The organism is Enterobacter sp. Acro-832 (genome assembly GCF_011752745.1).
In the GTDB taxonomy this organism is placed as follows: domain Bacteria; phylum Pseudomonadota; class Gammaproteobacteria; order Enterobacterales; family Enterobacteriaceae; genus Enterobacter; species Enterobacter quasiroggenkampii.
The window spans coordinates 1-57,671 of sequence record NZ_VWWX01000008.1; the positions used below are offsets into that span (position 1 = coordinate 1).

Annotated in this window: 49 protein-coding genes and 1 pseudogene (1 of these 50 running past the window's edge); 34 read left to right on the plus strand and 16 right to left on the minus strand. The window is 56.7% G+C overall.

Annotated features, from left to right (window positions below; translation table 11 throughout):
- Positions 1-346: 346 nt before the first annotated feature.
- From metA to aceK, 4 genes are all read left to right on the plus strand, one after another.
- On the plus strand, positions 347-1,276 hold the full coding sequence (gene metA / locus F3J31_RS20410) for a homoserine O-succinyltransferase (RefSeq protein ID WP_045352878.1): 930 nt from the start codon (positions 347-349) through the stop codon (positions 1,274-1,276).
- Between the two features lie 270 nt (positions 1,277-1,546).
- A complete protein-coding gene (gene aceB / locus F3J31_RS20415; RefSeq protein ID WP_167215008.1) occupies positions 1,547-3,148 on the plus strand; it encodes a malate synthase A in 1,602 nt (533 codons plus the stop codon).
- Positions 3,149-3,179: 31 nt separating this feature from the next.
- Positions 3,180-4,484, plus strand: coding sequence for an isocitrate lyase (gene aceA / locus F3J31_RS20420; RefSeq protein ID WP_008503407.1), 1,305 nt, complete (start codon positions 3,180-3,182; stop codon positions 4,482-4,484).
- Between the two features lie 51 nt (positions 4,485-4,535).
- Complete coding sequence (aceK, locus tag F3J31_RS20425) at positions 4,536-6,287, plus strand: bifunctional isocitrate dehydrogenase kinase/phosphatase (protein ID WP_167215011.1); 1,752 nt, start codon at positions 4,536-4,538, stop codon at positions 6,285-6,287.
- A gap of 22 nt (positions 6,288-6,309) precedes the next feature.
- On the opposite strand, the gene iclR is transcribed toward aceK, so the two are convergent.
- Complete coding sequence (gene iclR / locus F3J31_RS20430) at positions 6,310-7,140, minus strand: glyoxylate bypass operon transcriptional repressor IclR (protein ID WP_126534939.1); 831 nt, start codon at positions 7,138-7,140, stop codon at positions 6,310-6,312.
- A 193-nt stretch (positions 7,141-7,333) separates the two neighbouring features.
- Here iclR and metH point away from each other — a divergent pair, with 193 nt between their 5' ends.
- Together metH and F3J31_RS20440 are read left to right on the plus strand one after the other, a co-directional pair.
- Positions 7,334-11,017 (plus strand): methionine synthase, encoded by a 3,684-nt coding sequence (gene metH, locus F3J31_RS20435; RefSeq protein WP_167215014.1) that lies wholly within the window; start codon positions 7,334-7,336, stop codon positions 11,015-11,017.
- Positions 11,018-11,133: 116 nt separating this feature from the next.
- Positions 11,134-12,765 carry a Na/Pi cotransporter family protein gene (locus F3J31_RS20440; protein WP_048226411.1) on the plus strand — a complete coding sequence of 544 codons (1,632 nt, stop codon included), beginning with the start codon at positions 11,134-11,136 and terminating at the stop codon, positions 12,763-12,765.
- Here F3J31_RS20440 and F3J31_RS20445 read toward each other — a convergent pair.
- Entirely contained in the window at positions 12,762-13,049 is a 288-nt protein-coding gene (locus tag F3J31_RS20445) for an addiction module antidote protein (RefSeq protein WP_021242718.1), read from the minus strand. The genes F3J31_RS20440 and F3J31_RS20445 overlap by 4 nt on opposite strands.
- Positions 13,050-13,055: 6 nt before the next feature.
- Positions 13,056-13,344, minus strand: a pseudogene (locus F3J31_RS23470) (type II toxin-antitoxin system RelE/ParE family toxin).
- Positions 13,345-13,541: 197 nt separating this feature from the next.
- Between F3J31_RS23470 and rluF the strand changes: the two are divergent.
- On the plus strand, positions 13,542-14,414 hold the full coding sequence (gene rluF / locus F3J31_RS20455; protein ID WP_008503414.1) for a 23S rRNA pseudouridine(2604) synthase RluF: 873 nt from the start codon (positions 13,542-13,544) through the stop codon (positions 14,412-14,414).
- On the opposite strand, the gene F3J31_RS20460 is transcribed toward rluF, so the two are convergent.
- The 3 genes from F3J31_RS20460 to rtcR form a co-directional block, all read right to left on the minus strand.
- Complete coding sequence (locus F3J31_RS20460) at positions 14,415-14,687, minus strand: DUF3811 domain-containing protein (RefSeq protein WP_014830263.1); 273 nt, start codon at positions 14,685-14,687, stop codon at positions 14,415-14,417.
- Positions 14,688-14,737: 50 nt separating this feature from the next.
- Entirely contained in the window at positions 14,738-15,682 is a 945-nt protein-coding gene (gene panS, locus F3J31_RS20465) for a ketopantoate/pantoate/pantothenate transporter PanS (protein WP_045909140.1), read from the minus strand.
- 105 nt (positions 15,683-15,787) lie between these two features.
- A complete protein-coding gene (rtcR, locus tag F3J31_RS20470) occupies positions 15,788-17,362 on the minus strand; it encodes an RNA repair transcriptional activator RtcR (RefSeq protein WP_048030173.1) in 1,575 nt (524 codons plus the stop codon).
- Positions 17,363-17,805: 443 nt separating this feature from the next.
- Between rtcR and F3J31_RS20475 the strand changes: the two genes are divergently transcribed.
- The 3 genes from F3J31_RS20475 to F3J31_RS20485 are packed head-to-tail and all read left to right on the plus strand — an operon-like array spanning position 17,806 to position 20,957.
- On the plus strand, positions 17,806-18,933 hold the full coding sequence (locus tag F3J31_RS20475; protein WP_167215017.1) for a slipin family protein: 1,128 nt from the start codon (positions 17,806-17,808) through the stop codon (positions 18,931-18,933).
- 4 nt (positions 18,934-18,937) lie between these two features.
- Positions 18,938-20,164: an RtcB family protein gene (locus F3J31_RS20480; protein WP_167215020.1), complete on the plus strand. Its 1,227-nt coding sequence runs from the start codon at positions 18,938-18,940 to the stop codon at positions 20,162-20,164.
- 4 nt (positions 20,165-20,168) lie between these two features.
- Positions 20,169-20,957: a nucleotidyltransferase domain-containing protein gene (locus F3J31_RS20485; protein WP_167215023.1), complete on the plus strand. Its 789-nt coding sequence runs from the start codon at positions 20,169-20,171 to the stop codon at positions 20,955-20,957.
- A gap of 41 nt (positions 20,958-20,998) precedes the next feature.
- Here F3J31_RS20485 and lysC read toward each other — a convergent pair whose 3' ends face one another.
- On the minus strand, positions 20,999-22,348 hold the full coding sequence (gene lysC / locus F3J31_RS20490; RefSeq protein ID WP_045909145.1) for a lysine-sensitive aspartokinase 3: 1,350 nt from the start codon (positions 22,346-22,348) through the stop codon (positions 20,999-21,001).
- Between the two features lie 374 nt (positions 22,349-22,722).
- Between lysC and pgi the strand changes: the two genes are divergently transcribed.
- From pgi to F3J31_RS20515, 5 genes are all read left to right on the plus strand, one after another.
- On the plus strand, positions 22,723-24,372 hold the full coding sequence (pgi, locus tag F3J31_RS20495) for a glucose-6-phosphate isomerase (protein WP_167215026.1): 1,650 nt from the start codon (positions 22,723-22,725) through the stop codon (positions 24,370-24,372).
- Positions 24,373-24,738: 366 nt separating this feature from the next.
- Complete coding sequence (gene yjbE / locus F3J31_RS20500; protein WP_008503423.1) at positions 24,739-24,981, plus strand: exopolysaccharide production protein YjbE; 243 nt, start codon at positions 24,739-24,741, stop codon at positions 24,979-24,981.
- A 63-nt stretch (positions 24,982-25,044) separates the two neighbouring features.
- Positions 25,045-25,683: a YjbF family lipoprotein gene (locus F3J31_RS20505; protein WP_024906676.1), complete on the plus strand. Its 639-nt coding sequence runs from the start codon at positions 25,045-25,047 to the stop codon at positions 25,681-25,683.
- Positions 25,680-26,417: a capsule biosynthesis GfcC D2 domain-containing protein gene (locus tag F3J31_RS20510; protein WP_167215029.1), complete on the plus strand. Its 738-nt coding sequence runs from the start codon at positions 25,680-25,682 to the stop codon at positions 26,415-26,417. Before F3J31_RS20505 ends, F3J31_RS20510 begins: the two co-directional genes overlap by 4 nt.
- Positions 26,417-28,513, plus strand: coding sequence for a YjbH domain-containing protein (locus F3J31_RS20515; protein WP_023345255.1), 2,097 nt, complete (start codon positions 26,417-26,419; stop codon positions 28,511-28,513). Before F3J31_RS20510 ends, F3J31_RS20515 begins: the two co-directional genes overlap by 1 nt.
- Positions 28,514-28,590: 77 nt before the next feature.
- Here the strand turns inward: F3J31_RS20515 and F3J31_RS20520 are convergent, their stop codons facing one another.
- Positions 28,591-29,043, minus strand: a complete 453-nt coding sequence (locus F3J31_RS20520; protein ID WP_028015127.1) for an acyltransferase — start codon at positions 29,041-29,043, stop codon at positions 28,591-28,593.
- 96 nt (positions 29,044-29,139) lie between these two features.
- On the opposite strand from F3J31_RS20520, the gene psiE reads away from it, so the two are divergent.
- Complete coding sequence (gene psiE / locus F3J31_RS20525) at positions 29,140-29,550, plus strand: phosphate-starvation-inducible protein PsiE (RefSeq protein ID WP_000202963.1); 411 nt, start codon at positions 29,140-29,142, stop codon at positions 29,548-29,550.
- A 97-nt stretch (positions 29,551-29,647) separates the two neighbouring features.
- Here psiE and malG read toward each other — a convergent pair whose 3' ends face one another.
- The 3 genes from malG to malE form a co-directional block, all read right to left on the minus strand.
- Complete coding sequence (gene malG, locus F3J31_RS20530) at positions 29,648-30,538, minus strand: maltose ABC transporter permease MalG (RefSeq protein ID WP_008500077.1); 891 nt, start codon at positions 30,536-30,538, stop codon at positions 29,648-29,650.
- Positions 30,539-30,552: 14 nt separating this feature from the next.
- Positions 30,553-32,097 (minus strand): maltose ABC transporter permease MalF, encoded by a 1,545-nt coding sequence (gene malF, locus F3J31_RS20535; RefSeq protein WP_048030187.1) that lies wholly within the window; start codon positions 32,095-32,097, stop codon positions 30,553-30,555.
- Between the two features lie 120 nt (positions 32,098-32,217).
- Entirely contained in the window at positions 32,218-33,408 is a 1,191-nt protein-coding gene (gene malE, locus F3J31_RS20540; RefSeq protein WP_045909150.1) for a maltose/maltodextrin ABC transporter substrate-binding protein MalE, read from the minus strand.
- A gap of 370 nt (positions 33,409-33,778) precedes the next feature.
- Here malE and malK point away from each other — a divergent pair, with 370 nt between their 5' ends.
- The 5 genes from malK (at position 33,779) to ubiA (ending at position 38,911) form a co-directional block, all read left to right on the plus strand.
- Positions 33,779-34,888, plus strand: a complete 1,110-nt coding sequence (gene malK / locus F3J31_RS20545) for a maltose/maltodextrin ABC transporter ATP-binding protein MalK (RefSeq protein ID WP_008500080.1) — start codon at positions 33,779-33,781, stop codon at positions 34,886-34,888.
- Positions 34,889-34,959: 71 nt separating this feature from the next.
- A complete protein-coding gene (locus F3J31_RS20550; protein ID WP_074168353.1) occupies positions 34,960-36,285 on the plus strand; it encodes a maltoporin in 1,326 nt (441 codons plus the stop codon).
- 112 nt (positions 36,286-36,397) lie between these two features.
- Complete coding sequence (malM, locus tag F3J31_RS20555; protein ID WP_048226423.1) at positions 36,398-37,351, plus strand: maltose operon protein MalM; 954 nt, start codon at positions 36,398-36,400, stop codon at positions 37,349-37,351.
- A 180-nt stretch (positions 37,352-37,531) separates the two neighbouring features.
- A complete protein-coding gene (gene ubiC / locus F3J31_RS20560) occupies positions 37,532-38,029 on the plus strand; it encodes a chorismate lyase (RefSeq protein ID WP_021242729.1) in 498 nt (165 codons plus the stop codon).
- A 12-nt stretch (positions 38,030-38,041) separates the two neighbouring features.
- Positions 38,042-38,911 (plus strand): 4-hydroxybenzoate octaprenyltransferase, encoded by an 870-nt coding sequence (gene ubiA / locus F3J31_RS20565; RefSeq protein ID WP_063622879.1) that lies wholly within the window; start codon positions 38,042-38,044, stop codon positions 38,909-38,911.
- A gap of 89 nt (positions 38,912-39,000) precedes the next feature.
- Here ubiA and zntA read toward each other — a convergent pair whose 3' ends face one another.
- Together zntA and F3J31_RS20575 are read right to left on the minus strand one after the other, a co-directional pair.
- The gene (zntA, locus tag F3J31_RS20570) at positions 39,001-41,172 is read right to left on the minus strand and encodes a Zn(II)/Cd(II)/Pb(II) translocating P-type ATPase ZntA (RefSeq protein ID WP_167215032.1); all 2,172 of its coding nucleotides are present in this window, start codon (positions 41,170-41,172) and stop codon (positions 39,001-39,003) included.
- A 76-nt stretch (positions 41,173-41,248) separates the two neighbouring features.
- A complete protein-coding gene (locus F3J31_RS20575; RefSeq protein ID WP_167215035.1) occupies positions 41,249-41,875 on the minus strand; it encodes a lysoplasmalogenase in 627 nt (208 codons plus the stop codon).
- A 129-nt stretch (positions 41,876-42,004) separates the two neighbouring features.
- Here F3J31_RS20575 and F3J31_RS20580 point away from each other — a divergent pair, with 129 nt between their 5' ends.
- Entirely contained in the window at positions 42,005-42,364 is a 360-nt protein-coding gene (locus tag F3J31_RS20580; protein WP_048030196.1) for a DUF2500 domain-containing protein, read from the plus strand.
- 82 nt (positions 42,365-42,446) lie between these two features.
- Here the strand turns inward: F3J31_RS20580 and F3J31_RS20585 are convergent, their stop codons facing one another.
- Positions 42,447-42,728, minus strand: a complete 282-nt coding sequence (locus F3J31_RS20585; protein ID WP_008500088.1) for a DUF1145 family protein — start codon at positions 42,726-42,728, stop codon at positions 42,447-42,449.
- On the minus strand, positions 42,712-43,314 hold the full coding sequence (gene rsmD / locus F3J31_RS20590) for a 16S rRNA (guanine(966)-N(2))-methyltransferase (RefSeq protein WP_167215038.1): 603 nt from the start codon (positions 43,312-43,314) through the stop codon (positions 42,712-42,714). The genes F3J31_RS20585 and rsmD overlap by 17 nt, the downstream gene beginning before the upstream one ends.
- 127 nt (positions 43,315-43,441) lie before the next feature.
- Here rsmD and ftsY point away from each other — a divergent pair, with 127 nt between their 5' ends.
- The 6 genes from ftsY (at position 43,442) to livJ (ending at position 50,427) form a co-directional block, all read left to right on the plus strand.
- Positions 43,442-44,902, plus strand: coding sequence for a signal recognition particle-docking protein FtsY (gene ftsY, locus F3J31_RS20595; protein ID WP_167215041.1), 1,461 nt, complete (start codon positions 43,442-43,444; stop codon positions 44,900-44,902).
- A gap of 2 nt (positions 44,903-44,904) precedes the next feature.
- Entirely contained in the window at positions 44,905-45,570 is a 666-nt protein-coding gene (gene ftsE, locus F3J31_RS20600; RefSeq protein WP_025758973.1) for a cell division ATP-binding protein FtsE, read from the plus strand.
- Positions 45,563-46,618, plus strand: coding sequence for a permease-like cell division protein FtsX (gene ftsX / locus F3J31_RS20605; protein ID WP_045909157.1), 1,056 nt, complete (start codon positions 45,563-45,565; stop codon positions 46,616-46,618). The genes ftsE and ftsX overlap by 8 nt, the downstream gene beginning before the upstream one ends.
- Before the next feature lie 251 nt (positions 46,619-46,869).
- Positions 46,870-47,727, plus strand: a complete 858-nt coding sequence (gene rpoH, locus F3J31_RS20610; protein ID WP_008500093.1) for an RNA polymerase sigma factor RpoH — start codon at positions 46,870-46,872, stop codon at positions 47,725-47,727.
- Between the two features lie 136 nt (positions 47,728-47,863).
- Positions 47,864-49,129, plus strand: coding sequence for a 4-aminobutyrate--2-oxoglutarate transaminase (locus tag F3J31_RS20615; protein WP_167215044.1), 1,266 nt, complete (start codon positions 47,864-47,866; stop codon positions 49,127-49,129).
- A gap of 197 nt (positions 49,130-49,326) precedes the next feature.
- Positions 49,327-50,427: a branched chain amino acid ABC transporter substrate-binding protein LivJ gene (livJ, locus tag F3J31_RS20620; RefSeq protein WP_072163886.1), complete on the plus strand. Its 1,101-nt coding sequence runs from the start codon at positions 49,327-49,329 to the stop codon at positions 50,425-50,427.
- A 133-nt stretch (positions 50,428-50,560) separates the two neighbouring features.
- On the opposite strand, the gene panM is transcribed toward livJ, so the two are convergent.
- A complete protein-coding gene (gene panM, locus F3J31_RS20625; protein WP_167215047.1) occupies positions 50,561-50,944 on the minus strand; it encodes an aspartate 1-decarboxylase autocleavage activator PanM in 384 nt (127 codons plus the stop codon).
- Positions 50,945-51,368: 424 nt separating this feature from the next.
- Between panM and livK the strand changes: the two genes are divergently transcribed.
- The 6 genes from livK to ugpB all read left to right on the plus strand — a co-directional run.
- Positions 51,369-52,478, plus strand: a complete 1,110-nt coding sequence (gene livK / locus F3J31_RS20630; RefSeq protein ID WP_008500098.1) for a high-affinity branched-chain amino acid ABC transporter substrate-binding protein LivK — start codon at positions 51,369-51,371, stop codon at positions 52,476-52,478.
- A 46-nt stretch (positions 52,479-52,524) separates the two neighbouring features.
- Positions 52,525-53,451: a high-affinity branched-chain amino acid ABC transporter permease LivH gene (gene livH, locus F3J31_RS20635; RefSeq protein WP_008500099.1), complete on the plus strand. Its 927-nt coding sequence runs from the start codon at positions 52,525-52,527 to the stop codon at positions 53,449-53,451.
- Positions 53,448-54,725 carry a branched chain amino acid ABC transporter permease LivM gene (gene livM / locus F3J31_RS20640; protein ID WP_045909161.1) on the plus strand — a complete coding sequence of 426 codons (1,278 nt, stop codon included), beginning with the start codon at positions 53,448-53,450 and terminating at the stop codon, positions 54,723-54,725. Before livH ends, livM begins: the two co-directional genes overlap by 4 nt.
- Positions 54,722-55,489, plus strand: coding sequence for a high-affinity branched-chain amino acid ABC transporter ATP-binding protein LivG (gene livG / locus F3J31_RS20645; RefSeq protein ID WP_024906698.1), 768 nt, complete (start codon positions 54,722-54,724; stop codon positions 55,487-55,489). Before livM ends, livG begins: the two co-directional genes overlap by 4 nt.
- Before the next feature lies 1 nt (position 55,490).
- Entirely contained in the window at positions 55,491-56,204 is a 714-nt protein-coding gene (gene livF / locus F3J31_RS20650; protein ID WP_008500102.1) for a high-affinity branched-chain amino acid ABC transporter ATP-binding protein LivF, read from the plus strand.
- A 245-nt stretch (positions 56,205-56,449) separates the two neighbouring features.
- Positions 56,450-57,671, plus strand: the 5' portion of a protein-coding gene (gene ugpB, locus F3J31_RS20655; protein ID WP_008500103.1) for a sn-glycerol-3-phosphate ABC transporter substrate-binding protein UgpB. Its footprint extends 95 nt past the window's final position; 1,222 of the gene's 1,317 nt are visible here — the first part of the coding sequence; the start codon lies at positions 56,450-56,452; its stop codon lies beyond the right edge, outside the window.

Here is a 57,671-nt window from a genome sequence, read left to right on the forward strand (position 1 = left end):
GCCGAACTCAGAAGTGAAACGCCGTAGCGCCGATGGTAGTGTGGGGTCTCCCCATGTGAGAGTAGGGAACTGCCAGGCATCAATTAAGAAGAACCCCGTACCGTAAGGTGCGGGGTTTTTTGCTTTGCAGGCCAGAAAACATGCCGGATGACGGCTTCGCCTTATCCGGCCTACAAAACCTGCAGGCCCGGTAAGCGCAGCGCCACCGGGCATGGCAGACCGCACCATCCTCTCCTTGAAACTTTCTCACCTTCTGCTTGCAGACTCGACATTCAAACCATTTCTGGGTATCGTTAGCTGTCTGGATGTCTAAACGTTTATACGTATGCTGTGAGGATACAAAGCTATGCCGATTCGGGTGCAGGACGAGCTACCAGCCGTCAATTTCTTGCGTGAAGAAAATGTCTTTGTGATGACGACTTCACGTGCGACAGGTCAGGAAATTCGCCCGCTGAAGGTGCTTATTCTCAATCTGATGCCCAAAAAGATCGAAACAGAAAACCAGTTCCTGCGTCTGCTGTCGAACTCCCCGCTGCAGGTCGATATTCAACTGCTGCGAATCGACGCCCGTGAGTCACGCAATACGCCTTCTGAGCATCTGAACAACTTCTACTGCAACTTCGATGACATTCAGGGTGAAAACTTCGACGGTCTGATTGTGACCGGCGCGCCGCTGGGCCTGGTGGAATTTAACGATGTCGCTTACTGGCCGCAGATCAAACAGGTTCTGGAGTGGGCAAAAGATCACGTCACGTCCACGCTGTTTGTCTGTTGGGCGGTACAAGCCGCACTGAATATTCTCTATGGCATCCCCAAGCAAACCCGCACTGAAAAGCTCTCCGGCGTATACGAACACCATATTCTTCACCCCCATGCGTTGCTGACGCGCGGGTTTGATGATTCTTTCCTGGCTCCGCATTCCCGCTACGCTGACTTCCCGGCCAAGCTGATTCGTGATTACACCGATCTGGAGATTCTGGCCGAAACGGAAGATGGAGACGCTTACCTGTTTGCCAGTAAAGATAAGCGCATTGCCTTTGTGACCGGACATCCTGAGTACGATCCGCACACCCTTGCGTCAGAGTATTTCCGTGATGTCGAAGCGGGTCTGAACCCGGATGTCCCGTACAACTATTTCCCGAAAGACGATCCGCAAAACAAACCGAGAGCGACGTGGCGCAGCCACGGGAATTTGCTTTTTACTAACTGGCTCAACTATTACGTCTACCAGATAACACCATACGATCTGCGTCACATGAATCCAACGCTGGAGTAATCGTCTGCACTAAACGATCCTAAAGCGTTTCAGCTATTCAAATCAGGCACCTTCGGGTGCCTTTTTTATTTCCGAAATGTCACTCATCATTCTTTAAAAATTTAATTTCAATAAAATCAATCAATTAATCGCAATTTATAATTAAAATGGAAATTGTTTTTGATTTTAGAAAAAATAGAGATAGTCTTAATTCTGCTGAGCGAAAACTACCCAACGATCTTTCGTTCGCATCGGGGGCGTGATTTTGGATCTTTGATGAGGAGCAGAGTAATGACTCAACAGGCAACGACGGTCGATGAACTGGCCTTTACCCAGCCGTATGGCGAGCAAGAACAGCAAGTTTTGACGGCAGAAGCGGTAGAATTTCTGACTGAACTGGTGACCCGCTTTACGCCGCAGCGCAATAAGCTGCTGGCGGCACGTATTCATCAGCAGCAGGAAATTGATAACGGCAAGTTGCCTGGTTTCATTTCGGAAACCGCTTCCATTCGCCGTGGCGAGTGGAAAATCCGCGGCATCCCTGAAGATTTACAGGATCGCCGCGTTGAGATCACCGGTCCGGTAGAGCGCAAAATGGTGATCAACGCCATGAACGCCAACGTTAAGGTCTTTATGGCCGATTTTGAAGACTCGCTGGCGCCGGACTGGCGTAAGGTCATCGACGGACAGATCAACCTGCGCGACGCCGTAAACGGCACCATCAGCTATACCAACGAAGCCGGCAAAATATACCAGCTTAAACCGAACCCGGCGGTACTGATCTGTCGCGTGCGCGGGCTGCACCTGCCCGAAAAACATGTCACCTGGCGTGGTGAAGCCATTCCGGGAAGTCTGTTTGATTTTGCGCTCTATTTCTTCCACAACTACAAAGCCCTGCTGGCGAAGGGCAGCGGCCCGTATTTCTATCTGCCTAAAACGCAGGCCTGGCAGGAAGCGGCCTGGTGGAGCGAAGTCTTCAGCTATACGGAAGATCGTTTCAACCTGCCGCGCGGCACCATCAAAGCCACCCTGCTGATTGAAACGCTGCCTGCCGTGTTCCAGATGAATGAAATTCTGCACGCCCTGCGTGACCACATTGTCGGCCTGAACTGCGGACGCTGGGACTATATTTTCAGCTACATCAAAACGCTGAAAAACTATCCCGATCGTGTACTGCCGGATCGCCAGGTCGTGACCATGGATAAACCGTTCCTGAGCGCCTACTCGCGTCTGCTGATCAAAACCTGCCACAAGCGCGGAGCCTTCGCGATGGGCGGCATGGCGGCCTTTATCCCGAGCAAAGATGCCGAGCGCAACAATCAGGTGCTCAACAAGGTGAAAGCCGACAAAGAGCTTGAAGCACGTAACGGCCATGACGGGACGTGGATCGCGCATCCGGGTCTGGCCGATACGGCGATGGACGTCTTTAACCGCGTGCTTGGCGACAATAAAAACCAGCTGTTTGTCACGCGTGAAGACGATGCCCCAACGGCTGAAGAACAGCTGCTGGCCCCGTGCGCGGGCGAACGGACGGAAGAGGGGATGCGGGCCAATATCCGCGTTGCGGTGCAGTACATCGAAGCGTGGATCTCCGGCAACGGCTGCGTGCCGATCTACGGCCTGATGGAAGATGCTGCGACGGCGGAGATCTCACGTACCTCTATCTGGCAGTGGATCCACCATCAAAAAACGCTCAGCAACGGCAAGCCGGTGACCAAATCCCTGTTCCGCCAGATGCTGGCCGAAGAGATGCGGGTGATCCAGGACGAGCTGGGCGAACACCGCTTCAGCAGCGGACGCTTTGACGACGCTGCGCGCCTGATGGAGCAAATCACCACATCAGATGACTTAATCGACTTCCTGACCCTGCCGGGCTACCGCTTCCTGGCGTAACTCACCACATAACAATATGGAGCATCTGCACATGAAAACCCGTACCCAACAAATCGAAGAATTAAAGAAAGAGTGGACACAACCTCGCTGGGAAGGCATCCGCCGTCCGTACAGCGCGGAGGACGTGGTGAAATTACGCGGCTCGGTCAATCCGGAATGCACGCTGGCGCAAAATGGCGCGGCTAAAATGTGGAAGCTGCTGCACGGTGGCTCTAAAAAGGGCTACATCAACAGCCTCGGCGCGCTGACCGGCGGTCAGGCGCTGCAGCAGGCGAAGGCCGGTATTGAGGCGATTTACCTCTCCGGCTGGCAGGTCGCGGCGGACGCCAACCTGGCCTCCAGCATGTACCCGGATCAGTCGCTCTATCCGGCTAACTCCGTGCCGTCGGTCGTGGATCGGATCAACAACACCTTCCGTCGAGCGGATCAGATCCAGTGGGCGGCGGGCATCGAACCTAACGATCCGCGCTTTATTGATTATTTCCTGCCGATCGTGGCGGATGCGGAAGCGGGCTTCGGCGGCGTGCTGAACGCCTTCGAGCTGATGAAATCGATGATTGAGGCCGGTGCAGCGGCCGTTCACTTCGAAGATCAGCTGGCGTCAGTGAAGAAGTGCGGACATATGGGCGGTAAGGTGCTGGTTCCCACACAGGAAGCGGTTCAGAAGCTGGTTGCCGCGCGTCTGGCTGCTGACGTGCTCGGCGTGCCGACGCTGGTCATTGCCCGTACCGATGCCGACGCGGCTGACCTGATCACCTCTGACTGCGATCCGTACGACAGCGAGTTCATTACCGGCGAGCGCACCAGTGAAGGTTTCTATCGTACACACGCGGGTATCGAGCAGGCGATCAGCCGCGGTCTGGCGTACGCGCCGTACGCGGATCTGGTCTGGTGTGAAACGTCCACGCCGGATCTGGCGCTGGCAAAACGCTTTGCTGATGCCATTCATGCGAAGTACCCGGGCAAACTACTGGCCTACAACTGCTCGCCGTCCTTCAACTGGCAGAAAAAGCTGGATGACAAAACGATCGCCAGCTTCCAGCAGCAGCTGTCCGACATGGGCTACAAATACCAGTTCATTACTCTGGCAGGCATCCACAGCATGTGGTTCAACATGTTCGACCTGGCGCACGCCTATGCGCAGGGTGAGGGCATGAAGCACTACGTTGAGAAGGTGCAGCAGCCAGAATTTGCGGCGGGCAAAGATGGTTATACCTTCGTCTCTCACCAGCAGGAAGTGGGCACCGGCTACTTTGATAATGTGACCACGATTATTCAGGGCGGCACCTCCTCCGTCACCGCCTTGACGGGTTCAACGGAAGAAGCACAGTTCTAATCTTTTCCCCCTCTCCCCCCTGGGGAGAGGGTTGGTGGTGAGGGGGAATATATGTCGCGTGGCCTGGAATTACTGATTGCCCAAACTATTTTGCAGGGCTTCGATGCCCAGTATGGTCGTTTTCTTGAAGTGACCTCCGGCGCGCAGCAGCGCTTCGAACACGCAGACTGGCATGCGGTTCAGCAGGCCATGAAGCAGCGTATCCATCTTTATGACCACCACGTGGGTCTGGTGGTGGAGCAGTTGCGCTGTATTACCGACGGTAAAAGTCCGGACGCGGAATTTTTACTGCGCGTAAAAGAGCATTACACCCATTTGTTACCCGACTACCCGCGCTTCGAGATTGCGGAGAGCTTTTTCAACTCCGTCTATTGCCGGTTATTTGACCACCGCTCATTATCTCCTGAGCGGTTATTTATCTTCAGTTCCCAGCCCGAGCGACGCTTTCGTACCATTCCGCGTCCGCTGGCGAAAGATTTCTTCCCCGATCGCGGATGGGAAAAGCTCCTGCACCGCGTGCTGACGGATCTGCCGCTGCGCCTGCCCTGGGAGAATAAAACCCGGGATATCGGGTATATCCACGCCCATCTCAACGAAACGTTCGGTGCAGAGGTGCTCAGCCACAGCCATTTGCAGGTGGCCAACGAGCTTTTCTACCGCAATAAAGCGGCCTGGCTGGTGGGCAAACTGGTTACACCGACGGCCATTGTGCCGTTTCTGCTGCCCATTCACCGCACCGACGGCGGGGAACTGTTTGTCGATACCTGCCTGACCACCAGCGCCGAGGCCAGCATCGTGTTTGGCTTCGCCCGCTCCTATTTTATGGTCTATGCACCGTTACCTGCCGCGCTGGTGGAGTGGCTGCGCGAGATCCTGCCGGGCAAAACCACCGCCGAGCTGTATATGGCTATTGGCTGCCAGAAGCACGCTAAAACGGAAAGCTACCGGGAATACCTGCGTTATGTCACTACCGCTGATGAGCAGTTTATCGAAGCGCCCGGCATTCGCGGCATGGTGATGCTGGTGTTTACGCTGCCGGGCTTTGACCGGGTCTTTAAGGTAATTAAGGACAGATTCGCGCCGCAGAAAGAGATGACCGCCGCGCACGTCCGCGCCTGCTACCAGCTGGTTAAGGAGCATGACCGCGTCGGGCGCATGGCGGATACTCAGGAATTCGAAAACTTTGTGCTGGATAAGCAGCAGATCGATCCGGCACTCATGGCGCTTTTATTGCAGGAAGCACCTGCCAAAATCACCGATCTTGGCGACAAGATCGCCATCAGCCATCTCTATATTGAACGACGCATGGTGCCGCTGAATATCTGGCTGGAGCAGTCCGAAGGTCAGGCTTTAAGAGATGCGATTGAAGAGTACGGCAACGCGATTCGCCAGCTTGCCGCCGCCAATATCTTCCCGGGCGATATGCTGTTCAAAAACTTCGGCGTCACCCGTCACGGGCGGGTGGTGTTCTACGATTACGACGAAATTTGCTACATGACCGAGGTGAACTTCCGCGATATCCCACCGCCCCGTTACCCGGAAGATGAGCTTTCCAGCGAGCCGTGGTACAGCGTTTCGCAGGGCGATGTGTTTCCCGAAGAGTTTCGCCACTGGCTGTGCGCCGATCCGCGTATCGGGCCGCTATTCGAAGAGATGCATGCCGATCTGTTTCGCGCCAGCTACTGGCGCGGACTGCAAACGCGGATCAAAAATGGGCATGTCGAAGATGTGTATGCATACCGCCGCAAGCAGCGGTTTTGCATCCGCTTTTCTCCCTCTCCCTGTGGGAGAGGGCCGGGGTGAGGGCATCAGGCCGCACTCAATTTTAACGAATCCCACCGTACGCCAGCGTCACCTCTTTCGCCGCCTTAATCACCAGCGCACCCAGTTCGGTCACGCGGTCGTCAGTCATACGCGAAATCGGCCCGGAGATAGAGATGGCGGCAAACGGCTCGCGGTGCTCGTCAAAAATACAGGCTGCGATACAGCGCAGGCCGAGCGCGTGCTCCTCGTCGTCAAACGAATAGCCTCGCTTGCGGGTCAGGGCCAGATCTTCTTTCAGATGGACGGGTGACACCAGCGTGGCGTGGGTATAGGCGTGCAGCCCTTTACGGTGCAGCAGCCCCGTCACCTGCTCCTCGCTCAGCTGCGAGAGAAATGCTTTCCCCGCCCCGGACGCGTGCATCGGCAGCTTACCGCCAATCGGCGCGGACATGCGCATCAGCTGCGTGCACTGTACCTGGTCGATGATAATCGCCTGATGGTCGCTCTGGTCGAGCACGGCCAGATTCACGGTCTCGCCCGACTCTTCCATCAATTTGCGCAGAATCGGATGCACAATCGCCAGCAGGTTGCGACTCTGCAGGAAGCTGCTGCCCACGATAAACGCATGCGCGCCCACCGCCCAGTGTCCCAGCTCGCCCACCTGGCGGACAAAACCCAGCTGCTGCATGGTGGTCAGCAGGCGGTGTGTTGTGGAGTTCGGCAGGCCAGCCTGCTGGGCCAGCTCCGTCAGGGCCACGCTGCTGTGCGACTCGGCTATCCACTCCAGCAGCTTCAGACCGCGCGTGAGCGATTGAACCTGTCCGCCCTGTTGTGCGGCGGCGGTGGTGGCAGCAGGTTTTCTGCCGCGTTTAGCGGGAACGGTCGCGACCATGACGATCTCCTTTTTCTGTATCGTGGAAATCATTTTCGTTTTATTTGGTGAATTTGCAACCGTTATCCTGACTGATCGGAGGAGTGATGGTGAACATGTCTCATGTTACCGCTGAGCGGCTTTTCCACCCTGCGAGATTGTGCCAGTATGGAACGCAGCCTTTTGGCCTTGTTGAGCGTTGTCGGGAGCAAGTGTGAGCAGCAAAGTAGAGCAACTGCGTGCGCAGTTAAATGAACGAATTCTGGTGCTGGACGGCGGCATGGGCACCATGATCCAGGGCTATCGCCTGAGTGAAGATGATTTCCGCGGCGAACGCTTTGCCGACTGGCCCTGCGACCTGAAAGGGAACAACGACCTGCTGGTGCTCAGCAAGCCGTCCGTGATTAAAGATATCCACAACGCCTACTTCGAAGCGGGTGCGGATATCGTTGAAACCAACACCTTTAACTCGACAACCATCGCCATGGCGGATTACCAGATGGAATCCCTGTCGGCGGAAATCAACTTTGAAGCCGCGAAGCTGGCGCGCGCCTGCGCCGACGAGTGGACGGCCCGCACGCCGGATAAGCCGCGCTACGTTGCCGGGGTGCTTGGCCCGACGAACCGCACCGCGTCGATTTCACCGGACGTCAACGACCCGGCGTTTCGTAATATCACCTTTGACCAGCTGGTTGCGGCCTACCGGGAATCGACCAAAGCGCTGGTGGAAGGTGGTTCCGATCTGATCCTGATTGAAACCGTCTTCGACACCCTCAACGCCAAGGCCGCGATTTACGCGGTGAAAGAGGAGTTCGAGGCGCTGGGCGTTGACCTGCCGATCATGATTTCCGGCACCATCACCGACGCCTCTGGCCGTACCCTGTCCGGCCAGACCACCGAAGCGTTTTATAACTCCCTGCGCCACGCCGACGCGCTCTCCTTCGGCCTGAACTGCGCGCTGGGCCCGGATGAACTGCGCCAGTACGTGCAGGAGCTGTCGCGCATCGCGGAATGCTACGTCACCGCGCACCCGAACGCCGGTCTGCCAAATGCCTTCGGTGAATACGATCTGGATGCCGACACCATGGCGGCACAAATCCGCGAGTGGGCCGAGTCTGGCTTTCTGAACATCGTCGGCGGCTGCTGCGGCACCACGCCGGAGCATATCGCCGCCATGAGCAACGCCGTCGCCGGGCTGCCGCCACGCAGGCTGCCCGAGCTGCCGGTTGCCTGTCGCCTCTCCGGCCTTGAGCCGTTGACCATTGGTGAAGACAGCCTGTTTGTGAACGTGGGTGAGCGTACGAACGTCACCGGTTCCGCGAAGTTTAAACGCCTGATCAAAGAAGAGAAGTACAGCGAAGCGCTGGACGTTGCCCGCCAGCAGGTGGAAAGCGGCGCGCAGATTATCGATATCAACATGGATGAGGGGATGCTCGACGCCGAAGCGGCAATGGTGCGTTTCCTCAACCTGATTGCCGGTGAGCCGGACATCGCCCGCGTGCCGATCATGATCGACTCCTCCAAATGGGACGTGATCGAGAAGGGGCTGAAGTGCATTCAGGGTAAAGGCATCGTCAACTCCATCTCCATGAAAGAGGGCGTTGATGTCTTCATCCACCACGCGAAGAGAGTCCGCCGCTACGGTGCCGCCGTGGTGGTGATGGCCTTCGACGAAGTGGGCCAGGCCGATACCCGCGCGCGTAAAATTGAGATTTGCCGCCGCGCGTACAAAATACTGACCGAAGAGGTGGGCTTCCCGCCGGAAGACATCATCTTTGACCCGAACATCTTCGCCGTGGCGACCGGCATCGAAGAGCACAATAACTACGCCCAGGACTTTATCGGCGCGTGCGAGGACATTAAGCGCGAGCTGCCGCATGCCCTCATCTCCGGCGGCGTGTCGAACGTCTCGTTCTCGTTCCGCGGTAACGACCCGGTGCGTGAAGCGATCCACGCCGTGTTCCTCTACTACGCCATCCGCAACGGGATGGACATGGGGATCGTTAACGCCGGCCAGCTGGCGATTTACGACGACCTGCCCGCAGAGCTGCGCGACGCGGTGGAAGACGTGATCCTTAACCGCCGCGACGACGCCACCGAACGGCTGCTGGACCTGGCGGAGAAATACCGCGGCAGCAAGTCGGATGACGCAGCCAACGTTCAGCAGGCCGAGTGGCGTGCCTGGGACGTGAAAAAGCGTCTGGAATATTCGCTGGTAAAAGGCATCACCGAGTTTATCGAGCAGGACACCGAAGAGGCGCGTCAGCAGTCAGCCCGCCCGATTGAAGTGATCGAAGGGCCGCTGATGGACGGCATGAACGTGGTGGGCGATCTGTTCGGTGAAGGCAAAATGTTCCTGCCACAGGTGGTGAAATCCGCCCGCGTGATGAAGCAGGCCGTGGCGTACCTTGAGCCGTTTATCGAGGCCAGCAAAGAGAAAGGCTCCAGCAACGGCAAGATGGTCATCGCCACCGTCAAGGGCGACGTGCACGACATCGGCAAGAATATCGTCGGCGTGGTGCTGCAATGTAATAACTACGAGATTATCGACCTCGGCGTGATGGTCCCGGCGGATAAAATCCTCAAGACCGCGCGCGAAGTGAACGCCGATCTGATTGGCCTCTCCGGGCTGATCACCCCGTCGCTGGACGAGATGGTTAACGTGGCGAAGGAGATGGAGCGTCAGGGCTTCACCATTCCGCTGCTGATTGGCGGCGCGACCACTTCCAAAGCGCACACGGCGGTGAAAATCGAGCAGAACTACAGCGGGCCGACGGTGTACGTGCAGAACGCCTCGCGCACGGTGGGCGTGGTCTCCGCGCTGCTCTCTGACACCCAGCGCGACGAGTTTGTTGAGCGCACCCGCAAAGAGTACGAAACCGTTCGCATCCAGCACGGGCGCAAGAAACCGCGCACCCCGCCAGTTTCACTCCAGGCGGCGCGCGATAACGATCTGGCGTTTGACTGGTCGAGCTATACGCCACCGGTCGCGCATCGCCTGGGCGTTCAGGAGGTCAGCGCCAGCATCGAAACGCTGCGCAACTACATCGACTGGACGCCGTTCTTTATGACCTGGTCGCTGGCGGGCAAATATCCGCGTATCCTGGAAGATGAGGTGGTTGGCGAGGAGGCGAAACGCCTGTTTAAAGATGCCAACGACATGCTCGACAGGCTGAGTGCGGAGAAAACCCTTAACCCGCGCGGCGTCGTGGGGCTGTTCCCGGCCAACCGCGTGGGCGACGACATCGAAATTTACCGCGATGAAACCCGCACTCACGTACTGGCGGTCAGCCGCCATCTGCGTCAGCAAACCGAGAAAGTGGGCTTTGCCAACTACTGCCTGGCCGATTTTGTCGCGCCGAAGCTGAGCGGTAAAGCCGACTATATTGGCGCCTTTGCCGTGACCGGCGGTCTGGAAGAAGATGCCCTGGCGGACGCGTTCGAAGCGCAGCACGACGATTACAATAAAATCATGGTGAAAGCGATAGCCGACCGCCTGGCGGAAGCCTTCGCCGAGTACCTGCACGAGCGCGTGCGTAAGGTGCACTGGGGCTACGCGGCGAATGAAAACCTCAGCAACGAGGAGCTGATCCGCGAAAACTACCAGGGGATTCGTCCGGCACCGGGCTATCCGGCCTGCCCGGAGCACACCGAAAAGGGCACGATCTGGCAACTGTTGGACGTCGAAGCCCATACCGGGATGAAGCTCACCGAGTCGTTCGCCATGTGGCCGGGTGCGTCAGTTTCAGGCTGGTACTTCAGTCATCCGGACAGCAAGTACTTTGCCGTGGCGCAGCTGCAGCGCGATCAGATTGAAGATTATGCCCTGCGCAAAGGGATGAGCGTATCAGAAGTCGAGCGCTGGCTGGCCCCGAACTTAGGCTACGACGCCGACTAACGTCACTTTTCCTTACAACAAACAAGGCACCTCAAGGGTGCCTTGTCTCTTTCTTACGCTTAACCCCTTATACTAAACCTATGGAAAACGAATAATGATAAGGAGGAAGACCTTCCGTGCTGACCCTGTTACATCTGCTCTCTGCAGTTGCACTGCTCGTATGGGGCACCCATATCGTCCGTACCGGCGTGATGCGCGTTTTTGGCGCCCGTTTACGTACCGTTCTCAGCAGTAGCGTTGAGAAGAAGCCGCTCGCCTTCTGCGCGGGCATTGGCGTAACGGCACTGGTTCAGAGCAGCAACGCCACAACCCTGCTTGTCACCTCCTTTGTGGCGCAGGATCTGGTGGCGCTGGCCCCGGCGCTGGTCATTGTGCTGGGGGCTGATGTGGGTACCGCGCTGATGGCGCGTATCCTGACGTTTGACCTCTCCTGGCTGTCGCCGCTGCTGATTTTTGTCGGCGTCATCTTCTTCCTCGGCCGCAAACAGACGCGGGCCGGCCAGCTTGGACGCGTGGGCATTGGCCTGGGGCTGATTCTGCTGGCGCTGGAGCTGATTGTGCAGGCGGTCACCCCGATTACCGAGGCCAACGGCGTTCAGGTCATCTTCGCTTCCCTGACCGGGGACATCATGCTCGACGCGCTGATTGGCGCGGTGTTTGCCATCGTCAGCTACTCCAGCCTGGCCGCCGTGCTGCTGACGGCCACGCTCACCGCCGCCGGGGCGATCTCCTTCCCGGTCGCGCTGTGTCTGGTGATCGGTGCCAACCTCGGCTCTGGCCTGCTGGCGATGCTCAATAACAGCGCCGCCAATGCTGCCGCCCGCCGCGTGGCACTCGGTAGCCTGCTGTTTAAGCTGGTGGGCAGCCTGATTATCCTGCCCTTTATCCATCCGCTGGCGAACCTGATGGATAACCTCCCGCTGCCGAAGGCGGAGCTGGTGATCTATTTCCACGTGTTCTACAACCTGGTGCGCTGCCTGGCGATGATCCCTTTTGCCGGGTCGATGGCCCGCTTCTGCGAACGACTCATTCAGGACGAACCGGAGCTGGATGCGCGCCTGAAGCCAAAGCATCTGGATACCTCCGCGCTGGACACCCCGGCGCTGGCGCTGGCGAATGCCGCGCGCGAGACGCTGCGCATGGGCGACGCGATGGAAACCATGCTCGAAGGCCTGCAAAAGGTAATGCACGGCGAGCCGCGGGAGGAGAAAGAGCTGCGCAGACTGGCGGACGATATCAACGTGCTCTATACCGCCATTAAGCTCTACCTGGCGCGCATGCCGCAGGACGAGCTGGCGGAGGAGGAGTCCCGCCGCTGGGCGGAAATCATTGAGATGTCGCTCAACCTTGAGCAGGCCTCCGATATCGTTGAGCGCATGGGCAGCGAGATCGCCGATAAGTCGCTGGCCGCACGCCGGGCGTTCTCCGTTGAAGGCCTGAAGGAGCTGGAAGCGCTGCACGAGCAGCTGGTCAGTAACCTGAAGCTGGCGATGCTGGTCTTCTTTTCCAGCGACGTCCCGAGCGCGCGCCGCCTGCGCCGTAACAAGCATCGATTCCGCATTCTTAACCGCCGCTACTCGCACGCCCACGTTGAGCGTCTGCATCAGCAAAACGTGCAAAGTATCGAAACCAGCTCACTCCACCTGGGACTGCTGGGCGATATGAAGCGCCTTAACTCGTTGTTCTGTGCGGTGGCGTACAGCGTGATGGAACAGCCGGATGAAGATGACCAGCGGGATGAGTATTAATCCCCGGCGTGTTTGAGTGTTAGCCCAAAACCCAATGCTTTCATGACCGCGAGCGTGGTTTTGAGCGTTGGGTTTCCTTTATCACTGAATGACCGATAAAGCTGCTCACGTGATAAACCGGTTTGCTGTGAAATGTTCGACATGCCTTTGGCTCGCGCGACAACACCAAGGGCTTTAGCGATATATGTCGAGTCGCCTGTTTCTAGTGCATCAGCGATAAACACGGCGATTTCCTCGTCATCCACCAACGCGTTGGCGGGATCGTAAGGTGTTAATTTATGCATGCTCATTCACTCCTGCCATTGGGATACATTGCTCAGCATTTTTGCCATCAGTATGTCTCTGGCCTGGCTGCTTTTGTCACCACCACATAACAGCACGATGATGCAATTGCCCTGGTCTTTAAAATAGATTCTGTTGGATCCTTAGCTCACTGATACCTTCTCCCACGGGTTTAACGTCGCCCGCTAAGCCATTTGCCAACCGAAAGAGGCGGGAAGCGATAATGGTCTTCGCTCGTCGATCTTTTAAGTTTTGCTCCCAGCGTCGGAAGGATTCTGTCTGAACAATCTCCTTCATATTACTCCCTGTGATTTATAAACTACAAACACTTCTCCATGGAGAGTAAAACTAAAAGGCTTGAACACATGGGTATATGACAGGATGCAAAATCCTGAAAGCGTCTCGCAAACTAAAAAACCCGTCTCAGTTACCGTCGGCTAATCTTTTTTTCCAGTCCATACCTAAGGTATATTTCGCCCTTCACAGGAGAAACTATGCTGCCAACTCAATCAACCCGATTAAACAAATACATTAGCGAGAGCGGGATCTGCTCACGTCGCGAGGCGGACCGTTACATTGAACAAGGTAATGTGTTCCTCAACGGCAAACGCGCCACGATTGGTGACCAGGTGATGCCTGGCGATGTGGTTAAAGTGAATGGTCAGCTCATCGAACCGCGTGATGCCGAAGACCTGGTGTTTATCGCGTTGAACAAACCGGTTGGGATTGTCAGCACCACGGAAGATGGCGAGCGGGACAACATCGTTGATTTCGTGAACCACAGCAGCCGTATCTTTCCGATTGGCCGTCTGGATAAAGACTCTCAGGGGCTGATTTTCCTCACCAACCACGGCGATCTGGTCAACAAGATCCTGCGTGCCGGTAACGATCACGAGAAAGAGTACATTGTGACGGTGAATAAGCCGGTCACGGACGACTTTATTCGCGGTATGGGCGCCGGTGTGCCGATCCTCGGTACCGTTACGAAAAAGTGTAAGGTGAAGAAAGAAGCGCCGTTTGCGTTCCGTATTACCCTTGTGCAGGGCTTAAACCGCCAGATCCGCCGCATGTGCGAATACTTCGGTTATGAAGTGACGAAGCTGGAGCGCACGCGCATCATGAACGTCAGCCTGTCCGGCATTCCGCTGGGCGAATGGCGCGACTTAACGGACGACGAACTGATCGAGCTGTTCAAGCTTATCGAGAACTCCTCGTCCGAAGCGAAGCCGAAGGCCAAAGCAAAACCGAAAACCCAGGCGATTAAGCGTCCGGTCGTGAAGGCACCGCAGGCGGAAGAGAAAGGACGCGGCAAACCGGGCAACGGGAAGCGATTTACCCAGCCTGGCCGTAAAAAGAAAGGGCGCTAGCTAGCGCCTTCCACGGGTAGAGGTATTGGCCGACCAGGAAAAGGTCGTTTCAGTATCCGGCTTGTAAGCCTGCTGCTTTTTCAATTTGCGGGCTTTTTTCGCCTCGGCGTCACGCTGCGCCATCAGTTTGTCGATGTACTCTTTTTTCACCTGATTGGTTTCGGCGTTGGTCAGCGTACGGCCATGCGCGATGCGGGCGCGGTCGAGAAGCGTTTTCAGTTCGCGCTGCTCGGCTTCCGTCATGTCTTTCTGGGTCAAACGTGGTGTCGCCATTGCTGAAGCCTCCTGAGAGAGAGGCTTCAGTGTAAAGCAAGCTGAGTCAATTAACCCTGCTTCACCGCATCTTTTTTCGTTTGTTCCTCAATCGGTTTGCCGGACCAGTATCCCGCCAGCAGCGAGCCGGAGAGGTTATGCCAGACGGAGAACAGCGCACCCGGCAGGGCCGCCAGCGGCGAGAAGTAGATTTTACCGAGCGCCGCCGCCAGGCCGGAGTTCTGCATCCCTACCTCGATTGCCAGCGTGCGGCAGGTCGATTCGTCGAAGCCAAACAGTTTCCCGCCCCAGTAGCCGCCCAGCAGGCCAATGGTGTTATGCAGCACCACCGCGACGATCACCACAAAGCCTACGGAAGCAATGTGCGAGGCGGAGCCCGCCACCACGGCGCTGATGATGGCCAGAATACATACCATCGAAAATGCGGGCAGGTATGGCTCAACGGCCTTCACCACGCGCGGGAAAAGATGGTGAATGACCAGCCCCAGCGCAATCGGGATCACCACGATTTGCAGAATGCTCAGCAACATGCCCATCACGTCCACCTGAATATGCGCATCTACGTACAGGCGGGTTAACAGCGGCGTGGCAATCACGCCCACCAGCGTGGAGACGGACGAGATAGTGACCGAGAGCGCCACGTCGCCTTTCGCCAGATAGATCATGACGTTGGACGCCGTGCCGCTGGCCACGCTGCCCACCAGCACCATCCCGGCGGAAAGGTCGGGCGGCATCTTAAAGGCCATCGCCAGTAGCCACGCCGCGAGCGGCATCACCAGGTAGTGCAGAAATATTCCTGCCGCGACGGGCGCAGGGCGAGACAGCACGCGTTTGAAGTCGTCGACTTTCAGATGCACGCCCATACCGAACATGATCAGCATCAGCAGCGTGGTGACCCACGGACCAATACCGGTGAACGTGGTGGGCGTGTAATACGCGAGTACGGAGAGCAGCAGCGCCCATAACGGGAACAGCCGCGTAATAGCGGATAACATAATGATTTCCTTGCGATGAATGTTGTATGTGTTTGTTATAAAAAGCCGGGATCGAGCCCGGCTATAGTTATTGTTTATCGCGTAAGGAAGTAATATTCAAATGAATTATGACCGGATGCTTTCCCAGCTCAGACTAAAGCGAGCCAGATATTTGCGCAGTCGGTCGGCGTCGTTAGGATTGGCTTTTTTGAGCCGTGAAACGGCAAACAGTTCACGTCCGGCTTCAGACAACGATGCGCTGCGGCGACATACCTCCAGCACCGTTTCAAGTTGCCGCTGGTCAAAGAGGTCAATCTCCATGTCAGTTGCAGGCTGCGTCACGTCAGTTTGCCAGTCGGTCTGAAGACGTGAGATCTCCTCCAGCACCAGATCCTGAGTAATACGCCCTCGTTCCGCCAGCGTCGCCATGCGTGCGACGCTGGCGCTCAGTTCGCGAAAGTTGCCCCGCCACAGCGCCCTGCTGGAACAGGCAAAGGCCAGATAGCCTTCGCGCGCCTCTTTATCGAAGCGGATTTGCGTCTGGCTTTCGCGAGAGAAACGTTGAAGTTCGTAGTCGACATTCGGCGTGATGTCCTCTTTCCGTTGGGCAAGGCCTGGCAAGGCAAAGCTCCACATATTAATACGGGCATAGAGATCTTCACGAAAACGTCCCTCTGCCACCCACTGGCGCATATCACGGTGGGTTCCGGCGATAAGTTGAAAATCGCTGTGAACTTCTTTATCGGAACCAAACGGGAAAAAAGTTTTCTCTTCAATGGCTTTGAGCAGCATCGCCTGTTCATCCAGGCCTAGTTCGGCAATCTCGTCGAGGAAAAGGACGCCGCCATCGGCTTCACGCAGCAGGCCGCTGCGCGCCGACAGTGCGCCGGTAAAGGCTCCTTTCACATGGCCGAACAGCGTGGACATGGCGTTATCACCGCGCAGGGTCGCGCAGTTGACGGAAACCAGCTTGCCGGAAACTTGATGGCGTGACTGCTTAAGCTGATAAATGCGGTTCGCGAGGAACGACTTGCCCGCGCCGGTGGGGCCGGTCAGCAGGATCGGGGCTGTTGAACGTAGCGCCACGCGTTCAATCTTGTCGATAAGAGTGTTAAAGGTGGCATTTCGCGTATCAATGCCCGCTTTCAGAAATGAGATTGACTGCTGCTGCTCGCGCTGAAAACGGTTGGTAAGGGTCGTGTAGCGGCTTAAATCCAGGTCGATAATTGAGTAAGTTCCGGCTGCAGTCTCCTCAGCAGAGGCTTCTTTTCTGGCAGGGCCAGTCTGCAAAAGGCTGGCGGGAAGATAGCGGGCTTCCGTCAGCAGGAACCAGCAGATCTGCGCCACATGCGTGCCGGTGGTGATGTGGACGAAATACTCTTCGTGATCGGTATCAAAAGTGTACTGGGTGGCGAAATCGAGAAACGCGGCATAAACCTCTTCGAAATCCCATGGGTCTTCAATGATTACCGTGCTGGGACGCACCTCGGTGTGGGGGGAAACCAGCACAATATCTTCCGCCAGTTGCTGAGCCATGCCGAGATCTCGCGGTTGATGTAGCAGCTCCAGCCTGTCGACCGGGAAATCCGGCTGTTGGCACAGCCCGACGGTCGGTCGCCATTTGCGAAAGCGATTAGCCCGCTTTCCCCGTTTATCCATCACGGTGCCAAGCACCCCGATCACCACCTTCCGCTTCTTCATGTTTATCCAGAAAGATAATTGTCGATATAACAGGATAAAAAATGTTGAGCCGAACGGCAATGCATGAAAAGCCTGATAAATAAAAAATCATTAATTATCAATAAAATAAAAAAATAAAAACGGCGATTTTTGTTTTTGGCACGCTTCTGGCAATACAGATAACGTCACGACGTTGAGCACACTGGGGGTTAAGGCCCCGTCGGCGCACCAGGAACGGCAAGGCTGTTTTCCAGGGGCGTTCCGTCAACCAATGACAGACAGAAGGGTTCGATTCCCGATTCATTCTCCCAATGAAAACTGGTTGTAAACATCAAAGTAAAAACGGGGATTGCGCAGTCAGCAATCCCAATGAAGGTCGCCGGTAATGGCGCCGGATCGCAGGCGAAAAGGCATTCCCCTGTGATTTCGTGCCTGCACCCGCGCCTGACTTTAAGGAATATAAAATGGCTAAAAAAATCACGATAAAAAAAGGTCAGTTAGGACTGGTAGCAAAAGCTGGCGATTATTACCGGGTACTGGAGGCGGGTGAACACCGTCTGGGTTGGTTCAATACTGACGACGTGCTGGTGGTGAGCCAGGACGGCAGCGAGGTGCCGGGTGCGCTGGCGGATTATCTGCGCCGCTTTCAGCCTGACTGGGTGGCACGTTACTGCCTGGCGGTTGATCTTACTGCGGATGAAATCGGGGTGTTATCGAACAACGGCGTATTGCAGGAGATTGTGCCGCCTTGTACACGTCGTCTGTACTGGCAGCAGGATGCGGCGTTGAGCCTGCGAAAAATTGATACCCGTGATGTGCGGGTGCCGGAGGACGTGATGAATGCTGCTCTGCAGCCGCGTCGCAATGGCGCGGTAAAAGGGCGTGACGCGATGCTGGTCGTACAGGTACCTGCCTGGCACGTCGGGGTGGTGAAAATCGACGGAGAAATTCAGGCACTGTTACCGCCGGGACTGACGGCTTACTGGAAAATTAACCATCTGGTTGAGGCAGAGGTAGTGGATACGCGCCTTCAGGTGGTGGAAGTGAGCGGGCAGGAGATCCTGACGAAGGACAAAGTTAACCTGCGCCTGAACCTGGCGGCTAACTGGCGTTACAGCGACGTGTTGCAGGCCTGCGGACAGCTTACGAAACCACTGGAACATTTGTACCGCGAACTCCAGTTCGCACTGCGTGAAGCGGTCGGCACCCGCACTCTCGATGAGTTACTGGAAGATAAGCAGATCATTGACGAGGTGGTCAGCAAACAGGTGCAAGGCCGCCTGTCATCCTTTGGAATGGAAATTGCGTCGCTTGGGGTAAAAGATATTGTTTTACCTGGTGATATGAAAACGATTTTATCCCGTCTGGTAGAGGCCGAAAAATCGGCCCAGGCGAATGTTATTCGCCGACGCGAAGAAACGGCGGCGACACGATCGCTGTTAAACACCGCAAAGGTGATGGAGAACAACCCGGTGGCGCTGCGTTTAAAAGAGCTGGAAACCCTGGAAAGGGTCGCGGAGCGTATCGACAAAATTTCAGTATTTGGTGGCCTGGACCAGGTATTACACGGCCTTGTTAACCTGAAAGGATAACGCAATGCAACAGAATGATTTTGAATTACTGACGGCGCCATACGGCGCCCCGATCAAAATGTGGACTCACGGTGTGCCCGTGGAACCAGAGGCACAGGCGCAGTTACTGAATACCGCAAAGATGCCGTTTATTTTCAAACACCTTGCGGTGATGCCCGACGTTCATCTCGGTAAAGGCTCAACCATCGGCAGCGTGATTCCGACCAAAGGGGCAATTATTCCTGCGGCGGTTGGCGTGGATATTGGCTGTGGGATGATTGCCGTTCGCACGTCGCTGGTGGCCGGTGATTTGCCGGATAATCTCAGCGGTTTACGTAGCGCCATCGAACAGGCTGTGCCGCATGGGAGAACCAATACCCGTTCTCGACGGGATAAAGGCGCGTGGGAAACACCACCGAAAGAAGTGGACGATCGCTGGTGGGTGCTGGCCCCACGTTTTAAACAACTCACGGATAAATACCCGCAGTTGCTGAAAACCAACAACTACCAGCATCTGGGCACGCTGGGTACCGGAAACCACTTTATTGAAATTTGCCTCGATGAGCAGCAGCGCGTCTGGGTGATGTTGCACAGCGGCTCGCGCGGCGTAGGAAACGCCATCGGTAATGTGTTTATCGCCCTGGCACAGCAGGATATGCAGCATCACCTGGGACATCTGCCGGATAAAAATCTGGCCTATTTTCAGGAGGGAAGTCGTCACTATGAGGACTACATCGAGGCAGTGGAGTGGGCGCAGGATTTTGCCCGCCACAATCGGGAAGTGATGATGTCGCGCGTGCTGGCGGCGCTCTCTCGCGAAGTGACTAAGCCCTTTATTACGCAGCAGGAGGCGGTTAACTGCCATCACAACTATGTGCAGAAAGAGCATCACTTTGGGGAAGAGGTACTGATCACGCGCAAAGGTGCGGTGTCGGCGCAGAAAGGGCAGATGGGGATTATTCCGGGCTCAATGGGCGCAAAGAGCTTCATCGTGCGTGGCCTCGGCAACGAGCAAAGCTTCTGTTCCTGCAGCCACGGCGCTGGGCGAGTGATGAGCCGCACGGCGGCAAAAAAACGCTATACCCTTAGCGACCATATTCAGGCGACCTCTCACGTAGAGTGTCGCAAAGACAATGAGGTGATCGATGAAACGCCGATGGCCTATAAAGACATTGATGCCGTGATGGCCGCGCAATCGTCGCTGGTGGAGATCGTTCACACCCTGCGACAGGTAGTGTGTGTAAAAGGATAAAAAAATGAGCAACAACGATGTTGATAGCGCGATGCGCGCAAGTGTCTGCGCGCAACTTCGCGATATAGAGCAGCGCTATAACGTGCGCGTGCTCTACGCCTGTGAATCGGGCAGTCGGGGATGGGGTTTTGCCTCACCGGATAGCGATTATGATGTGCGGTTTTTGTACGTTCACCGCCCAGAATGGTATTTGCGCGTCGAAGCCCAACGGGATGTGATCGAGCTGCCGATAGGTGATGAACTGGACGTATGTGGCTGGGAATGGCGCAAGGCACTGGGCCTGCTGAAGGGGGCAAACCCGACGCTTATCGAGTGGCTGGATTCCCCTGTTGTTTATCAGGAAGATGAGACGGTAGTGGCCGAGTTGCGCGCGCTAATACCTGCGTGGTTTTCGCCATTGCGCGCCCGCTGGCATTACTACTCAATGGCCCGAAAAAACTTCCGTGGATATTTACTGGGGGAAACGGTTCGGCTGAAAAAGTACTTTTATGTTCTGCGACCTTTGCTGGCGGCGCGGTGGGTAGAAGCGGGGAAAGGCGTTCCACCGATGCGTTTTGCCGAACTGCTTGCCGGGAGCGAACTGTGTGCGCCGTTACGTGCGGAAATCGATGCATTGCTGGAAATAAAACAGCGCGCAGGTGAAACGGAATATGTTCCTAAACGGCCCTTACTCCATGCTTTTTTGCAAAGTGAGCTGGTGAGAGGAGAAGTACCGTCGGTACTACCCGACAGCAGAGAAGGAAATTTAAAAGATCTGGATTCGTTGCTGATGAGAACAGTAATGAAAAGCTAAAGAATGGCCCGGTGGTGAAAACGCCCGGGCCATTCTTGCGCTTATTCAAACAAATTCTGATGAAGCTTCTGCACCACCTGCTCGGCCTGATCGGCTGGCACCAGGAAGCAGAGGTTATAGCTGGACGCACCGTAGCAAATCATGCGGATGTTGAACGGGTCGAGCACGCCAAACACCTCTTTGCCCACGCCGCAGGCGCGTGACAGCTTGTTACCGATGATGGCAACCAGCGCCAGGTCTTCTTCTACTTCCACGCGGCACAGCTCAGACAGCTCAATCAGCAGCGACTGCGTCAGCAGGGTATCACCGGTTGAGGTAGAGCCCGTGGTGTCCAGCGTCAGCGCAATGCTCACTTCAGAGGTGGTGATCAGATCCACGGAGATATTGTGGCGCGCCAGAATGCCAAACACTTCCGCCAGGAAACCGCGGGAGTGCAGCATATTGTGGCTATGCAGCGTGACCAGCGTCTGGCGACGGCGCAGGGCCAGGGCGCGGAACAGCGGCGGGTTTTCCGTTTTCTTGCAGACCAGCGTCCCGCCCGCTTTCGGATCTTTACTGGAGCCGACGAAGACCGGAATATCGCTACGTACGGCAGGCAGCAGCGTTGCCGGATGCAGCACTTTCGCACCAAAGGTGGCCATTTCCGCCGCTTCTTCAAACGCGATCACATCAATACGTTTCGCCGCGGAAACGACACGCGGGTCGGTGGTGTAAATACCCGGAACGTCAGTCCAGATATCCACGCGCGTGGCATGCAGGGCCTCGCCCAGCAGCGCGGCGGTGTAGTCGCTGCCGCCACGGCCAAGCGTGGTGGTGCGGCCCTTCGCTTCGCTGCCGATAAAGCCCTGGGTGATCACGATACCGTCTGCCAGACGCGGGGCCAGTTGCTGATTGGTCAGCTCGGCCAGTGCTTCAACGTCCGGCTCGGCGCGACCAAAGCGGTCGCTGGTGCGCATCACTTTACGCACGTCAAACCACTGCGCCTGAATGTTACGCTCGCGCATGATTTCAACAAACAGTAGGGTGGACATCAGCTCACCGTGGCTGACCAGTTCGTCGGTCAGGGCGGTGGAGGTGGCCAGTGAGGCGGCTTCTGCCAGGGTGGTGATGTTTTCCAGCAGACGTTCCACTTCCTCGCGGATGACGTTCGGGTTCTGCAGACGCTCAAGAATGTCGAACTGAATTTTGCGCAGTGCATCCAGCTTCACGAAACGTTCTGTCGCTTCCAGTCCTTCAGACAGAGAAACCAGCAGGTTCGTCACGCCGGCAGATGCAGACAGCACCACCAGGCGGGTATTCGGATCGGCCAGCACCACATCGGCGCTGCGGTTCATGGCATCGTAATCGGCCACACTGGTGCCGCCAAATTTGGCGACCACAAAACTCGTCATAACAACCTCGTGTCAGGGAATGAATAAGCGACCTTGGCACAAGAGTGAAACGAAAACAGGTGCAGGCGCAAAATACGGCCCTATAAATAAAATGCGGGGGAGGTCCTGTCAATGCTGGGATTATGCGGATTTTTTATGGGGGGGTACCCCTGAGAAACAGGACTTATAACAGGGCCAGATTTTATGCTCCGTTTTAGGGCATTTTGACCGACATTTCACCGCTCCTGGAAGGCGCTTCAGCAGCTATACTTTTCGGGTCTTTTCACCTGTGTTTGATGCAGGCCAGGGCAATGGCATAAAAACCATCACAATTTTTATTTGCAGGCGCTACAATCGACCGCAGTCACAATTCTCAAATCAGAAGAGTATTGCTAATGAAAAACATCAACCCAACGCAGACCGCTGCCTGGCAGGCACTCCAGAAACATTTTGATGAAATGAAAGACGTCACCATCGCGGATCTGTTCGCGAAAGATGCCGATCGTTTCAACAAGTTCTCCGCGACTTTCGACGACCTGATGCTGGTGGATTTCTCTAAAAACCGCATTACCGAAGAGACGCTGGCAAAACTGCAGGATCTGGCGAAAGAAACCGAGCTGGCGGACGCCATCAAATCCATGTTCTCCGGTGAGAAGATCAACCGCACCGAAGACCGTGCCGTGCTGCACGTCGCTCTGCGTAACCGTAGCAATACGCCAATCATCGTTGACGGCAAAGACGTCATGCCGGAAGTGAACGCGGTGCTGGAAAAGATGAAAACCTTCTCCGAAGCGATCATCTCCGGTAGCTGGAAAGGCTACACCGGCAAAGCGATCACCGACGTGGTAAACATCGGTATCGGCGGTTCTGACCTCGGCCCGTTCATGGTGACCGAAGCGCTGCGTCCGTACAAAAACCACCTCAATATGCACTTTGTGTCTAACGTCGATGGTACCCACATTGCCGAAGTGCTGAAGAACGTGAACCCGGAATCCACCCTGTTCCTGGTTGCGTCTAAAACCTTTACCACCCAGGAAACCATGACCAACGCCCACAGCGCGCGCGACTGGTTCCTGAAAACCGCGGGCGACAACAAGCACGTGGCGAAACACTTCGCGGCGCTGTCTACCAACGGTAAAGCCGTCAGCGAGTTCGGTATCGACACCGCGAACATGTTCGAGTTCTGGGACTGGGTTGGTGGCCGCTACTCTCTGTGGTCTGCAATTGGCCTGTCCATCATCCTGTCCGTGGGCTTCGACAACTTCGTTGAGCTGCTCTCCGGCGCGCACGCGATGGACAAACACTTCTCCACCACCGCACCAGAGAAAAACCTGCCGGTGCTGCTGGCGCTGATCGGGATCTGGTACAACAACTTCTTCGGCGCTGAAACCGAAGCGATCCTGCCGTACGACCAGTATATGCACCGCTTTGCTGCGTACTTCCAGCAGGGCAACATGGAATCCAACGGTAAATACGTGGACCGTAATGGCAACGCGGTGGACTACCAGACTGGCCCAATCATCTGGGGCGAGCCGGGTACTAACGGCCAGCATGCTTTCTACCAGCTGATTCACCAGGGCACCAAAATGGTACCGTGCGATTTCATCGCGCCGGCTATCACCCATAACCCGCTGTCCGATCACCATCCGAAGCTGCTGTCCAACTTCTTCGCCCAGACCGAAGCGCTGGCGTTCGGTAAATCCCGCGAGGTGGTAGAGCAGGAATACCGCGACCAGGGTAAAGATCCGGCCACGCTGGACCACGTTGTCCCGTTCAAAGTGTTCGAAGGCAACCGTCCAACCAACTCCATCCTGCTGCGCGAAATCACGCCGTTCAGCCTGGGTGCGCTGATTGCTCTGTACGAGCACAAAATCTTCACGCAGGGCGCGATCCTGAACATCTTCACCTTTGACCAGTGGGGCGTTGAGCTGGGCAAACAGCTGGCAAACCGTATTCTGCCAGAGCTGGGTGATGATAAAGCGATTACCAGCCATGACAGCTCGACCAATGGTTTGATCAACCGTTATAAAGCATGGCGTGCGTAATTAAAACGTCATGAAAACGTGCCGGCTTAATGCCGGCATTTTTTATCGGATAATTCCTGATGTCTGTTAGTTAACTCAAATTCTGGTTCTGAGTTTAATCCGAAAAAGACGCTTAACCCGTTAATTGCTGCGGTTTATTTTAAGAAAATACGCAGAAGTCAGTTAATATCTCTATATTATAACTTTTTGATTTTTATTGGTTATATATTTTCCTGTTTTTCCTTTCATTTCGATTTTATCCATTAGTCCGAAAACCCTCTCCCTATTTCCCCTTACGGCAAACCCGCGGCAGTAGTTGTGTATACTCGATTCCGCCTGAAATTCTTTTCGGGCAAATCTCCATTCATTCATTGAAGGGAAATTGTTATGAAGAAAGTACTGTATGGCATTTTTGCCATATCTGCGCTTGCGGCGACATCTGTCTATGCAGCTCCGGTTCAGGTCGGGGAAGCGGCAGGGTCGGCTGCGACGTCTGCGTCTGCGGGGAGTTCTACCGCAGCCAGCGCCAGCACCGTAAGTTCAGCCGTGGGTGTCGCGCTGGCGGCAACCGGTGGCGGTGATGGCTCCAACACCGGAACCACGACCACCACGACAACCAGCACCCAGTAATAGCGGGTGTTTTAATCATAACCACACTTCGGTGTGGTTATTTCGCCCCTTCGGAGAAGAGTCGTGAAGCGACCTGCAATCATTCTGATTTGCCTGCTGCTGCAGGCGTGCTCGGCCACCACTAAAGGGCTGGGAAACTCACTGTGGGAAAGCCTGTTCGGCACACCGGGCGTGCATCTGACCGATGACGAACTTCAGAACATGCCCTATGCCAGTCAGTACATGCAGCTTAACGATGGCCCGCAACTGTTTGTGGTGCTCGCTTTCGATGAAAACGGGCAGCAGAAATGGGTGACGCAGGATCAGGCCACCATCGTGACGCAGCATGGCCGTATCGTGAAAACCCTGTTGGGCGGCGATAACCTGCTGGAGGTGAATAATATCGCCGACGACCCGCTGATCAAGCCGAACCAGATCGCCGACGGCGCAGGCTGGACGCGCACGATGGGCTGGACCGAACACAAGCAGGTGCGTTACGCCACGGCACGCTCGACCTTCCGCTGGGACGGCACCGACAGCGTGAAAGTCGGCAGCGACGAAACGCAGGTTCGCGTGCTGGATGAAGAGGTCACCACCGACCAGGCCACCTGGCATAACCGCTTCTGGATCGACGAGGAAGGGCAGATCCGTCAGTCCTTACAGTATCTCGGTGCCGGTTTCTTCCCGGTCAAAACCACCCTGATCAAGGCGGCGAAATCATGAAAACGCTCATTCACGTTGCGCTTATCGCCAGTTTTGCCGCGCCGCTGGCATGGTCCGCCGGGACAGTAAAGGTCTACACGCCGGACAGTGAAAAACCCAAAACCTTAACCCACGCCGAGCATCTGCTCGATCTTGTCGGACAGCCAAGGCTCGCCAACAGCTGGTGGCCAGGCGCGGTCATCGCTGAACGGCAGAAGACCGTGGAAGCGGAACAGCAGCACAAGGCGCTTCTTGCCAGGCTAACGGGACTCGCGGATCAGGAAGATGGCGACGACGCGGCGGCCATTAATAGCGTCCGTCAGCAACTGCAGGCGCTGAAGGTGACGGGCCGACAGAACGTCAATCTTGACCCGGATGACGTGCGCGTCACGGAAAACGGCAACCCCACGCTGGAAGGGGACTATACGCTCTGGCTTCCGGCGAAGCCGACGACGGTGACCGTGATGGGGCTTATCAGCAGCCCAGGTAAGAAGCCCTTTACCCCCGGTCGTGACGTGGCGAGCTATCTCGACGAGCAGAGTCTGCTGAGCGGCGCGGATAACAGCTACGCCTGGGTGGTTTACCCTGACGGCCACACGCAAAAAGCCCCTGTCGCTTACTGGAATAAGCGTCATATCGAACCCATGCCGGGCAGCATTATTTTTGTCGGTTTTGCCGACCATTTCTGGACGAAGGCGTATGACGGGCTTAACGCCGATATCCTTCACTCCCTGATTCAGCGGATACCGGAATAATGAAAAGAACCTATCTCTACAGCATGCTGGCGCTCTGCGTGAGTGCCGCCTGCCATGCAGAAACGTATCCGGCACCCATTGGCCCGTCTCAGTCAGACTTCGGCGGCGTCGGTTTACTGCAAACGCCCACCGCGCGTATGGCGCGTGAAGGGGAAATTAGCCTTAACTACCGTGATAACGACCAGTATCGCTACTACTCGGCGTCGGTGCAGCTGTTCCCGTGGCTTGAAACCACCCTGCGCTATACCGACGTGCGGACGAAACAATACAGCAGCGTCGAGGCGTTCTCAGGGGATCAGACCTACAAAGACAAAGCCTTCGACGTCAAGCTGCGCCTGTGGGAAGAGAGCTACTGGATGCCGCAGGTCTCCGTGGGCGCCAAAGATATCGGCGGTACCGGCCTGTTTGATGCGGAATACATCGTGGCCAGCAAGGCCTGGGGACCGTTTGATTTCTCACTCGGTCTGGGATGGGGCTATCTCGGCACCAGCGGCAACGTGAAAAACCCGTTTTGCTCCTACAGCGATAAATACTGCTACCGCGATAACAGCTACCAGAAAGCGGGATCCATCAACGGTGACCAGATGTTCCACGGTCCGGCGTCACTGTTTGGCGGCGTTGAATATCAGACGCCCTGGCAGCCGTTACGCCTGAAGCTGGAGTACGAGGGGAATGACTACTCGCAGGACTTCGCCGGGAAAATTGAGCAGAAGAGCAAGTTTAACGTCGGCGCCATTTATCGCGTCACCGATTGGGCCGACGTTAACCTCAGCTACGAGCGCGGCAATACGGTGATGTTTGGCTTCACGCTGCGCACCAACTTTAACGACATGCGGCCGCACTACAATGATAACGCGCGGCCTGCATACCAGCCGGAGCCGCAGGATGCGATTCTGCAGCACTCCGTGGTGGCAAACCAGCTGACGCTGCTGAAATACAATGCCGGTCTGGCGGATCCGAAAATTCAGGTGAAAGGCGATACGCTGTACGTGACCGGCGAGCAGGTGAAATACCGCGACTCGCGGGAAGGGATCGAACGCGCCAACCGGATCATCATGAACGATCTCCCGGACGGGATCCGCACGATCCGCGTGACGGAGAATCGTCTCAACCTGCCGCAGGTGACGACGGAAACGGACGTTGCCAGCCTTAAGCGCCACCTGGAGGGCGAACCGCTTGGGCATGAAACCGAGCTGGTACAAAAACGCGTTGAGCCGATCGTGCCGGAGACCACCGAGCAGGGCTGGTATATCGACAAGTCGCGCTTCGATTTCCATATCGATCCGGTGCTGAACCAGTCCGTCGGCGGGCCGGAAAACTTCTACATGTATCAGCTGGGCGTCATGGCGACGGCGGATCTGTGGCTCACCGACCACCTGCTGACCACTGGCAGCCTGTTCGGCAACATCGCCAACAACTACGACAAGTTCAACTACACCAATCCGCCAAAAGACTCGACGCTGCCGCGCGTGCGTACCCGCGTGCGTGAGTACGTGCAGAACGATGCTTACGTGAATAACCTGCAGGCCAACTACTTCCAGTACTTCGGCAATGGCTTCTACGGCCAGGTGTACGGCGGGTATCTGGAGACCATGTACGGCGGCGCGGGGGCAGAAGTGCTTTATCGTCCTGTCGACAGCAACTGGGCGTTCGGGATTGATGCCAACTACGTCAAACAGCGTGACTGGCGCAGCGCCCAGGACATGATGAAGTTCACCGACTACAGCGTCAAAACCGGCCACCTGACCGCCTACTGGACGCCGTCGTTCGCGCCTGACGTGCTGGTGAAAGCCAGCGTCGGCCAGTACCTGGCGGGCGACAAGGGCGGCACGCTGGATATCTCCAAACACTTCGACAGCGGCGTCGTGGTGGGCGGCTACGCCACCATTACCAACGTCTCGCCGGACGAGTACGGGGAAGGGGACTTCACCAAAGGGGTTTACGTGTCGATTCCGCTGGATCTGTTCTCATCCGGTCCAACCCGCAGCCGCGCGGCCATCGGCTGGACGCCGCTGACGCGCGACGGCGGTCAGCAGCTTGGACGTAAGTTCCAGCTGTATGATATGACGAGCGATAAGAACATTAACTTCCGCTGATGCTTCACGCCGGGCGGCACTGCGTTTGCCCGGCCTACGGTTTTGTAGGCCCGGTAAGCGCAGCACCACCGGGCGAATCACAAGCGGCGCAGCAGCCTCGCCGGGTTCCCGGCATAGACACCTTTCTCGACGATCGATTTCGTCACCACGCTTCCCGCCCCAATCACCGCTCCGTCGCAAATGGAGACCGCCAGGATGGTGGCACCGCTGCCAATCGACACATCATTTCCGATGGTAATGTGGCCCCAACTGGTCCGGTCGGCGTTCGGTTTCCCCTCACGAAACATATCGTTGGCAAACATCACGCCATGGCCAACAAAGCAACGCTTACCGATGGTCACATACTCACAGATGAAGGTGTGCGACTGAATTTTGCTGTCGTCACCGATGCGCGAATTGCCCTGAATTTCAACAAACGGGCCGACGAACACGCCGTTGCCCAGTACACAGTCGTAAAGATTAGTGGGTTCATATACGGTCACATTGTCGCCGCACGTCACGTTGCGAACCCCGGTTGGTTTACGATCCATCGGTTACCTCCCTACATAAAACATAATTAAAAAATATAGATCTCCGTCACATTTTTGCGTTATACAGAAACCTCGCCCTGGAGAATGAGGTGCTGTATGACATCCCTGACTCGCCCGCGCGTTGAGTTTATCTCAACTATCCTCCAGACCGTGCTTAACCTCGGTCTGTTGAGCCTTGGCCTGATACTGGTCGTCTTTTTGGGTAAGGAGACGGTGCATCTGGCGGATGTGCTGTTTGCCCCTGAACAAACCAGCAAATATGCGCTGGTGGAAGGACTGGTGGTCTACTTTCTCTACTTTGAATTTATCGCCCTGATTGTGAAGTATTTTCAGTCTGGCTTTCACTTCCCGCTGCGTTATTTTGTCTACATCGGGATCACCGCGATTGTGCGGCTGATCATCGTCGATCATAAATCCCCGCTCGACGTGCTGATCTACTCGGCGGCGATCCTGCTGCTGGTGATCACCCTCTGGCTGTGTAACTCGAAGCGGCTGAAACGCGAATAAAAAAATGGCGGCCCGGAGGCCGCCTAACAACAGTCACAAGTTGGGTCAATACAATACGTCTAAAGTTGAGGGTTGCAGTGGCATAACACAATGAAACTTAACCTTTCACACCGCCCGCCGTCAGGCCGTTGACCAGCCAGCGCTGCGCCAGCAGGAACACCACGGTAATCGGGATGGCAGAGAGTACGGCCGCCGCGGCAAAGTCGCCCCACAGGTAGTTTTGCGGGTTGAGGTATTGCTGCATACCCACGGCCAGGGTGTAGCTGTTCACATCACGCAGTAACAGTGAGGCAACCGGTACTTCGGTGATCGCAGCGATAAACGACAGGATAAACACCACCGCCAGAATCGGCACCGACAGCGGCAGCAGCACCAGGCGGAACGCCTGCCACGGGGTAGCTCCATCCAGCGCGGCCGCTTCTTCCAGCGAGCCGTCGATGGTTTCGAAATAGCCTTTAATGGTCCACACATGCAGTGCGATTCCGCCAAGGTAGGCGAAGATCACGCCGCCATGGGTGTTCAGACCGATAAACGGAATGTACTGGCCCAGGCGGTCAAACAGGGCGTACAGCGCCACCAGCGACAGCACCGCCGGGAACATCTGGAAAATCAGCATCCCTTTCAGCAGCGTCGCTTTGCCCGGGAAACGCATACGGGCAAAGGCGTAAGCGCAGGTGGTGGACAGCGCCACGATACCGATCGCAGTAATGCCTGCGATTTTCACCGAGTTCCACAGCCACAGCAGCACCGGGAACGGCGGCGGCGTGACGCGGCCATCCGCGTGCTCCACGCTGAAGCCCAGCGCGAGCTTCCAGTGCTCCCATGAGATTTCGTCCGGGATCAGGCTCCCGGTGGCGAAGTTACCCGAACGCAGGGAGATGGCGATTACCATCAGCAGCGGGAACATGATCGCCGCGATAAAAATCAGCAGGCCTAAATGCGTCGCCAGGAGGCGCAGTTTCTGAGATTTGGGTTGTACCATAGCCATGTTCAGTGCCCTCCTTAGTCAAATTTCATACGCGTGGCTTTCAGGTTCACTATCGCCAGTGCGCCTACCAGCAGGAAGATCAGGGTGGCAATCGCCGCCGCCAGACCGAAGTCCTGACCGCCGCCGCCTTCGAAGGCGATACGGTAGGTGTAGCTCACGAGCAGGTCGGTATAGCCTGCTGGCGTGGTGGTGCCCAGGCGGTCCGGGCCGCCGTTGGTCAACAGCTGAATCAGCACGAAGTTGTTAAAGTTAAAGGCGAAGCTGGCAATCATCAGCGGGGTGAGCGGCTTGATGAGCAGCGGCAGCGTAATCTTAAAGAAGTTCTGGAACGGGCCCGCACCATCCATCGCCGAAGCTTCGTACAGGTCATCCGGGATGGCCTTCAGCAGCCCCATGCACAGGATCATCATGTACGGATAGCCCAGCCAGGTATTGACGATGATGATCATCGAGCGGGCGGTGGTTGGGTCGCTGAACCAGGCCGGTTTGATGCCGAACAGCGCGCTCAGCATCATGTTGATTTCACCGAAGCTCTGGTTAAACAGCCCTTTGAAAATCAGAATCGAGATAAACGATGGCACGGCATACGGCAGAATCAGCAGCACGCGGTAGATCGCTTTGCCCTTCAGGGATTCCCACTGGACAAGACAGGCCAGCACCATGCCCACGGCCACGGTGAGGATCACGGTCAGTACGGAGAAGACCACCGTCCAGACGAAGATGGCGAAGAACGGTTTCTGAATGCCTTCGTCGGTAAACACGCGGGTAAAGTTGTCCCAGCCGATGGTGACGGTGTAGCCCGGGCTGAGCTTGTCATCACCCCATTTGCCGTCGGCAGTAATGGACTGATAGAAACCAATGTCGTTATTCGGACGATATTTCACACCGCTCTGGTTGTTGGTCAGCGTGCCGTCATCCGCCAGGGTATAGAGCGGTTGGGTGCCTGAGAACTGGCGCAGCGAGCTCATGATCACTTTGCTTTCGTCCGGCAGCACGGCGGTGAGCTGGGTCAGCGCCTGACGGTTCTGGGTAATGACGCGCAGGTTGGCACGTTCACCTTCCGGCAGGGCTTGCGCCTCTTTTAAGGCCAGCTTCTGCTCGCCGCCAAATTTGAAGGCGTCAGAGACATAGTATTTCCCGCTTGCTTCGTCAGTGAGCGCTAACTTCCACTCGTTGCCTGCAGGATAGAGGCCGAAGTTAAAGGTCTTGCCTGCCTGGTATGAGCGGTCCAGCAGGACCTGCTGCGCGCGTTCCTGCGCAAGCTGGTTGGTGCTGCTGTAGTTGGTAAACGCAATGGCGACGGTACAAATCAACGGGAACAGGACAAACAGCCCCATCCCGGCCACGCCAGGGTAGACATAGCGCCAGGCGTAGGCTTTACGGTTGGCGAAAATATACAGGCCAGCAGAGCTTAAAATCAGCGTCATGATGGCGAACAGATATTCCCCTTGTACGTACATTAAAACAACAAGGTAACCCACCAGCAGGCACAGCAGACCGATCGCTGACCACTTCAGCGCGTCGCTTTGCCACCAGCGTTTCTTTTTAATGACATCCATGGGGTTCTTCCTCTACAACGGTGGAATCTTATCGTCAGGTGGCGCTGCGCTTACCTGACCTACGGATCGTGCCGTAGTCGTAGGGCGGGTAAGCGCATGCGCCACCCGCCGTTTTTCTGCTTACTTAGTAATACGACCCTGAGCATCTTTCAGCGCGGCATCAACGGTCTGGCGACCGCTTGCAGCGTTGATAACCGCGGTACGGGTGGCGTACCAGAATGCGGCCATCTGTGGGATGTTCGGCATGATTTCGCCTTTCTGGGCGTTATCCATGGTGGCCGCGATACGTGGGTCTTTCGCCAGCTGATCCTGGAAAGATTTCAGCGCGACGGCGCCCAGCGGTTTGTCCTTGTTCACTTCATCCAGACCCTGATCGGTCAGCAGGTAGTTTTCGAGGAACTCTTTCGCCAGCTCTTTGTTCGGGCTGGCAGCGTTGATGCCTGCGCTCAGCACGCCAACGAACGGTTTAGACGGCTTGCCTTTGAAGGTTGGCAGCAGCGTCACGCCGTAGTTGATTTTGCTCTTATCGATGTTGGTCCAGGCCCACGGACCGTTGATGGTCATCGCGGTTTCGCCTTTGTTGAACGCCGCTTCCGCGATGGAGTAATCGGTATCCGCGTTCATGTGTTTGTTCTTGATCAGGTCAACCAGGAAGGTCAGGCCCGCTTTCGCACCTGCGCTGTCGACGCCCACGTCTTTCACGTCGTATTTGCCGTTTTCAAACTTGAATGCGTAACCGCCGTCGGCAGCAATCAGCGGCCAGGTGAAGTACGGCTCTTGCAGGTTGAACATCAGAGCAGATTTACCTTTCGCCTTCAGCTCTTTATCCAGTTTCGGGATCTCTTCCCAGGTTTTCGGTGGGTTAGGGACCAGGTCTTTGTTGTAAATCAGAGACAGGGCTTCGACCGCGACAGGGTACGCGATCAGCTTGCCGTTATAGCGAACGGCATCCCAGGTGAACGGGAACAGTTTGTCCTGGAACGCTTTGTCCGGGGTGACTTCAGCCAGCAGGCCAGACTGCGCGTAACCGCCGAAACGGTCATGCGCCCAGAAGATGATGTCCGGGCCGTCGCCGGTTGCCGCAACCTGCGGGAATTTCTCTTCCAGTTTGTCCGGATGCTCTACGGTCACTTTGATGCCGGTGTCTTTCTCGAATTTTTTGCCCACTTCGGCCAGGCCGTTATAGCCTTTGTCGCCGTTAATCCAGATAACCAGTTTGCCTTCTTCAATTTTGGCGAGCGCCGGTGCGGAAATCATCATTGCTGCGAGGGCGGACAATGCGAAAACGCGTGCGCCAGTCTTGATATTCATATCTGCCATCCTTTTTGGTGATGTCTCGTGGTATGACTTCAGTGGTTCAACGTGACTCAGTCTCCTTATTTGACATCCTCTTTCCATCCTCCCAACCCCTACGCCCCACCCCCCGTTTGTGTGATCTCCGTTGCATAAATTTAAGTTATGAGTGCTGGCGCACATAAAAACGCACTGAATTTTGCAGGCGGCTTCACGAATTTTGCCCTGGCCCGCCCGTGCCGGTCGCAGAGCCTGCTCTCTCATCCTCCCGCCTCCTCCCCCATAAAAAAGCCGGGGGGTGGAGGATTCGGGAAAGTAATGCATACCCCATAGTGAACTTATCTTGAATGTTTCTGTCGGTGACAGGTTGTAACGAAGGGAGAAGGGCATGGCGAGCGTACAGCTGCGTAATGTAACGAAAGCCTGGGGTGACGTTGTGGTGTCGAAAGACATCAATCTGGACATCCACGAAGGTGAATTCGTGGTATTTGTCGGCCCATCAGGCTGCGGTAAATCAACTCTGCTGCGTATGATTGCCGGTCTTGAAACCATCACCAGCGGCGACCTGCTGATCGGTGATACCCGAATGAATGACATCCCGCCTGCCGAACGTGGCGTAGGCATGGTGTTCCAGTCTTATGCTCTCTATCCCCATCTTTCCGTCGCCGAGAACATGTCTTTTGGTCTGAAGCTGGCCGGCGCGAAGAAAGAGGTCATTAACCAGCGCGTGACGCAGGTGGCGGAAGTGTTACAGCTGGCGCACCTGCTGGAGCGTAAGCCGAAAGCGCTTTCCGGCGGTCAGCGTCAGCGTGTGGCGATCGGCCGTACCCTGGTCGCCGAGCCGCGCGTCTTCCTGCTCGACGAACCGCTTTCCAACCTGGATGCCGCCCTGCGCGTCCAGATGCGTATCGAAATCTCCCGTCTGCACAAGCGTCTTGGCCGCACGATGATTTACGTCACCCACGATCAGGTCGAAGCGATGACCCTCGCCGACAAAATTGTGGTGCTGGATGCCGGCCGCGTGGCGCAGGTGGGCAAACCGCTGGAGCTGTATCACTACCCGGCAGACCGCTTTGTTGCGGGCTTCATTGGCTCGCCAAAAATGAACTTCCTGCCCGTCAAAGTGACCGCGACAGCGATTGAACAGGTACAGGTGGAGCTGCCAAACCGCCAGCAGGTCTGGCTGCCGGTCGACAGCGCCAACGTACAGGTGGGGGCAAACATGTCCCTCGGTATTCGTCCTGAGCATTTACTGCCGAGCCACATCGCCGATGTGACGCTGGAAGGTGAGGTTCAGGTCGTCGAACAGCTTGGTCACGAAACACAGATTCATATCCAGATCCCCGCCATCCGTCAGAACCTGGTCTACCGCCAGAATGACGTGGTGTTGGTAGAAGAGGGTGCCACATTCGCTATCGGCTTGCCGCCAGAGCGCTGCCATCTGTTCCGTGAGGATGGCACTGCATGTCGTCGGTTGCACAAAGAGCCAGGCGTTTAAGCAATCCCAAAAGAAGACACGAAACCGACAGGTGAAGTGTTCAAAGAAAAGCAATGATCTCAGGAGATAGAATGATGATTACTCTGCGCAAACTTCCTCTGGCAGTTGCCGTCGCAGCGGGCGTAATGTCTGCTCAGGCAATGGCCGTGGATTTCCATGGTTATGCTCGTTCCGGTATCGGCTGGACGGGGAGTGGCGGCGAACAACAGTGCTTCCAGGCAACCGGTGCTCAAAGTAAATACCGTCTGGGTAACGAATGTGAAACCTATGCGGAACTGAAGCTGGGCCAGGAAGTGTGGAAAGAAGGCGACAAGAGCTTCTACTTCGACACCAACGTAGCGTACTCCGTGGCGCAACAGAACGACTGGGAAGCCACTGATCCGGCGTTCCGTGAAGCCAACGTGCAGGGTAAAAACCTGATTGAGTGGCTGCCAGGTTCCACCATCTGGGCCGGTAAGCGCTTCTATCAGCGTCATGACGTCCACATGATCGACTTCTACTACTGGGATATTTCAGGTCCTGGTGCGGGTATCGAAAACGTCGATCTGGGCTTCGGTAAACTGTCTCTGGCCGCGACCCGTTCTCAGGAAGCGGGCGGTTCATACATCTTCACCAGCAACGATATCTATCATAACTTCAAAGACACCGCTAACGACGTCTTCGATGTGCGTTTAGCGCAGATGGAAATCAACCCGGGCGGTACGCTGGAGCTGGGTGTTGACTATGGCCGAGCTAACAAAACTGACGGTTACAGCTTCGCTGACGGCGCATCTAAAGATGGCTGGATGTTCACCGCTGAACATACCCAGAGCATGCTGAAAGGCTACAACAAGTTTGTTGTCCAGTACGCTACCGATGCAATGACCACTCAGGGCAAAGGTATTCCGCAGGGTTCCTTCACCGGCAACAACTATGACAAAGACGCTGAAATTGGTGTTGTAGACAACAAGATCAACAACAACGGCTCTCTGGTTCGTATTCTTGACCACGGTGCGATCTCTCTGGGTGACAGCTGGGATCTGATGTACGTCGGTATGTATCAGGATATCGATCGTGACGACAACAACGGTACGACCTGGTACACCGTGGGTGTGCGCCCAATGTATAAATGGACGCCAATCATGAGCACCTTGCTTGAAGTGGGCTACGACAACGTTAAGTCGCAGAAAACTGACGATACCAACAACCAGTACAAAATTACCCTTGCACAGCAATGGCAGGCCGGTGACAGCATCTGGTCCCGTCCAGCGATCCGTGTCTTCGCAACTTACGCGAAGTGGGATGAGAAATGGGGTTATGACAACGGCATTGCAAAAAGCGATACCAAAGCCACAACCTACAGCCGCGGTGACAACGACGAGTGGTCCTTCGGCGCCCAGATGGAAATCTGGTGGTAATACCGTCTTAACCTGACGTAATGACCAAACTGAGGGGCGCAAGCCCCTCAATCCTTGGGACGGCGCGCTATTGCCTGGCTACCGCTGACCTGTGCATTTTGAGGTGATAACAATGAAAATGAACAAAACTCTCCTTGCCCTTTGTTTATCCGCAGGGCTGCTGGCGAGCGCGCCTGCTGTAACGCTCGCTAATGTGAATTTCGTTCCGCAAAACACAACATCCGCGCCGGCCATACCGGCCGCAGCGTTGCAACAGCTGGTCTGGACGCCTGTCGATCAATCTAAAGCCCAAACGACCCAGCTCTCGACGGGGGGACAACCGCTTAATGTTCCAGGCATCAGTGGCCCGGTGGTCGCATACAGCGTGCCCGCTAACATTGGCGAACTGACGTTAACGCTCTCCAGTGAAGTCAATAAACAGACCAGCGTCTTTGCCCCGAACGTGCTGATTCTTGACCAGAACATGACGCCTTCTGCATTCTTCCCGAGCGAATACTTTACCTATCAGGAACCCGGCGTCATGAGCGCAGACCGCCTGGAAGGGGTAATGCGCCTGACGCCTGCGCTGGGTCAGCAGAAAATTTATGTTCTCGTCTTCACCACGGAAAAAGATTTGCAGCAAACCACCACGCTGCTTGATCCCGCTAAGGCCTATGCCAAAGGCGTAGGTAACGCCGTACCGGATATTCCGGACCCGATTGCCCGCCATACCACTGACGGCCTTGTGAAGCTGAAAGTATCGACCAGCAGTGCATCCAGCGTCCTGGTCGGCCCGCTGTTTGGCTCCTCCGGTACCGGCCCTGTCACCGTAGGCAACACCGCTGCACCTGCCTATACCGCGCCAGCTGCCACGGCAGCCGCACCGGTAGCAACCGCAGCGCCAGCCCCGGCGAAGAAAGCGGAGCCGGTACTGAACGACACCGAAGAATACTTCAACAACGCCATTAAGCAGGCGGTGAAGCGCGGCGATGTCGATAAAGCGCTGAAACTGCTTGATGAAGCCGAACGTTTAGGTTCAACCACTGCCCGTTCCACCTTTATCAGCAGTGTAAAAGGCAAGGGGTAACCGTTTCCCCGCAGTGCTGATTTGTTAGTCGTTTGGTGCGCCTGAGTGGGCGCACTTTTTTTCGTCTCCGCCGGGCTGTTGCACTCTTGTTGCGATCGTGATCGTTAAATAACGTTTGGCCCCCCTCAATCCGTGTTTCTGCGATACAATGCCATTACGTTATGTATCGGAGAGTCTGGCATGTCACACCCTGCGCTAACGCAACTGCGTGCGCTGCGCTATTTCGACCAAATACCTGCGCTTGATCCCCAGCAACTGGACTGGTTGTTGCTGGAAGATTCCATGACAAAACGTTTTGAGCAGCAGGGAAAAACGGTCACGGTGACCCTGATTCAGGAAGGGTTTGTCTCCGGCGATGAGATCGCCAACGAGCTGCCGCTGCTGCCGCACGAGCCACGTTACTGGCTGCGTGAAATTTTACTTTGTGCCGATGGCGAGCCGTGGCTTGCCGGGCGGACGGTGGTGCCCGAGTCCACCCTTTCCGGGCCAGAACTGGCGCTGCAACGTCTGGGGAAAACGCCGCTGGGGCGTTACCTTTTCACCTCGTCTGAGCTTACCCGGGATTTTATTGAGATTGGTCGTGATGCCGAACTGTGGGGTCGTCGTTCCCGCCTTCGCCTGAGCGGTAAGCCGTTAATTCTGACGGAGCTTTTTTTACCGGCATCGCCGTTGTACTAAGAGGAAGAAAAAATGGAGTGGAGCCTGACGCAGAATAAGCTGTTGGCGTATCACCGCTTAATGCGTACCGATAAACCGATTGGCGCGTTGCTGCTGCTGTGGCCGACCCTATGGGCGCTGTGGGTTGCCACGCCGGGCGTGCCGCCGCTGTGGATCCTTGGCGTGTTCGTGGCTGGCGTCTGGCTGATGCGCGCGGCGGGCTGCGTGGTCAATGATTATGCCGATCGTAAATTCGACGGTCATGTAAAGCGTACTGCCGGTCGTCCGTTACCCAGCGGGCAGGTCACCGGGAAAGAAGCCCGCGTGCTGTTCATCATTCTGGTGCTACTCTCTTTCCTGCTGGTGTTAACCCTCAACACCATGACCATCCTGCTTTCCGTTGCGGCGCTGGCCCTGGCCTGGGTTTATCCGTTTATGAAGCGCTATACCCACCTGCCTCAGGTGGTGCTCGGGGCGGCGTTTGGCTGGTCGATTCCGATGGCGTTTGCGGCGGTTAGTGAGTCCTTACCGCTCAGCTGCTGGTTGATGTTCCTGGCGAATATACTTTGGGCGGTGGCGTACGACACGCAGTACGCGATGGTTGACCGCGATGACGACCTGAAAATTGGCATCAAATCCACCGCCATTCTGTTTGGCCGTCAGGACAAGCTGATTATCGGTATCCTGCAGGTCGCGGTACTGGCGCTGATGGTGGCGATCGGTCGCCTGAACGGGCTGAACTGGGAGTTTTACTGGTCCGTGCTGGTGGCGGGGCTGCTGTTTGCCTACCAGCAAAAGCTGATTGCGAAGCGCGAACGCGACGCCTGCTTCAAGGCGTTTATGAACAATAATTACGTCGGCCTGGTGCTGTTTTTAGGGCTGGCGATGAGCTACTTCATATAAAAAAAGCCGGGTGGCGGCTTCGCCTTACCCGGCCTACGATTTAGCAGGATATGTAGGCCCGGTAAGCGTCAGCGCCACCGGGCGTTTTTTTACCGGCGACGCAACAGCCGGAGCGCGTTCGCCGTCACCAGCACCGTCGCGCCGGTATCCGCCAGCACCGCCAGCCACAGCCCGGTCATGCCCAGCAGCGTGGTCACCAGGAAAATCCCCTTCAGCCCCAGCGCGATGCCGATGTTCTGACGGATATTGGCCCGCGTCGCGCGCGCAAGATCGATCATCTGCGCCAGTCCGGTCAGGCGGTTGTGGGTCAGCGCCGCGTCAGCCGTTTCCAGCGCCACGTCGGTACCGCTGCCCATCGCAATACCGATGGTGGACGCTTTCATCGCCGGGGCATCGTTAATCCCGTCACCGACCATCGCCAGCGGCGCCTGAGCAGTCAGTTCCGTCACCGCGCTGACCTTATCCGCCGGCAGCAATCCGGCTTTAAACGCCAGCCCCAGCTCACCGGCAATGGCGGCGGCCGCGCGCGGGTTATCGCCGGTGAGAATCACGCCCTGCACGCCCAGCTGATGCAGCGCCGCCACGGCCTCTTTTGCGTCATCGCGCAGGGTGTCGCGCAGCGCCAGCATCCCTTTTGCTATGCCGTCCTGCATAACGGTCACGACAGTTTGTCCGGTCTGTTCTAACGCCTCCACCTCTGGCGTAGAAGACTTGCCCGCCGCGACAATCAGTACCTTTTTACCGTCAACGGTGGCCTCAATCCCTGTCCCGACCAGCGCCCGCTGGGCAGTTGCCGGAGGGATGTTCAGCCCGCGCGACTGCGCTTCTCGCACAATCGCCTGCGCCAGCGGGTGAGTGGACCCCTGCTCAACGGCGGCGGCCAGGGTCAGCAGTTCATCTTCACTGATGTCCTGCGGATACACGCCGGTCACCTGCGGCTTGCCCACGGTTAGCGTGCCGGTTTTATCAAAGGCGATATGCTGGACCTGGCTTAGCTGCTCCAGCGCCGCGCCGCCCTTAATCAGCGCTCCGCGACGTGCAGCAGCCGCCAGCCCGGACGTAATGGCCGCCGGGGTGGAAATCACCAGCGCGCACGGACAGCCGATCAGCAATAGCGTCAGCCCTTTATAAATCCACCCCTCCCACGGCGCGCCAAAGAACAGCGGCGGAACGACGGTAATCAGCAGGGCAACCAGCATAATGGCGGGCGTGTAGATCCGGCTGAAGCGGTCAATAAAGCGTTCGACCGGCGCGCGGCGCTCTTCGGCCTCTTCAATCAGCTTCAGGATGCGGTCGATGGCGCTGTCACCCGGCTCGGAAAGCACGGTGAGCTGCACCAGACGGTCGACGCTGGTGGCGCCCGCTGGCACTTTTTCACCCGCCTCACGTTCAACCGGAATGGATTCGCCGGTCAGGGCGCTTTCATCAAAGCTCGCGGTGGCGGTAAGCAGCGCGCCGTCTGCAGGCAAACGTCCGCCTGCCGCGACTTCAATCACGTCGCCCGGACGAAGGGTCGTGATGGCGACCGTTTCACGCGTGCCGTTTACCACGCGCGTGGCGGTTTCCGGCTTCAGCGCCATCAGCGCGCTGACCCCTTTACGCGCCCGGCTGGCTGCCCAGCCCTCAAGGCGTTCACCGATTAAGAACAACAGCAGCACCATCGCCGCTTCTGCCGTCGCGCCAATAAACAGCGCGCCGATGGCCGCCACGCTCATCAGCGTTTCGATGGCAAACCAGCTGCCGCTTTTCATCAGGCGTAGCGCCTGACGGGCAATCGGGAACAGACCGACCAGCGTGGTGGCGATAAACGCCAGGTTGCCGAACGGATGGTTAATCTGTTCCAGCCCCCAGCTCAGGGCCATCATGATGATGAGGGTGATGAGCGGCAGGTTTTCCCGCAGGGATGACGTTTTTTCCGCGGGCGCGGCTTCGCTACGCAGGCTGTAACCCGCCTTGCTTACCGCGGCTTCCACCTGTTTGCTGACGTCGTTTTCGGCGCTAACCAGCAGCTTTTCGGTGGCGAACAGCACCTGAACGTGGCTGACGCCCGGCACCTGCTTCACCGCATTTTCTACTTTACGGGCGCAGGCGGCGCAGTCCATGCCGTTAACGACCCAGCTGTAGCGGTTGCCGCTTTCGGGCAGCATTTCCGTTTGCGTTTCGCACGCGCTTTCGCAGCAGCAGTCATCTTGCGGCGGAACCGGACTGAGCTTAAGCGCCGAGAATTGAGGAACTTTTTTGGGTGTTTCTGGAGTCGACATGGCAGTCTCCGGCAATGATAATTTTCTCATTAACCGCAGCATACACTCTGGAGTCGACTCCAGAGTCAAGCGTTATTTAGATATACAGCGAACGCACAATCAGGAAGTGCCCGGCAAAGTAACAGGCGGCGGCAATCGCGTTATCCGCCCGGAAACGGCGGCGATAGTTGCTGCCCAGCCACACGATATTCCCAATCAGCAGCAGCGCGGCGCCGAAGAATGCGGACATTGCCGGAGCGGTCGGACGGAAGAACCACAGTTCACCTGCCAGCCATACCATCACCAGGGTCATGGCGATAAACGTGCAGACCGGCAAACGCATCTCTTCCAGACGCGACCAGATCACCGCGATCAGCAGGGCGCCAATCACCAGCAGAACCAGCGGCAGCGGCCAGAAGAAAGAGAGCGTCATCTGGCTGGCGAAGTAGATGGTATACAGCAGGTGAGACAGGAAAAATGCCCCTACGGCATACAGCAGGCGCTGGCGCGGCAGCAGGGTCAGGGCGTCGCCAATCAGAGAGGCGCACAGCCCGGCGAGCACCAGATAGCTGACGGCGTTGAACATCGGCGCTTGCCAGGCCAGCAGCAACAGGAGCAACAGCGTGACGGGTTTAAACAGCCAGCGCTGCCAGGTGGGACCACGGTACGACGCATCGACATAAAGCCATGCGGAAAAACAGACAGCGATAAATGACCAAAGCATATTAACTCCCTGTATCTGTTAAGTCTGAATAATCAGTTTCTGATCCAGTGTAGTGACGCGGGCGGGCGTTTGGCAATGCCGGGGAAGGCAGGGTATCCTGAATTCCGCATAATCTGATGGGATTGTAGAATGAGCAAGATGCCGCTGTTTTTCATTATCGTGGTGGCGATTATCGTCATTGCCGCCTCGTTCCGCTTCGTGCAGCAGCGCCGCGAGAAGGCGGATAACGATGCCGCACCGCTGATGCAAAAGCGCGTGGTGGTGACGAACAAACGCGAAAAACCGCTCAATGATCGCCGCTCGCGCCAGCAGCAGGTGACGCCTGCGGGCACAACAATGCGCTATGAAGCGAGCTTTAAGCCGGAAACGGGCGGCCTGGAGATGACCTTCCGCCTGGAGGCGCAGCAGTACCACCAGCTGACGGTGGGAGAGAAAGGAACGCTGAGCTACAAAGGGTCGCGATTCGAAGGGTTTGCACCGGAGCGGTAACGCCGGGCGGCACTGCGTTTGCCCGGCCTACAGGGTTTCGTAGGCCCGGTAAGCGAAGCGCCACCGGGCAATAGCGCGCACCTTACTTCTTCACCTGCGCCTTAAACTTCTTCATCCACACCAGCAGCTCAAACACGCCGAAAATAAACACGCGCAGCTGCTGCCAGCCCGTCATCTGCGGGCCGTCTTTCGGCAGACCGTTTTTCAGCATCACCATCTGCAGGGCGTGCATGAACGAGGTGAAAATCAGTGCGACGTTAACGAAAATATTCATCGGACGCGGGAACGGGTGCACCAGGTTGAGCAGCAAAAACGCCCAGACGCCCAGCATCAGCAAGCGTCCCAGATTAATCAGTACCGGCATCGGATCCTCCTTGTGCCTTACGGTGATACAGACGATAAGCAACCTGACCTGCCACTTTTTCACGGTGCAGATCCCAGTGGGCGGGAACCGGCGGTAAACCGTTTTCCACTTCGCTTTCCACGTAAATCAATGCGTCATCCGCCAGCCAGCCGTTTTGCTCCAGCAGGGATAACGTCTCTTCCAGCAACCCCTTGCGGAACGGCGGGTCGACAAACACCACGGTGTGCGGCGTGCCCTTTTGCGCGAGGAAGCTCAGCGTGTTGGTGTTCACCACTTTCGCGTTGCTCGCTTTCAGCGTCGCCAGATTTTGCTGCAGCGTCTGCGCCACGCCGCGCTCCATCTCCAGCAGCGTGGCGCAGGCAGCATAGCGCGACAGCGCTTCCAGCCCGAGCGCACCGCTTCCGGCGAAGCAGTCCAGGCAGCGGGCGTCTACCATTGACGGGGCCAGCCAGTTAAACAGCGTCTCGCGCACGCGATCGGTAGTAGGGCGTAAACCGGGGCTGTCCGGCACCGGTAATTTCCGGCCTCGCCACTGACCGCCGATAATACGAATTTGACCGGCCGGGGCGCGGTTGGGTTTCTTCATCTCAGGAAAGCTCTGTTAACAATTGGCCTGCGATTGCGGGCGGTGATGTCAATTAAGTAAAGTGTTAGACTATTTCATCATTTTTTTAGCTTCCATGTATATAGCGCCGCGAGGAGTGTAGTCGCAGATGGCAAAACAAAAAAAACGTGGCTTCTTTTCCTGGCTGGGCTTCGGTGAAAAAGAGCAAGAAACAGAACAGAAAACCGAAGAGCAACATGCCGTTGAAGAGCCGTCGCAGCCTGAAACGCCTGTAGAAACCGCCGCGGTTGTCGACGCGGAAGAGACGGCGCACAGCAAAGAAGAGGTTGAAACCTTTGCTGAAGAGGTGGTTGAGGTCACTGAACAGGTTCAGGAAAGCGAGAAGCCAGAGCCGGTTGTCGTAGAAGCCGCTATCGAAGCACCACAGGCTGCTATCGAACACGAAGAGCTTCCGCTGCCGGAAGAGGTCAAAGACGAAGCGGTGTCTGCCGAAGAGTGGCAGGCCGAAGCGGAAACCGTTGAAATTGTTGAGGCGGTGGAAGAAGAGGCGGCGCTTGAGCCAGAGCTGACCGACGAAGAGCTGGAAGCTCAGGCGCTGGCGGCCGAGGCCGCTGAAGAAGCGGTCATCGTGGTGCCGGTGGAAGTAGAGCCGGAAGAAGAGACCGTTCAGGAGCAGGAAAAACCGACCAAAGAAGGTTTCTTCGCGCGCCTGAAGCGCAGCCTGCTTAAAACCAAAGAAAACTTAGGTTCCGGATTTATCAGTCTGTTCCGCGGCAAGAAGATCGACGACGATCTGTTTGAAGAGCTGGAAGAGCAACTGCTGATTGCGGACGTGGGTGTCGAAACCACCCGTAAGATCATCACTAATCTGACCGAAGGGGCGAGCCGCAAACAGCTGCGTGACGCCGAAGCGCTGTACGGCCTGCTGAAAGACGAGATGGGTGAAATTCTCGCAAAAGTTGACGAACCGCTTAATATTGAAGGCAAAACGCCATTTGTTATTCTGATGGTCGGCGTGAACGGCGTGGGTAAAACCACCACTATCGGCAAGCTGGCGCGTCAGTTCGAGCAGCAGGGTAAATCGGTGATGCTGGCGGCGGGCGACACCTTCCGTGCGGCGGCGGTTGAGCAGCTGCAGGTGTGGGGCCAGCGCAATAACATCCCGGTGATTGCTCAGCATACCGGCGCGGATTCCGCTTCCGTGATCTTCGACGCCATCCAGGCAGCGAAGGCGCGCAACGTGGACGTGCTGATTGCCGATACCGCAGGGCGTTTGCAGAATAAATCGCACCTGATGGAAGAGCTGAAGAAAATCGTTCGCGTCATGAAGAAGCTGGACGAAGACGCACCGCATGAAATTATGCTGACCATTGATGCCAGCACCGGACAGAACGCCATCAGCCAGGCAAAACTGTTCCATGAAGCGGTAGGACTGACGGGGATCACGCTGACCAAACTGGACGGCACCGCGAAAGGCGGGGTGATCTTCTCCGTGGCCGACCAGTTCGGCATTCCTATCCGTTACATCGGTGTGGGCGAGCGTATTGAGGATTTACGTCCGTTTAAGGCGGACGACTTTATTGAGGCATTATTTGCCCGAGAGGACTAACAATGATTCGCTTTGAACACGTCAGCAAGGCCTATCTCGGTGGGAGACAAGCGCTGCAGGGGGTCACATTCCACCTGCAGCCGGGCGAGATGGCATTCCTGACCGGCCATTCCGGCGCGGGGAAAAGTACCCTGCTCAAGCTTATCTGTGGGATCGAGCGGCCAAGCGCCGGGAAAATCTTTTTTGGCGGCCATGAGATCAGCCGCCTGAAAAACCGCGAAGTGCCGTTCCTGCGTCGTCAGATCGGCATGATTTTCCAGGATCACCACCTGCTGATGGATCGCACCGTTTTCGATAACGTGGCCATTCCGCTGATTATTGCCGGCGCCAGCTATGATGATATCCGCCGTCGCGTTTCCGCGGCGCTGGATAAGGTCGGGCTGCTGGACAAAGCGAAGAACTTCCCGATCCAGCTCTCCGGCGGTGAACAGCAGCGCGTGGGTATCGCCCGTGCGGTGGTGAACAAGCCTGCGGTGTTGCTGGCGGATGAACCGACCGGTAACCTGGACGATGCCCTGTCAGAAGGGATTTTGCGTCTGTTTGAGGAGTTTAACCGCGTGGGGGTTACCGTATTGATGGCGACGCACGACATCGGGCTGATTTCCCGTCGTTCGTACCGCATGCTGACCCTGAGCGACGGTCATTTGCACGGAGGCCACGGTGAATAAGCGTGATGCAATAAACCAGATTCGGCAGTTCGGGAACCGGTTTGACCGTTTCCGTAAGCCGCAGGGCGGGGGTGACGGCAATCGTAATGCGCCGAAGCGCCAGAAGGCCGCGCCAAAGCCAGCCTCCCGTAAAACCAACGTGTTTAACGAGCAGGTGCGCTACGCGTTCCACGGCGCGCTGCAGGACCTGAAAAGCAAACCGCTGGCGACGTTCCTGACGGTGATGGTGATCGCCATCTCCCTCACGCTGCCAAGCGTCTGCTATATGGTCTATAAAAACGTCAACCAGGCGGCGTCGCAGTATTATCCGTCTCCGCAGATCACGGTCTATCTGGATAAAGCGCTCGACGATAACGCGGCGGCGCAGGTGGTTGGGCAAATTCAGGCCGAGCAGGGCGTGGAGAAGGTCAATTATCTCTCACGTGAAGACGCGCTGGGCGAGTTCAGGAACTGGTCTGGCTTTGGCGGCGCGCTGGATATGCTCGAAGAGAATCCGCTGCCCGCCGTGGCGGTGGTGATCCCGAAGCTGGACTTCCAGGGGACCGATTCGCTTAACACCCTGCGCGATCGCATCACGCGCATTAAGGGGATTGATGAAGTGCGCATGGATGACAGCTGGTTTGCGCGTCTCTCTGCTCTGACCGGGCTGGTAGGCCGCGTCGCGGCGATGATTGGCGTGCTGATGGTGGCGGCGGTCTTCCTCGTCATCGGCAACAGCGTTCGCCTGAGCATCTTCGCCCGTCGCGACACCATCAACGTGCAGAAACTGATTGGTGCGACGGATGGCTTCATCCTCCGACCGTTCCTTTACGGTGGCGCACTGCTCGGTTTTTCCGGCGCATTTCTTTCACTGATATTGTCAGAAATTTTGGTGATGCGGCTTTCCTCTGCCGTGACTGAAGTGGCGCAGGTTTTCGGAACCAAGTTTGATATCAGTGGCTTAGGGTTCGATGAGTGCCTGTTGTTGCTGCTGGTGTGTTCGATGATTGGGTGGGTGGCCGCGTGGCTGGCAACCGTTCAACATTTACGTCACTTTACTCCCGACTAATAAAAGCGTGATATAATCTTTCCCTGCACCGAGATGTTCGCTCTGCAGGGAAAGCGTCCCTGTTGTCTCTTCCCCTGTTATCATCTCCATGTCACATTTTGTGCGTAATTTATTCACCGTTGCACCTGGAACTTGTGGATAAAATCACTGTCTGATAAAAGAGTGAATGCTAATCTCGTTGCTCAAACGCTTTGGCATGGTTGTTGCCTGACGGGGACAACCTGGACCAGAAGAAACACTGAGAGGAATGAATGACCAAAGAAATGCAAACTTTAGCTTTAGCCCCTGTTGGTAACCTGGAATCTTACATCCGGGCTGCGAACACCTGGCCGATGTTAACGGCCGAGGAAGAAAAGGAGCTTGCTGAAAAGCTGCATTACCAGGGCGATCTGGAAGCAGCGAAAAAGCTGATCCTGTCTCACCTGCGCTTTGTTGTTCACATTGCTCGTAATTATGCGGGCTATGGCCTGCCGCAGGCGGACTTGATTCAGGAAGGTAACATCGGCCTGATGAAGGCTGTGCGTCGCTTTAACCCGGAAGTGGGTGTGCGACTCGTCTCCTTCGCCGTACACTGGATCAAAGCAGAAATTCATGAATACGTGCTGCGCAACTGGCGTATCGTGAAAGTCGCCACGACAAAAGCGCAACGCAAACTGTTCTTCAACCTGCGTAAAACCAAGCAGCGTCTGGGCTGGTTCAATCAGGATGAAGTGGAAATGGTGGCGCGCGAGCTGGGCGTATCCAGTAAAGACGTGCGTGAGATGGAATCCCGTATGGCCGCGCAGGACATGACCTTTGATATGTCCTCCGATGACGACGCATCCGACAGCCAGCCAATGGCACCGGTTCTGTATCTGCAGGATAAAACCTCTAACTTTGCTGACGGCATCGAAGAGGACAACTGGGAAGATCAGGCCGCGAACAAGCTGAGCTATGCGATGGAAGGCCTCGACGAACGTAGCCAGGATATTATCCGCGCCCGCTGGCTGGACGAAGACAACAAGTCCACGCTGCAGGAGCTGGCCGACCGCTACGGCGTCTCTGCGGAACGTGTCCGTCAGCTTGAAAAGAACGCCATGAAAAAACTTCGCGCTGCTATCGAAGCGTAATTTCCGCGAAGTACACCGAGAACCCCTGGATGAGAGTCTGGGGGTTTTGTTTTTTTAGCGCCCGCTCTGGCGAATTCCCTCCCCCTGGCAAACACTTACTGATGCGCTAAGCAGGCGACTTTCTCAGGGGGACAGGGTGAAAAACAACGAACTGAACGACCGGCGTTTACAGGCGACGCCGCGTGGCATCGGCGTGATGTGTAACTTCTATGCCGATAAAGCAGAAAACGCCACGGTGTGGGACGTCGAGGGCAATGAGTACATCGACTTCGCCGCCGGTATCGCGGTGCTGAATACCGGCCATCGCCATCCCAAAGTCATTTCCGCCATCGAAAAACAACTCCACGCCTTTACCCACACGGCGTACCAGATCGTGCCGTACGAAGGCTACGTGGCGCTTGCCGAGCGCATCAACGCACGCGTGCCCATTGACGGCCCGGCGAAAACGGCGTTCTTCTCGACGGGCGCAGAAGCGGTGGAAAACGCCGTAAAAATTGCCCGCGCCTTTACCAGACGTCCTGGCCTTATCACCTTCGGCGGCGCGTTCCACGGCCGCACCTTTATGACCATGGCGCTGACCGGCAAGGTTGCGCCGTACAAGCTCGGCTTTGGGCCCTTCCCCGGCTCGGTGTATCACGCGCAGTATCCGAATGAACTGCACGGCGTCAGCACCGGTGAGGCGTTGAAAAGCCTGGAACGTATCTTTAAAGCGGATATTGCTCCTGACCAGGTCGCGGCGATCATTCTCGAACCGGTTCAGGGGGAGGGCGGTTTCAACATCGCTCCTGCTGATTTTATGCAGGCGCTGCGCGCCCTGTGCGATACCCACGGCATTTTGCTGATTGCCGACGAGGTGCAAAGCGGCTTCGCCCGCACCGGCAAGCTGTTCTCGATGGAACACCACTGCGTGAAGCCGGATCTGATCACCATGGCGAAAAGCCTGGCGGGCGGGATGCCGCTCTCGGCGGTGTCGGGACGTGCTGAGGTGATGGATGCGCCCGCGCCGGGCGGGTTGGGTGGCACCTACGCAGGTAACCCGCTGGCGATTGCGGCGGCGCATGCCGTGCTGGACGTGATTGACGAAGAGGATCTCTGCACGCGATCGGCGCATCTTGGCCATCACCTGGTGGAAGTGCTGAACAAAGCGAAGGAACACTGCCCGTATATCGCGGATATTCGCGCCCAGGGCTCGATGGTAGCGGTTGAGTTTAACGACCCGCAAACGGGCCATCCTTCGCCGGAATTTACCCGCCAGGTGCAGGAGCGGGCGTTGCAGGAAGGGCTGCTTCTTCTGAGCTGCGGCGTCTACGGCAACGTCATTCGTTTCCTGTATCCGCTGACGATTCCCGAAGTGCAGTTCCGTAAAGCGCTGGACATTATCTCCGCCTCGCTGACACGTTAAAGCCATATGCCCGGCGAAAATCCCTGCCGGGCCTATCATATATTCATTTCAAATTAGCTATTCCAAAATCATAAAAATCGGGTATGTTTTAGCAGAGTATGCTGAAAAAGCGCGAACAGCACACCTATAACTGACATAAAGCGCTGCACAACAACATCACAACAATCGTAATAACCATAATAATGGGGAATCTCAGGATGAACATGAAGGGTAAAGCGTTACTGGCAGGATGTATCGCGTTGGCATTCAGCACCATGGCGCAGGCAGACATTAAAGTGGCAGTGGTTGGCGCCATGTCCGGACCGGTAGCGCAGTACGGCGACCAGGAGTTTACTGGCGCAGAACAGGCGGTTGCAGACATTAATGCCAAAGGCGGTATTAAGGGCGAAAAACTGCAGATCGTAAAATATGATGATGCCTGTGACCCGAAACAAGCGGTCGCGGTCGCGAACAAAGTGGTGAACGACGGGATCAAATACGTTATCGGTCACCTGTGCTCTTCTTCTACTCAGCCCGCGTCTGACATCTACGAAGACGAAGGTATCCTGATGATCACCCCGGCTGCGACCGCACCGGAGCTGACCGCACGCGGTTACAAGCTGACCCTGCGTACCACCGGGCTGGACTCTGACCAGGGCCCAACCGCGGCGAAATACATCGTTGAAAAAGTGAAGCCGAAGCGCATTGCCATCGTTCATGACAAGCAGCAGTACGGTGAAGGTCTGGCGCGTTCAGTGCAGGACAACCTCAAGAAAGCCAATGCCGACGTGGTGTTCTTCGACGGGATCACCGCCGGTGAGAAAGACTTCTCCACCCTGGTGGCGCGTCTGAAGAAAGAGAATATCGACTTCGTATACTACGGCGGCTACCACCCGGAAATGGGTCAGATCCTGCGCCAGGCGCGCGCGGCGGGTCTGAAAACCCAGTTCATGGGCCCGGAAGGGGTGGCGAACGTTTCTCTGTCGAACATCGCAGGTGAATCCGCTGAAGGCCTGCTGGTGACCAAACCGAAGAACTACGACCAGGTCCCTGCGAACAAACCTATCGTAGATGCCATCAAGGCGAAGAAACAGGATCCAAGCGGCGCGTTCGTCTGGACCACCTATGCGGCGCTGCAGTCTCTGCAGGCGGGCCTGAACCAGTCAGCCGATCCGGCTGAGATTGCCACCTGGCTGAAAGCGAACACGGTTGAGACCGTCATGGGGCCTCTTTCCTGGGACGCGAAGGGCGACCTGAAGGGCTTCGAGTTCGGCGTGTTTGACTGGCATGCTAACGGCACGGCGACCGACGCAAAATAAACGCAAATGGCAACCGTAAGGTTGCCATTTTAGTGTTTGCACCCTCTCCCCGTGGGAGAGGGCCGGGGTTAGGGCATCAGACCGCACAACACCTCGTAGGCCGGGTAAGGCGCAGCCGCCACCCGGCTTTCTTTTAGCGCTTATCCCACCCGCTCTCCTGCGCCGTAAAGCCTAACGCCTGCATAAACGCCGCCATCACGTCGCGGTCTTCCACGCCCACGTCGGCCATCCACCAGGAGGTCACGCTCGGGTTTTCGCGGATCACTTCTTCAATTAAATACTGTCCCACGCCGCGACGACGGGTGACGTCACGCACGCGCAGCGAGTCCAGCGCCCCTTCTGTACCGCTCAGGGTGACGCGAACCGCTGCCAGCAGGCGCTCGTTAAAACGCGCGGCATAAATGCGGTGGGTCTCATCCACGCGTAGCGACGAAGGGGAATATTCCGGCCAGATCTTGCCCAGGTCGATATGATCCTGGTCGCTAAAGGTCACCAGACGCACGATAGTCAGTTTCATTAGCTACTTGTCCAAATCAAATTGAGTAGAGGCAGTGTACTCAATTTATTCACTCAGGGGCTTCCTCTTTTTATTCTCATTCGCCAGGTGATTAGTTTTTTGGCAACGCGTTGGGCAGTTTGAAAACACATGGATCGAAAAATACGCAGAATTTTAACCTGATGGGTAGTGATTTATTCGGCGCTTTGTGCCGTTATTTTATGCTGCAAACTGCACTTTTAGTTGTTTATCTCTGCCTGATTTCAGAATATTATCTTTGCTTAATCGCCTGAAAAATAGAGATTTTAGTCTGGTTTTTGACAAAAACCTGCGCTAAACCATTAAAGGCACTGGTAAAAATAGCGTTGTTCATTAAAAGTACAGAATGCTTTTTAACCATAATAAAACAAAATATAAACACGACATCACGAATGGGGATTCAGAGATGAAAAGGAACGCGAAGACGTTAATCGCGGGGATGGTCGCACTGTCGATCTCGCATGCCGCCATGGCGGAGGACATTAAAGTTGCGGTAGTGGGTGCGATGTCCGGCCCTGTTGCCCAGTGGGGTGACATGGAATTCAACGGTGCGCGCCAGGCCATCAAAGACATCAACGCTAAGGGCGGCATCAAAGGCGACAAGCTGGTGGGCGTAGAATATGACGACGCCTGCGATCCGAAACAGGCCGTCGCGGTCGCTAACAAAATCGTCAACGATGGCATCCAGTATGTGATCGGCCACCTGTGCTCGTCGTCCACCCAGCCCGCGTCTGATATCTACGAAGACGAAGGCATTCTGATGATCACCCCCGGTGCGACCAACCCGGAACTGACCCAGCGCGGCTATCAGCACATTATGCGTACCGCGGGGCTGGACTCCTCTCAGGGGCCAACCGCCGCCAAATACATCCTTGAAACCGTCAAGCCGCAGCGTATCGCCATTATTCATGACAAGCAGCAGTACGGTGAAGGCCTGGCGCGCTCCGTTCAGGACGGCCTGAAAAAAGGCGGCGCAAACATCGTCTTCTTCGACGGGATTACCGCTGGTGAGAAAGACTTCTCCGCGCTGATCGCTCGTCTGCAAAAAGAGAATATCGACTTTGTTTACTACGGCGGCTACTACCCGGAGATGGGGCAGATGCTGCGTCAGGCGCGCGCCACCGGTCTGAAGACCCAGTTTATGGGGCCAGAGGGGGTGGGCAATGCCTCCCTGTCCAACATCGCCGGGGATTCTGCCGAAGGCATGCTGGTGACGATGCCAAAACGCTATGACCAGGATCCGGCCAACAAGGCTATCGTGGACGCGCTCAAGGCGCAGAAGAAAGATCCGAGTGGTCCGTACGTCTGGATCACCTACGCCGCCGTGCAGTCTCTGGCCACCGCGCTGGATCGTACCGGCAGCAAAGAACCGCTGGATCTGGTGAAAGATTTAAAAGCACACGGGGCGAACACCGTGATTGGGCCGCTGAACTGGGATGAGAAAGGCGATCTGAAGGGATTTGAGTTTGGTGTCTTTAAGTGGCACGCCGACGGGTCATCCTCGGCCGCCAAATAATTATCCCACCGCCCGGACTGACGGGCGGGTATAAAAAGGTTTGCATATGTCCGAGCAGTTTCTCTATTTCCTGCAGCAGATGTTTAACGGCGTCACGCTGGGAAGCACCTACGCGCTGATCGCCATCGGCTATACGATGGTTTACGGCATTATCGGCATGATTAACTTCGCCCACGGCGAGGTTTACATGATCGGTAGCTATGTCTCCTTTATGATTATCGCCGCCCTGATGATGATGGGCATCGACAGTAGCTGGCTGCTGGTCGCCGCCGGGTTTGTCGGCGCGATTGTGATTGCCAGCGCCTACGGCTGGAGCATCGAGCGCGTGGCCTACCGGCCGGTGCGCAGCTCCAAACGCCTGATTGCGCTGATTTCCGCCATCGGGATGTCGATCTTCCTGCAAAACTACGTCAGCCTGACCGAAGGCTCGCGCGACGTGGCGCTGCCAAGCCTCTTTAACGGCCAGTGGATTGTGGGAGCCAGCGAAAACTTCGCGGCCTCTATCACCACCATGCAGCTGGTTATCTGGGTCGTGACCTTTATTGCAATGCTTGCCCTGACGCTGTTCATCCGCTACTCGCGGATGGGACGCGCCTGCCGCGCCTGCGCTGAAGACCTGAAGATGGCGAGCCTGCTCGGCATCAACACCGACCGCGTGATTGCCCTGACCTTCGTGATTGGTGCCGCGATGGCGGCCGTCGCAGGTGTCCTGCTCGGCCAGTTCTACGGCGTGATCAACCCGTACATCGGCTTTATGGCCGGGATGAAAGCCTTCACCGCGGCGGTGCTGGGCGGTATCGGCAGTATTCCGGGCGCGATGATTGGCGGCCTGATCCTGGGCGTGGCGGAAGCGCTCTCCTCGGCGTATCTGAGCACGGAATATAAAGATGTGGTGTCGTTTGCCCTGCTGATTCTGGTTCTGCTGGTCATGCCTACCGGCATTCTGGGCCGTCCGGAGGTAGAGAAAGTATGAAACCGATGCATTTTGCAATGGCGTTGCTCTCTGCCGCCATGTTCTTCGTGCTGGCAGGCGTCTTTATGGGCGTCCAGTTAGGTCTGGACGGCACGAAGCTGGTGGTGGATACCGCCCCCGACATCCGCTGGCAGTGGGTATTTATCGGCACTGCCGTCGTGTTCCTGTTCCAGCTGCTGCGTCCGCTGTTCCAGAAGTCGCTGAAAAACGTCTCCGGGCCGAAATTCGTTCTGCCGGCCATCGACGGGTCTACCGTTAAGCAGAAGCTGTTCCTCGTGGCGCTGCTGGTGGCTGCCGTGGCGTGGCCGTTTGTGGTCTCTCGTGGCACCGTGGATATCGCTACCCTGACCATGATCTACGTGATCCTCGGTCTCGGTCTGAACGTGGTGGTGGGGCTTTCTGGCCTGCTGGTACTGGGCTACGGCGGCTTCTACGCCATCGGCGCCTACACCTTCGCGCTGCTGAACCACTATTACGGGCTCGGCTTCTGGACCTGCCTGCCGCTGGCGGGGCTGGTCTCAGCCGCGGCAGGCTTCCTGCTCGGTTTCCCGGTACTGCGCCTGCGCGGTGACTACCTGGCGATTGTGACCTTAGGCTTTGGTGAAATCGTCCGTATCCTGCTGCTGAACAACACCGAAGTGACCGGCGGCCCGAACGGCATCAGCCAGATCCCGAAACCAACCTTCTTCGGCCTGGAGTTCAGCCGCACCGCCCGCGAAGGCGGCTGGGACACCTTCAGTAACTTCTTCGGCGTGAAGTATGACCCGTCCGACCGCGTCATCTGGCTCTATCTGGTGGCGTTGCTGCTGGTAGTGATCACCCTGTTCGTGATTAACCGCCTGCTGCGCATGCCGCTGGGCCGCGCGTGGGAAGCGCTGCGCGAAGATGAGATTGCCTGCCGTTCCCTGGGCCTGAACCCGACCCGCATCAAGCTGACCGCGTTCACCATCAGCGCCGCGTTTGCCGGTTTCGCCGGGACGCTGTTTGCCGCGCGTCAGGGCTTCGTCAGCCCGGAATCGTTCACCTTTGCCGAATCCGCTTTTGTGCTGGCGATTGTGGTGCTCGGCGGGATGGGCTCGCAGTTTGCCGTTATCCTCGCGGCCATCCTGCTGGTGGTCTCGCGCGAGCTGATGCGCGACTTTAACGAATACAGCATGTTAATGCTGGGTGGTTTGATGGTGCTGATGATGATCTGGCGTCCGCAGGGCTTGCTGCCGATGACCCGTCCACAGCTGAAGCTGAAGAACGGGCAAGCGAAAGGAGAGCAGGCATGAGTCAGCCATTATTATCCGTTAACGGTCTGATGATGCGTTTTGGCGGCCTGCTGGCGGTCAACAATGTGTCACTGGATCTGCACAAGAAAGAGATTGTCTCCCTGATTGGCCCGAACGGCGCGGGGAAAACCACGGTCTTTAACTGCCTGACCGGCTTCTACAAGCCGACGGGCGGCACCATCATGCTGCGCGACAAGCATCTTGAAGGGCTGCCGGGCCAGCAGATTGCCCGCATGGGCGTGGTGCGTACCTTCCAGCACGTGCGTCTGTTCCGCGAGATGACGGTGATTGAGAACCTGCTGGTCGCGCAGCATCAGCAGCTGAAAACCGGGCTGTTCTCCGGCCTGCTGAAAACCCCGGCCTTCCGCCGCGCGCAGGATGAAGCGCTCGATCGCGCCGCCACCTGGCTCGACCGCATTGGCCTGCTGCAGCACGCCAACCGTCAGGCGAGCAACCTGGCCTACGGCGACCAGCGTCGTCTGGAGATTGTGCGCTGCATGGTGACCCAGCCGGAGATCCTGATGCTCGACGAACCGGCGGCGGGCCTCAACCCGAAAGAGACCAAAGAGCTGGACGAGCTGATTGCCGAGCTGCGCGATCACCACGACACCACCATTCTGCTGATTGAGCACGACATGAAGCTGGTAATGGGTATTTCCGACCGTATCTACGTGGTTAACCAGGGTACGCCGCTGGCAAACGGCACGCCGGAAGAGATCCGCAACAACCCGGACGTGATCCGCGCATACCTGGGTGAGGCATAAGATGGAAAAAGCGATGTTAACGTTCGACAAGGTCAACGCGCACTACGGCAAGATCCAGGCGCTGCACGACGTCAGCCTGCACATCAATCAGGGTGAAATCGTTACCCTGATTGGCGCCAACGGTGCGGGCAAAACCACGCTGCTCGGCACCCTGTGCGGCGACCCGCGCGCCACCAGCGGGCGGATTGTGTTCGATGGTAAGGACATTACCGACTGGCAGACGGCCAGAATCATGCGTGAGGCGGTGGCGATTGTCCCGGAAGGGCGTCGCGTCTTCTCGCGTATGACGGTGGAAGAGAACCTGGCGATGGGCGGTTTCTTCGCCCATCGCGATGAATACCAGACCCGCATCAAGTGGGTGTACGAACTCTTCCCGCGCCTGTGGGAGCGTCGCATTCAGCGTGCGGGCACCATGTCCGGCGGTGAACAGCAGATGCTGGCAATTGGCCGCGCGCTGATGAGCCAGCCGCGTCTCCTGCTGCTGGACGAGCCGTCGCTCGGTCTTGCGCCGATCATCATCCAGCAGATATTCGACACCATCGAGCAGCTGCGTAAAGAGGGGATGACCATCTTCCTCGTTGAGCAGAACGCCAACCAGGCGCTGAAGCTGGCTGACCGTGGCTACGTGCTGGAGAACGGCCGCGTGGTGCTTGAAGACACCGGCGATGCGCTGCTGGCGAACGAAGCGGTGCGGAGCGCTTACCTGGGCGGCTGAGCCGTCTGTATCGCCCGGTGGCGCTTACGCTTACCGGGCCTACGGTATCAAGTAGGCCGGGTAAGGCGAAGCCGCCACCCGGCTTTTTCACATAAACCCCCTTCACACAACCATCATCCCCCTGACCCTTTACTGTCACTTATCTGTAAACAAACAGTTATTTTTCTGTCATTCGAGCATGTCATGTTACCTCGCGAGCATAAAACGCGTGATATCGCGCATCCGGCACAATAAGAGAGATGACAATGACATCGTTACGACACACAGCTTTGGGTCTGGCACTGGGTCTGGCTTTTGCGACGAACGCAATGGCTGTGACGACCATTCCGTTCTGGCATTCCATGGAAGGGGAGTTGGGTAAAGAAGTTGACTCCCTGGCGCAGCGTTTCAACGACACCCATCCGGATTACAAAATTGTGCCGGTGTACAAAGGTAACTACGAGCAGAGCCTGAGCGCGGGCATCGCCGCCTTCCGTACCGGTAACGCGCCTGCACTGTTACAGGTTTATGAAGTGGGCACCGCCACCATGATGGCCTCCAAAGCTATCAAGCCGGTGTATGAAGTGTTCAAAGAGGCGGGTATCAACTTCGATGAATCCCAGTTTGTGCCGACCGTAGCGGGTTACTACACCGATTCCAAAACCGGACATCTGCTGTCTCAGCCGTTTAACAGCTCCACGCCGGTGCTGTACTACAACAAAGACGCCTTCAGGAAAGCCGGTTTAGACCCGGAGCAGCCGCCAAAAACCTGGCAGGACCTGGCCGAATACACCGCGAAGCTGAAAGCGGCGGGGATGAAGTGCGGCTACGCCAGCGGCTGGCAGGGCTGGATCCAGATTGAAAACTTCAGCGCCTGGCACGGCCTGCCGGTGGCGACCAAAAACAACGGCTTCGACGGCACCGATGCGGTACTGGAGTTCAACAAGCCGGAGCAGGTGAAGCACATTGCGCTGCTGGAAGAACTCAACAAGAAGGGCGACTTCAGCTACTTCGGGCGTAAAGACGAATCCACCGAGAAGTTCTACAACGGCGACTGCGCCATTACCACCGCCTCGTCCGGCTCTCTGGCGGATATCCGTCACTACGCCAAATTCAACTACGGCGTGGGCATGATGCCGTACGACGCTGACGTGAAGGGCGCGCCACAGAACGCCATCATCGGCGGGGCGAGCCTGTGGGTGATGCAGGGTAAAGACAAGGGCACCTATAAAGGCGTGGCCGAATTCCTCGACTTCCTGGCGAAGCCGGAAAACGCTGCCGAATGGCACCAGAAGACCGGCTACCTGCCGATCACCAAAGCCGCGTATGACCTGACCCGCGAGCAGGGCTTCTACAGCAAGAACCCGGGCGCGGACATCGCGACGCGTCAGATGCTGAACAAGCCGCCGTTGCCGTTCACCAAAGGCCTGCGCCTGGGCAACATGCCGCAGATCCGCACCATCGTGGATGAAGAGCTGGAAAGCGTGT

Coding starts and splice junctions, on each gene's coding strand:
- panM (WP_167215047.1), bottom strand. CDS start 50,944: ATGAAACTGACTATCGTGCGTCTGGTGACCTTTAGCGACCAGGATCAT.
- metA (WP_045352878.1), top strand. CDS start 347: ATGCCGATTCGGGTGCAGGACGAGCTACCAGCCGTCAATTTCTTGCGT.
- livK (WP_008500098.1), top strand. CDS start 51,369: ATGAAAAGGAACGCGAAGACGTTAATCGCGGGGATGGTCGCACTGTCG.
- lysC (WP_045909145.1), bottom strand. CDS start 22,348: ATGACGAGTTTTGTGGTCGCCAAATTTGGCGGCACCAGTGTGGCCGAT.
- livM (WP_045909161.1), top strand. CDS start 53,448: ATGAAACCGATGCATTTTGCAATGGCGTTGCTCTCTGCCGCCATGTTC.
- psiE (WP_000202963.1), top strand. CDS start 29,140: ATGACATCCCTGACTCGCCCGCGCGTTGAGTTTATCTCAACTATCCTC.
- F3J31_RS20515 (WP_023345255.1), top strand. CDS start 26,417: ATGAAAAGAACCTATCTCTACAGCATGCTGGCGCTCTGCGTGAGTGCC.
- ubiC (WP_021242729.1), top strand. CDS start 37,532: ATGTCACACCCTGCGCTAACGCAACTGCGTGCGCTGCGCTATTTCGAC.
- F3J31_RS20585 (WP_008500088.1), bottom strand. CDS start 42,728: ATGCCGGTACTGATTAATCTGGGACGCTTGCTGATGCTGGGCGTCTGG.
- yjbE (WP_008503423.1), top strand. CDS start 24,739: ATGAAGAAAGTACTGTATGGCATTTTTGCCATATCTGCGCTTGCGGCG.
- iclR (WP_126534939.1), bottom strand. CDS start 7,140: ATGGTCGCGACCGTTCCCGCTAAACGCGGCAGAAAACCTGCTGCCACC.
- F3J31_RS20480 (WP_167215020.1), top strand. CDS start 18,938: ATGCAACAGAATGATTTTGAATTACTGACGGCGCCATACGGCGCCCCG.
- livJ (WP_072163886.1), top strand. CDS start 49,327: ATGAACATGAAGGGTAAAGCGTTACTGGCAGGATGTATCGCGTTGGCA.
- malG (WP_008500077.1), bottom strand. CDS start 30,538: ATGGCTATGGTACAACCCAAATCTCAGAAACTGCGCCTCCTGGCGACG.
- panS (WP_045909140.1), bottom strand. CDS start 15,682: ATGTTATCCGCTATTACGCGGCTGTTCCCGTTATGGGCGCTGCTGCTC.
- ftsE (WP_025758973.1), top strand. CDS start 44,905: ATGATTCGCTTTGAACACGTCAGCAAGGCCTATCTCGGTGGGAGACAA.
- F3J31_RS20445 (WP_021242718.1), bottom strand. CDS start 13,049: ATGCATAAATTAACACCTTACGATCCCGCCAACGCGTTGGTGGATGAC.
- malK (WP_008500080.1), top strand. CDS start 33,779: ATGGCGAGCGTACAGCTGCGTAATGTAACGAAAGCCTGGGGTGACGTT.
- aceB (WP_167215008.1), top strand. CDS start 1,547: ATGACTCAACAGGCAACGACGGTCGATGAACTGGCCTTTACCCAGCCG.
- ftsY (WP_167215041.1), top strand. CDS start 43,442: ATGGCAAAACAAAAAAAACGTGGCTTCTTTTCCTGGCTGGGCTTCGGT.
- rsmD (WP_167215038.1), bottom strand. CDS start 43,314: ATGAAGAAACCCAACCGCGCCCCGGCCGGTCAAATTCGTATTATCGGC.
- malE (WP_045909150.1), bottom strand. CDS start 33,408: ATGAATATCAAGACTGGCGCACGCGTTTTCGCATTGTCCGCCCTCGCA.
- livF (WP_008500102.1), top strand. CDS start 55,491: ATGGAAAAAGCGATGTTAACGTTCGACAAGGTCAACGCGCACTACGGC.
- aceK (WP_167215011.1), top strand. CDS start 4,536: ATGTCGCGTGGCCTGGAATTACTGATTGCCCAAACTATTTTGCAGGGC.
- F3J31_RS20510 (WP_167215029.1), top strand. CDS start 25,680: ATGAAAACGCTCATTCACGTTGCGCTTATCGCCAGTTTTGCCGCGCCG.
- malM (WP_048226423.1), top strand. CDS start 36,398: ATGAAAATGAACAAAACTCTCCTTGCCCTTTGTTTATCCGCAGGGCTG.
- malF (WP_048030187.1), bottom strand. CDS start 32,097: ATGGATGTCATTAAAAAGAAACGCTGGTGGCAAAGCGACGCGCTGAAG.
- pgi (WP_167215026.1), top strand. CDS start 22,723: ATGAAAAACATCAACCCAACGCAGACCGCTGCCTGGCAGGCACTCCAG.
- F3J31_RS20520 (WP_028015127.1), bottom strand. CDS start 29,043: ATGGATCGTAAACCAACCGGGGTTCGCAACGTGACGTGCGGCGACAAT.
- livH (WP_008500099.1), top strand. CDS start 52,525: ATGTCCGAGCAGTTTCTCTATTTCCTGCAGCAGATGTTTAACGGCGTC.
- F3J31_RS20460 (WP_014830263.1), bottom strand. CDS start 14,687: ATGGCGACACCACGTTTGACCCAGAAAGACATGACGGAAGCCGAGCAG.
- F3J31_RS20575 (WP_167215035.1), bottom strand. CDS start 41,875: ATGCTTTGGTCATTTATCGCTGTCTGTTTTTCCGCATGGCTTTATGTC.
- F3J31_RS20485 (WP_167215023.1), top strand. CDS start 20,169: ATGAGCAACAACGATGTTGATAGCGCGATGCGCGCAAGTGTCTGCGCG.
- aceA (WP_008503407.1), top strand. CDS start 3,180: ATGAAAACCCGTACCCAACAAATCGAAGAATTAAAGAAAGAGTGGACA.
- F3J31_RS20550 (WP_074168353.1), top strand. CDS start 34,960: ATGATGATTACTCTGCGCAAACTTCCTCTGGCAGTTGCCGTCGCAGCG.
- zntA (WP_167215032.1), bottom strand. CDS start 41,172: ATGTCGACTCCAGAAACACCCAAAAAAGTTCCTCAATTCTCGGCGCTT.
- ubiA (WP_063622879.1), top strand. CDS start 38,042: ATGGAGTGGAGCCTGACGCAGAATAAGCTGTTGGCGTATCACCGCTTA.
- F3J31_RS20580 (WP_048030196.1), top strand. CDS start 42,005: ATGAGCAAGATGCCGCTGTTTTTCATTATCGTGGTGGCGATTATCGTC.
- rtcR (WP_048030173.1), bottom strand. CDS start 17,362: ATGAAGAAGCGGAAGGTGGTGATCGGGGTGCTTGGCACCGTGATGGAT.
- rluF (WP_008503414.1), top strand. CDS start 13,542: ATGCTGCCAACTCAATCAACCCGATTAAACAAATACATTAGCGAGAGC.
- F3J31_RS20475 (WP_167215017.1), top strand. CDS start 17,806: ATGGCTAAAAAAATCACGATAAAAAAAGGTCAGTTAGGACTGGTAGCA.
- livG (WP_024906698.1), top strand. CDS start 54,722: ATGAGTCAGCCATTATTATCCGTTAACGGTCTGATGATGCGTTTTGGC.
- rpoH (WP_008500093.1), top strand. CDS start 46,870: ATGACCAAAGAAATGCAAACTTTAGCTTTAGCCCCTGTTGGTAACCTG.